The sequence below is a fragment of the Plastoroseomonas arctica genome (assembly GCF_018128965.1).
Lineage (GTDB): Bacteria > Pseudomonadota > Alphaproteobacteria > Acetobacterales > Acetobacteraceae > Plastoroseomonas > Plastoroseomonas arctica.
The window spans coordinates 113,570-171,240 of record NZ_JAAEDH010000004.1 but is presented as its reverse complement, the minus strand read 5'-3'; the positions used below and the strand labels follow the sequence as shown (position 1 = coordinate 171,240).

The window sequence follows — 57,671 nt, the reverse complement described above, 5'->3', positions numbered from 1 at the left end:
GTTGGTCCAGCGATCCAGGGCTACGATGCAAGTACGCAATCTACGGCCAGCTTGGTGCTAGACCGACAACTCCCGACGAGAGAGCCATTTTTTGATCGAACAGTATGGCTGGTCCGATGCGCTGCGGTTGGAATTCGAGCCGCATGCTCTCGCCGGCTACATCCCCGCGCGCATTGTCATGCAGCAACGCGAAGTGAATCTCGTTGCCGCGGATGTTGGCAATCTGAGCGCCAGGCTCTCAGGACGCCTGCGTCATGAGGCTAGAGAGGCTGGTCACCCAGCCGCCGGCGACTGGGTGGCAGTGTCGGCTAACGCCGGCGACGGAAAGGCCACCATCCATGCCGTCCTGCCTCGCCGCACGGCCTTCGTGCGTCGGGCGGCCGACAGCGCGCACACGCTCCAGGTCATCGCTGCCAACATTGACGTCGTTTTCATCGTCACATCGATGAACGCGGACCTTAATCCCCGTCGGCTCGAGCGCTTCCTCGCAGCGGCCTGGCAAAGCGGTGCGCGACCGGTGGTCGTTCTGACCAAGTCCGACCTTTGCGACGAACCCGAGGTCCAAGCCGCGGAGATCGCCACCCTGGCGGCAGGGTGCCCGGTGCTTGTCGTTTCAGTGCGCCAGGATCGTGGGCTGCACGCCCTGATGGATCACATCTCTCCCGGAGAGACCTGTGTGTTGATCGGCTCATCGGGCGTGGGTAAATCCACGCTGGTGAATGCTCTTCTCGGTGAAGAGCAGATGGCGACCCAGGATATCCGCGATGCGGATGCCCGGGGGCGTCACACCACCAGCTTCCGCCAACTCGTCCTGCTGCCTGGCGGAGGGATGATCCTAGACACACCCGGCATCCGCGAAGTGGGCTTGATCGACGCGGATGATGGACTCGGCACGGTCTTCGACGACATCGAGTCCCTGGCCCAGAATTGCCGCTTTCGCGACTGCGTGCACGGCACCGAACCCGGGTGCGCGATCCGTGAAGCACTGGACAGCGGCCTCCTCGATGCCGATCGGTGGGCACATTTCCAGAAACTTAGCCGCGAGCTAACGGCGTCGGGGCTGACGAAGGATCGTGTGGCGCAGGATATCGAACGCCGTCGTCTGGATGCGTCGCAAAGGGCCTATCGGTCGGCGAGGAAAGATCTGCGAGACCCCGGCTCCTGACACAACCGCCGTAACGTTCTCACGCTGCCTTCCCCCGTCAGCATCCAAGGCCGCTGAAGACATCCTGTTTCTCCCACTCCACAGGGAATGGCCCCATCAGCGCTGGCAGCGTCAGGCCCTCAAGCTGCCGGCCATCCAGGATCGCCTCGACGACGGTCAGACGCCGCCCTTCCCTCATCCAGCGCCAGGGCCTATCTGCCGAGCAGCTTCACGGAACAGGCACTCGCTCAGCATCTCGCGATCTGAACCGCGGGTATTTTCCTCCAGTCCCAAAGTGAGTCTCCGCCAGAATGAGCTTAGATTGCCCTCCGCACCCCGTGGCGCCGGAGATCGCCAATACCCCGCCAGCCGACGCTATCCTGTGGGCGCATCGGGCATTCTGCTGCTTGGCAATGCCGCTGCGATCCACGCGGGGGGCGTGGCAACGAGACGCTGATGCTGGGTACATTCGCATAGAGCCAGGCTCGAGCGACGATGCGTTGCCCAGCGGACGCGTCCTTCGCCTGAGCATGATGTACATCTGCGACGCAGCCTTCCGTGCGAACAGCCCGGTCGTGGAGCTCGGTCACGATGGAACGACGCTTGCCGCAGCGTTCGGCATTGATCCTTACACGCGTGATCTGGATGAGCAGTGGCAGCGTCTCCAGGCAGCGCGAATTTTGCTGTCGGAAAGTGGCACAGCGGAGATCAGCGTGTTTGACGCGCGCAGTCGCCGCCGTGCTGGCGATATTTCCTGGCGATCAGGTGTACGGCTTAGTTCGAAGTTCCTCGCTAGTCTTGTTGACCACGCTGTGCCGCTCAATCGGGACGTCGCGCACGAATTGTCAGCCACGCCCACGGCGCTGGACGCATATGCTTGGCTTAGGATGTCGCTCCACTTTGCGGCAGTAGATCAGGTCCTGACGACGCCATGGAACGACCTGATGACACGGTTCGGCACATCCTCGCAGAGTGTTGCCGAGTTCAGATCCTCCTTCGAGATCGCGCTTCAGCGCGTCTTTGAAGTTGAAAGGTCGGTGGACCTCGCCGTCGACGATGCGGGTGTCAGTGTTCGCCGTGCGGAATTGGCAGAGACTGGAATAGCGGCTTCCATCACATCAGCGGCGCAGCAAAGGGCGATTTCACCTGGTGCCGCTGCTGAGGAACGGCCCAAAGAGGTGGTGGCCATAGCTGAAACGACGGAAGTTGCCGCGGCCGCCGAGAGCGCCGCATCTGCAGTGCTTCCTCGGCAGCACGTTCCGTCTCGTTTTGATGCACAGAAAGACTCATCAACCGCAGCCGATTTTGATGGCGCTGCCGCTGCGGCCGCCGATCAGATCACTCAGGACAGCATCAGCTTAGCGAGCCACCTGACCGGCTTGGCGCAGGTGATTTGGCTTCGGCGCGGCCTCGGCGAAGAGAGGGTGTTGGTTGGTGTCACACCCACTCAGCGCTTCGAGGCCGATAGGCTTACGATTTTGGCGGTAGAGCCCATGGTCATCCAGGTGAGTGGTGGCCTGGATGAAAAAGACTTTGAACGTGTCTCGGCCTGGGTGATGTCGAACCGCGATGTCATCGACGACTTCTGGGAGGGCCGTATCGTGTCCTTCAAGGAGGTGAACCGGCGCGTGCGCCGGGGGCCAGCACCAGGTTGGCGATGATCGGCATGGGGTTGTTGGTCCGCTGACGGTCCCATTCGATTGGGAATGGCTCCAAGAGCGCCTGCAGCGTCATCGCCTTCGGCTGCCTGCCGTCCAGGATAGCCTGCACGATGTCCGGCGCCAGCATCGTGAGGCGGAGCAGACGCGAGACATAGGACGAGTTGATGCTCTCGGCAGCGGCCAATTCGTCGATCGTCCCGTATGGCCCCGCCTCTATCATCCGCCGCCACCGGAACGCCCGGGCCAGCGCCTTGACCAGCGTGGTGTCCGCAGCCGCGGAGCGGAGCGCCATGCCGCCCGGCGTCGGGACCAGCTTCCGCCCGTCCCGCTGCTTCCGGACCGCGAGCGGCAAGCCCGCACCTATCGAGGTCCGCATGAACCCCGAGCAGGTTACCAGCCGCTGCAGCATTCGCGACCTCCGCGCCCAAGCGAGCGGCAAGGAAAAGTAGCCCGGCCGCCGTACCCTCACATTGACAGCCGGGACCGCCCGGCCTTGGCTATCATTGGCCCCGCGAGAAGGTGAGGAGGAAAAAGCCATAAAGAAGCGCCAGATCCTGCGCGCCGCAGCCGGCCTTGGACTGCTGGCCGCCCCCGCCGATGCGCAAGCGCCTTTCCCCAGTTCCGGCATCCGCCTGGTGGTGGCGTTCCCGCCAGGTGGAAACACGGACATTTTTGCGCGCCTGTTTGCCGAGCCCTTCGGGCGGGCTCTCGGCCAATCCGTTGTCATCGACAATCGCGGCGGGGCGGGCGGTCTCATCGGCTCAGGCGAGGTGCATCGCGCCCGACCAGACGGGTACACGTTGATCTTTCAAAGCCCGACGGCCGGGATCACTGGCCCACTCACACGTCGCGTGCCGCCCTTCGATCCCGTGACGGGGTTTTCGCACATCTCCATCCTCGGCATCACGCCGCTCGCCCTGGCGGTCAACCCGCGGCTTGGCGTGAAAAGCCTGGCCGAGTTGATTGCTCTAATCCGCGCCCAGCCGGGCCGGATCAGCTATGGCAGCTCGGGCATCGGCGGCGCCCCGCACCTCTCGACGGAGTTGATGCGGATACGGGTAGGCAACCTTGATGTGGTGCACGTGCCCTACCGAGGCTCGGGGCCGCTGACCCAGGATCTTCTCTCCGGTACGATCTCCTTCGCCGTAGACGCGTTCACGACGCTGCTGCCGCAGCACCGCGAGGGGAGGCTCAGGATCATCTCCGTCTTGGACGAGCAGCGCTCAGCGGTCGTGCCCGAGGTGCCGACCGCCCGCGAGAGTGGCTTCGACGTCGTGACCCGCATCGCTAACTACCTGGCCGCCCCCCCCGGCACGCCGCCGGACCGGCTGGAGCGCCTGGCCGCTGCCGCTCGCGCTGCGATGTCCACGCCCGAGATTGCCCGCGCGCTGGAGGCCATCGCCTTTGTGCCCGTGACGGACTCCACGCCCGAACGCGCGACGCGCTTCATCGCTGAGGAAGCGGCGCTTTGGGGCCCTGTCATCCGCGCCGCCAACATTGAGATTGAGTGAGCGCATGTTCAAGCTGACGGACAAGGTGGTCTTCCTGACCGGTTGCGGCTCGGTCGGCCCCGGCTGGGGCAATGGCAAGTCGATCGCGGTGCTCTTTGCGCGCCAAGGGGCGCGCATCTTCGGCGTGGACATCAACGAGGCGGCGGCGCGCGAGACGCAGGCGATCATCCAGGACGAGGCCGGCACCTGCGAGATCGCGACGGGCGACGTGACGGATTCCGCCGAGGTGGCGCGGCTGGTCGAGGCCTGCATGGCGCGCTTCGGCCGCATCGACGTGCTGGTGAACAATGTCGGCAAGTCCGAACCCGCCATCCCCGGTGAGATGGACGAGGCGCTGTGGGACAGCCAGCTCGCCGTCAATCTCAAAAGCGCTTTCCTCTGCTGCCACGCAGTGCTGCCGATCATGCAGAAGCAGGGAAAGGGAGCCGTGGTCAGCATCGCCTCCACGGCGGGCATTCGATACACGGGCAAGCCCCAGGCGGCCTATTCGGCGGCCAAGGCGGGGCTGATCCATTTCAGCAAGACTACCGCCATAACCTATGCTCCGCGCGGCATCCGCATGAACTGCGTGCTGCCAGGGCTCATGTACACGCCGCTGGTGGCCAAGCTCGCCGAGCAATTTGCGGGCGGCGACCTGGAGGGGTTCGTGGCGAAGCGCAACGCCGCCGTTCCCATCGGCCGGATGGGCGAGGGATGGGACGTGGCCCATGCCGCGCTGTTCCTTGCTTCTGACGAAGCGAAATACGTGACCGCAACGGAACTCGTCGTCGATGGTGGCTTGACGGCTTCCACCCGTTGATTGCGGCACGCCCCGATCAAGTCCTTTGCCGAGATCCCGAGCCCTGCCATCCGCACCATCGAACCGACGCACGCGTCGGAACGACGATCCGCGCGAGCACAACCGAGAGGCAAGTGCCTCGCCCGCGAAATGCAGGCGCCGTGGGCGTCATGAATAATCCAGGCTAGACAGTCTCGAGACTGCCCCCCCTCCCCATGGGTGGTTCTCTTTCTGGCAGGCCCTCAGCTAGCAGCCCCGCCGCACTCGCGCCACAAGGTCAGGCCCAACTTTCGGGGCGCTGCTGCTGGCTTATATGAATGCCTCGGGGCGAGCGAATCTGGCTCCGAAAGACCGCTTTGGGCGCGCATGAGATCGCCAGGTTCTGGCCGAAAGGCGACTGGCAGGTTTGGAGCGGGCAGAGGGAGAAGCGGGCATTTGCCGCGCACCTTCATTCCGGCGGCGACCGACCCTGAGCGGACGTCGAACCCGGACGCAGCGTTCCTCGACCTGCGCTTGTGGTTACCTGAAGAACAGGCGACTCTGCTGTCGACGCGAACCACATGGACCACGACCGACCATGGCTGATGAACCGATCAAGGGGCCCGCTTCCTACTTCCCGTCTATCGAGAAGACATATGGAAAAACCATTGCGGCGTGGCAGGAACTGATCCGAAAGCACCTCCCTGCCAAGCACATGGAGTTGGTTGCCATGTTGAAGAAGGACCACGGAATGGGCCACGGCCATGCGCTGAAGCAGTCGCGCGCCCATCGCGCTTGCCTCCGTTCTTGGTGCGCCCTGGGGCATCGTGACTGGCTTTTTTCCGGCGGGAGCGCTCAAGCAGCTGCTTGGCGCCATCCTGCTGGTTCTTCGATCAATTGCGACGAAGGGGCCCGGCAACAGCAGCAACCGCGTGCGAGGCGCAAGGTGAGGTTATCTCCAAGCGAGCATTATCCAATATGCGTGTTCCGCAAGCGAAGAGCGTTGCCAACCACGCTGACTGATGAGAGCGCCATCGCCGCCGCCGCGATGATCGGCGAGAGCAGGATCCCGAATATCGGATACAGCACGCCGGCCGCGATCGGCACGCCGGCAGCGTTATAGGCGAAGGCGAAAAACAGGTTCTGTCGGATATTGCCCATGACCGCCTGAGATAGCCGTCGCGCGCGGACGATCCCCATCAGGTCGCCGCCAAGCAGCGTAATTCCCGCGCTCTCGATCGCCACGGCCGTACCGGTTCCCATGGCGATGCCGACCTCGGCCGCCGCCAGCGCCGGCGCGTCGTTCACGCCATCGCCCGCCATCGCCACACGGCGCCCCTCGGCCTTCAGCTTTTCGATGATGCGCTGCTTGTCCTCCGGCAGGACCTCCGCCTCGACCTCGGTGATGCCGAGGCGGCGCGCCACGGCCTCGGCGGTGGTGCGGTTGTCCCCTGTCAGCATCACCACCCGCACGCCCTCCTTGGCGAGGCCCGCGAGGGCTGCAGCCGTCGTCTCCTTCACGGGGTCAGCCACGGCCACGATGCCGAAGGCGCGGCCATCCACGGCAACGAAGAACACGGTGGCGCCGTCACCGCGCAGACGCTCTGCCTCCGCCGACAGCGTGCCGACATCCACCTTCGCCTCGTCCATGAGCCGGGCGTTGCCGACGGCGACCTGGCCGCCCTCCACCGCACCGGTCACGCCACGCCCGGTCGGCGCATCGAAGCCCTCGACGGTCGGCACGGCGATGCCGCGCTTCTCTGCCGCCCGCACTACCGCTTCGGCGAGGGGATGCTGGCTCGGGCGTTCCAGCCCCGCGGCCAGGCGCAGCACCTCCACCTCGGCGACGCCCGCGGCCGGGATCACCGCGACCACGTCCGGCCGGCCCTGGGTGAGGGTGCCGGTCTTGTCGACGACCAGCGTGTCGATCCGCTCCATGCGCTCGAGCGCTTCGGCGTTCTTGATCAGCACGCCGGCCTGCGCGCCACGGCCCACGCCCACCATGATGGACATCGGCGTGGCGAGGCCCAGCGCGCAGGGGCAGGCGATGATCAGCACCGTCACGGCCGCGACCAGCGAGAAGGCTAGGCGCGGCTGCGGCCCCCAGACCGCCCACACGGCGAAGGCCACCAGGGCGACGGCCACCACCACGGGCACAAACCAGCCGGCGACCTGGTCGGCCAGGCGCTGGATGGGCGCGCGCGATCGCTGGGCGCCCGCCACCATGCGCACGATCTGCGCCAGCACCGTGTCCTGCCCCACGCGATCCGCGCGCATGACGAAGCTGCCCTGACCGTTCAGCGTGCCGCCCACGACCTGGTCGCCCACCGCCTTGGTGACCGGCACCGCCTCGCCCGTCACCAGGCTCTCATCGATGTTGGAAGCGCCCTCCAGCACGGCACCGTCGAGCGGTACCTTGTCGCCGGGACGCACGCGCAGCCGGTCGCCGATCACGATCGCGGCCAGTGCTACCTCCTCGTCCGACCCGTCCTCGCGCAGCCGTCGCGCCTGGGCCGGCGCGAGGTCGAGCAGGGCGCGGATGGCGCCGCCCGTCTGCTCCCGCGCGCGCAGTTCCAGCACTTGGCCGAGCAGCACAAGCACCACGATCACCGCTGCCGCCTCGAAATACACCGCGACCGACCCGTCGGGCGCGCGGAAGGCCGCGGGGAAGATGCCGGGGGCGAGGGTAGAGACCACGCTGAACGCCCACGCGACGCCGGTGCCCAGCGCAATCAGCGTGAACATGTTCAGGCTTCGATTGACCAGACTCTGCCAGCCGCGGACGAAGAACGGCCAGCCGGCCCAGAGCACTACGGGTGTGGCCAGCACCAGCTGGATCCAGTTGCCGACGCGTGGCCCACCGACTAGGTGCATCATGCCGTTCAGGTGTCCGCCCATCTCCAGCACGAAGACGGGCAGCGCCAGGACCAGGCCGATCCAGAAGCGGCGCGTGAAGTCCACCAGCTCGGGATTGAGGCCCGTCTCGGCGGATGGTGTCTCGGGCTCCAGAGCCATGCCGCAAATCGGACAGCTGCCCGGGCCGGGCTGCCGGATCTGGGGATGCATCGGGCAGGTGTAGATGGTGCTTGGCGCCACGGCCTCGGCCCGCAGCGGCGGGCGCGCTTCGATATACTTCGCCGGCTCGGCGATGAACTTGGTGCGGCAGCCGGCCGAGCAGAAATGATAGGCGTGCCCCGCATGCTCGGCGTGGTGCGCGGTTTTCGCCGGATCAACGGTCATGCCGCAGACCGGATCCTTAACGGTTTCGGCGGTATCGGAATGCTGGGCCTGCGCATGGGCTGTCGTCATGACGATGCTCCAAAATCTGTGGTTTGCCTGGCCATACGCTGAGCGGCGAACAGGCGGATCGGCGGCAGCACAAGCCACTGCAGCATGGGGGTGACGCCCGAACCGGTTAGGGGGAGGCGTGGCATGGCCACCGCATAGGTCCAGGCGCCGCGCCATTCCACGTTCAGCCACTCGCTGAAGAGCGTGTAGGCGACGCCGATCGCCGTCGTCGCCAAAAGCACCGCAGGGAAACCGTGCGAAGGCCAGTCCCCTCGGCGCAGCGCCAGGATCGCCAAGCCCAGCGAAGACAGGGCGATCATGGCGTCACCGACTGTGCAGTGAAGAGCTGCGTAGGCCTGATCACCATGAGTTCCTGTTAACCAGACGGTATAGAGCGGCAGCTGTCCGGCTTCCCAGGCGAGGTTTGGCGGAACCAGCAGCGAGAGATAGGCGAGCGAGGTTTTCTTTTGGCCAGAATCCGCATCATCGCAGGTCGGCATGACGATCGAGAAATGATGCCGCCACCTCAACCGCGCCCGCGGTCCCGAGTTCCTCGTGACCTGACTCCGGAGCTTCCCACCGCTCTGTAGGGGCCCGCGCCGCGGCGAACAGTGCAAGACCCATGCTCCGTGGCACCAACGTGTCTCGCCCGCCAGACATGATGAGGATGGGTGCGGTCACCCGCGCGATGTGCCCCAGCGCGTCGAAGCGGTCGCGCAGCAGCAGGCGGGCCGGCAACCAGGGATAGTGAAGCTGTGCCAGTTCGAGCAGGCTTGTGAACGGCAATTCGAGCAGAACCGCCGCGATGGCAGTGGGCTGTTCCGCCGCGATCTCGATCGCGATCGCCGTGCCTAGCGATTCCGCCCACAGCACAATCCGGTTCGGTGCGTGACCCGCGACCTGCAAGGCGACAAGGCCGGCCCGGGCGTCGCGCATGAAGCCCTGCTCACTGGGACGCCCCGTGTTGCCTCCATAGCCACGCCACTCGACCATGAGGACACCCCAGCCGAGTGCCGCGAAGCGCTCCAACCGCCGCGCCCGGTGCATAAGATTACCACCGATGCCGTGGAGATACAGGAAAACGGGGCGCTCGTTGTTGGACGGAGCAATGGACCAGGTCAGCAGATGAACGCCATCCGTGGTGATGACTTCACCTGCGACGATGCCGTGAAGCGCGGCCAGAGAGAGATCAGGTCGAGATCGGTAAGGGGCATAGATCAGCCGGTCCTGCAACACGAGAACCAGAGTCACCAGCGTCCCTGCAATCCCCAGCGGAAGAAGAATGAAAGAGACCCAAAGCAAGCTACGGCGGGTCACTTAAAGCGCTCGGAAGGCTGCAACCCTTCCGGGCCTTGCGGGCTCATGAAGGGGGCACCCGACTTTGCGCGAGGCTCGATGGCCTATCACCTTGCAGGAGATGCATGGCGGAGGAGCCCAGCCTGGTCTCGTCGACCATGTCAGCGCGGCCGTGCGAGGAACGCGCGCAGCGTGGCAATCTCGCTCTCCTGCGCGCTGATTACGGCTTCTGCGAGCCTGCGCATCGCGGGGTCCCGGCCGTGCGCCAGCTGGACCCGCGCCATCGCGATCGCGCCCTCGTGGTGCGGGATCATGGAGGCGGCGAAATCGCGATCGGCGTCGCCTGTGAAGGTGATGGCCATGTCGCGGTGCATCTTCTCGTTCGCGGCCATGAAGGCGATCGTCGAGGGGGACTGCCCGGCGGTTCCCGGGGCCGCGGCGCCGGGGTGATGGGGGTCAGCGGCAGCCGGAGGAGCACTCGCCGCCGGCGCCTGCGCAGCGCCACTCCCCGGCGCCTGTGCGCCAGGCGCCATCCGATGCATGTGCGGCTGCATGCCGGGCATCTGGCCCATCATACCGGGCTGGGTGGGCTGGGGCGGCGGCGCGGTGCCCTGAGCGATCGCGACGCCTGCCGCAGCCAGCGTCGCGAGGCCAGCAGCGAGGCCGAATACGGGCGCAAGGCGGGTCATGGGCTGGCTTCCTTTTCTTCTGGTCCGAAGACACTGGCGCCGCGGCATGTCGCCAGCGTCATGCCGTCATGACAAAGCATGTCCGCAAGCAGTCAGGTGGGAATCCGGTCGGCCTGCCAGCCAGCATAGCGCAGCGCCTGTTCAAGGCGCCCCGGGTCCGCGGCCGACGTCACGCTGGCTTCACGCGCCTCCAGTGCGATATTGACCTCTGCCGTCGGGTCGGCCTGCCGTAGCACCGCCGTGACCCCCTTCGCGCAGCCGCCGCAGTGCATGTTCGCAATCTTGAAGCGATGCATAGCGTCTTCCTCACAGTTGTGGTCCGCCCTGGGGCGTGGTTATCGCCGCCGCGGCAGGATCATTGGCTGCCGATGGCATCCCGTGCCTTCGGCAGCAGGATGCATACGCCCAATCCGCCGGCCGGCATGGTGATCAGGCGCAAGATGCCGCCGTGTTGTTCGACCGCGCGCCGGCAATGGTGAGGCCAAGCCCGCTGCCCCGTGCCGTGATTGCGCGAGGTCTCCAGCCGCCGGAACGGCTCGAACACGAACTGCATCGCGCCCTCCGGGATGCCTGGCCCGTCATCCTCGATCCGGACCAGGATATGCTGCCCTTTGTCTTCGAGAACAACGCGCGCGCCGGCGCCACAATTCACCGCATTATCGATCAGGTTCGCGAAGGCGCGCTTCAGCGTCACCCGGGCTGCACACGAGCCTCGCCTGCGCTGGCCCGGCATAGGTCACCGCCGCGCCCGAATCGGCGGCCGCGTGGCACAGGGTTTCGATCATCGCGACCAGGTCGGCCGGCTTGCACGGCTCCGTCTCGGTCTCGCCAGGCAGATAGGCCAAAGTCGAATCAATCATCGCCTCCATCTCGTCGAGGTCGGTATCGATGTCGCGTGACGCATCGCCATCCTCATGGATAGTCCGCGCCAAAGCGCCGGGATAGGGGATGCCTGCACCGCCACCCACTGACCGCCTACGCCGCCGGCTCCGGCGTCTGCATCATCGCGTCCCAGCGCCGCTGCATCTCAGCCGGGCTCACCACCTCCCGCCGGCTGGCAATGTTCCAGGCGTGTCCGGCGATGTCCGTGATGGTGCCGCTGCGGTCGCCATAAAACTGGTCCTTCACCGGCTGGGTAAGCACCGCACCCATCGCCAGCGCGCGCGTCACGACCGCATCCACATCCTCCACATACAGATGCAACCGCATCGACCGAACGCCATCTGGCGGTGGCGCCACGCCATGTTCCGGGTAGGGGTCGGACAGCATCAGCCGGGTCCCGCCTAAGCTTAGCTGCGCATGGCCCACCTTGCCGGAGGGTTCGACAAGGCGAAAGTCCTCCACCGCGCCGAATGCCGCGACGTAGAAGGCGATCGATGCCTTGGCATCGGGCACTACAATCTCTGTCATCAACGCTGGCCCGTCGCTGGGCACCGTTTCCAATGTCTGCGCCATCCTCGCCTCCTCTGTGATCGCGCCGGAGCGTAGCACGGCGGCGACGTTGACCGGCCACGCTGCGGGGTTTGCGGCGCGGCTTAGCCGGTGATCGATCTGCCGGGATGGGCGGCGGATCACGCCACCTTTGCGGATGCCTATTACCTGCCGAACTGATCGGCAAAGGGTGCGGGTGGGGTAACGAAACGTTAGGCCATCCTAGCCGGGAGTTTGCCCCACGGTGCGGCGAACTGATCGGCAAAGGGGGTAGCGTTTCGCCACTCCGTTGCCCCGCCAAACGCCGCCGATTGCACGCCGTTACACGAAAGTGTGGAAGGGATGAATGTCTAGTCCGGGTTACGCTTAGTCGCCCTCCCACACCACGAGATGAGGCACTACCTCTCCACGCACGTTCGCCCGATCACGCCTCTCGCCGCGGCAGGGCAATTCGCATCTTCGTTTTGGTTTCCTTGCGGGCCGCAAAGCGTCCATCGTACGGCAGCTCGCGGAGTCTCCGGGGTTTATCGCCGGGATGCGCTTGATAAGCGCAATCGCCGTCCGTGCCATAGACTTGGCGATGGCAGACACTGAGCACGGCGGCGTTGAAGGTGCGGACTTTCTCCTCCGTCGCGTCGATGATCCGGGCCGGATGTTCGAACGTGCCGATCCACGCAAGCCCGGATGAGATCGGAAACAGCACTTCGGTAGCCTTCATCCCGTGGCCAGGCGGAAGCAAGCCGCTGCGCATGTTGAGATCAGACCAGAACAGGCACACCGGATGGTCGGACGTGATAAAACCGGGCGAGTCCGGGGGTGCGCGAAGCAGAATCCAATGCCGATCAGCGCAACAGCGAAGCACGGTGTCCAACGCGTTCAGCTCCAGGCCCACCTGATAGCCCGTGTTCATATCGATCGTGTATTCACCGCGTTGCAGGAAGTCCCGCGCCTGTTTACGGGTGACGGCACTTTCCTTCTCGATGAACCCTGCTTCCTTCACCTGCCGCATCTGTGAATTCCAGATCGTGTCGTTTGCGGTCACGACGTCACCGATCATGTCGTAAAGGCGTTCCTGGAAATCCATGAAGCTTCGCCGGTGGCGGGGGTTCTTCACTGCCAGCATGGCAACCAGATTCAGTAGATAGACCCTGTCGTCTTCGCTGCGAATTTCCCTGTCCGCAATGATCCTGCCGAGCGCATCGGCAAGCTGCCCCTCGAATTGCGCCAAAGCTCCCTCAAGCGCATCCGGTGCGTGGCCTTCCAAATCGATGGCATGGAAATCCCTCTCCGCCGCGACGTTGCGCGGATGCGTCTGGAACGCCGTCCGGTTCTGACGATCGACAACGAAGAGCTTGGGCTTGTCGCGGTGCCGGACGAAGCCCTTCAAGTAGCATTGCGGCACGAAGTGGTGGTTGCGGGCGGTCATGGTGCGTTCAACTCTCGCGAGAGTTTAACATCGCCCAATCAAAGCAACGCAACCAGCCGCCGGTCATAGCGCCACGGCGTAAACATAGTGCTCATCTTCGTGGAGCATGGCCCCGCCGGTGGGTAGACGCAATTTCTGCACCCAACGGCAATGCGCCGGGCGTCGAAAGGGGGTGGTGTTTCGCCCCCCCCTTGCAGTGACCCTCCCCACGTCGAAGGGGGGTGGTATTTTGCCACCGCTTGCAGTGACCCGCGCCACGGTCGCGCGGGTCAGCGGATGGGGTCTGCCACCACGGCAAAAACCCTTTCCACCGTGGAGAGGGCCATCAGATGGGAGATACCGCCACCGTTGCGGAAATTCATTTAGGCGGCGGCGATTTGCTTCACGCGCACTTATCAGCAACCCAAATCTCCGTTCGGCCGTTAAATTCATCCCGACCATTGGAACCCCCGCCCATGGACGAGATGCAGAAGCGGTTTCGAGCTGAGGTTGAGCGGCAACTTGATAGCTGCCGGCTCGCCTCCACCCTGGCCGAATGGATGGACGCACATCACAGCGAGGCGGCCGCGCTCCTAGGTCACGCGCGCATGGACTGGGCCAAAGCTGCCGAAGCGCTTGGGGCGCATGGGCTTAAGGACCAGACTGGGCAGCAGCCAACAGCCGAGACGGCGCGCGAGACGTGGCTGTGGGTCGAGGCGCGGCGTCAGGTCGGCACGATGCTGCGCAACGCCCGCGGCGGGGAGCGGTAGAAGTGGCAGCCATCCCACGACTGCCCGATTTCGAATCCCTGTTGTCCCTACAGCGGAGGAACAGCGAGGCGTTGTTGCGGTCCTTGGAGACCCTGGAAAGTGTCAGTCTTCGCACGAGACAACTTCGTGGCTCGGCGGAAGCGCTCGCGGAGGACATGGACCAACGTATCCTAGCGTTTAAGTCCGCGCGGCAGCGGCAGCCTTAACACGATCGGGTGCCCGGCGGGAACGTTTAGGCCCGGCGCGACGGTGGCGCTGTATGCAGGTGGCGGAACCGGGTTCCGCCCGCGCGCCGGCTGCGTCGCCCCGCAGCAGGCCGCCCCGCCGCCGCTCATCGCGCGCCGTCGCTATGCGCCCGAGGGCATCCGCAGTGTGAAGCAGGTCGCCTCGCCTTCGGACGAAACGGTGATCGTCCCGCCATGCGCTTTGGCAATTTCGCAACTGATATAGAGGCCCAGGCCCAGGCCATCGCGGTTGCTGTTTACTAGGCCGCGGAAAAACGGCTGGAAGAGCCGTTGGAGCTTGCTCGGCTCGATCGGGTCACCCGAATTGGTAACGGACATTTCAAACATGCCGACTTCCGCCCGCGCGCGAACCTGAATCGGGGCGGTGCGGTCTCCGTAGACACAGGCATTGCCCAGTAGGTTCGACAGAAGTTGTCCAATGCGCTGGCGATCACAGGTCACCGGCTCGCGCAGGTCGATATCAGCAGCGATAACACAATTCTGGTGAACGCCCCTTAGTTCGTCGATGACCTGGATAAGCACGGGTTCTAGCGGCTGTGCAGCATCGCGTGCGGTCACGAACCCGCCTCCCAAACGGCCACGCGCGAAGTCGAGGATGTTATCAATTAGCCCCGACATGCGCGTTACGCATCGCTGGATATGGTCATCAAATTGCTCCGCATCTTTGGGGTGGCGGAGCGCTAGCCTTGATGCCGCCGCGATCGATGCCAGCGGGTTCCTTAGATCGTGGCCTAACACCGCGATGAACTGGTCCCGCAATTCGGAGTCTTCCTGCTGGCGAGCCAGCTTTTCCTCCTGCGCCCGCTTTCGTTCGGTAATGTCGATCGCGGTGCCGATCATGCGCAAGCAACGGCCAGTCGAGTCGAAAATTCCACGCCCTTTCGCGGCAACCCAGCGTTGGACGCCATCCTCCTTACCGATCGTGCGATACTCAACGTCGTAAAGGTCGCGGCGTGCTGGATCGGCCGCAGCGGCATACACGGCAGAGACGATATCGCGGTCCTCTGGGTGCAGCCCGTTGTAGAAATCGTCCATGGTCACCGGGGCATCCGCGGAAATGCCGAACATAGCTTTGACGCGCGGCGGCCAGGACAGTTGGCCATTGCCGTCCTCGACATCCCACCAGCCGATATCGGCAGCATCGGTTGCCAGCCGAAGGCGTTCTTCGAGCGACATTTCGGCGGCAGGAGGCACGGGATCTGAAATCCTGTGGTGATGGGATTGTTCATGCCCCAACCCTCCTCTCGTAAACGAGAGGCTGCGTTACGAACAAGCGCTTTCTGCCGTTCTGACTGGTCATGAACTCGAAAGCTCGCCGGCACCGCGCCGGTCTCGCCGGCAAACTTGGCCTCTTTAAGGGGACGCGCGCCGAACCACGATCGCAGGCGTAGGGCGTGGGGTGCATCTGGAACGGCGGCCGACAGAAATGATCGCGCCGCCTACGCACCAGCAGCCCCGGCTTATGTTGTGCGCCGATATGAGCTTCGCGTTTGGTAGGCCGCCTGCAATTGATCCGAAGAGGTAGACCCGCGGCCACCAATCCCATTAGTTAGGCGGGCGTAGAATACGCACCTGGGTGCATTTGAGCGGACGCCAGCGGTGATTTGCGGCGCCACAAGGGTTTCCAATGACGCTTATTGCAATGATGCCCTTCGGTTGCAGCGGGACGGCACCTCGGCCCAGCGCGCCGGGACCGTCCAACCGTCCCGCGCCCAGTTCGCGCCGGCATTCCCAAAGTCGTGTGGTTTCGGGGCTGGCACTGCGGTCTGCGTGGCGACACCTGGAGCGGCCCCCAATTTGGCCGGACAGGCCTGACTGTCAGGCGCCGCCGCAATGCGCGCCTGACGCATGAGGTTGGGCTCGCCTGACCCAACGCCTATCCAGCAAAGCGTTGCAAGTCCGCTCGCCCCGCCCGACTGCCTTGCCTAAGGAGCCCGCTCCAGCGCGCCGACAATGTGATCGCCCAGACGCTGCGCAGGGACGGAGGCGGCGGCGGCGCGGAGGAGGGCGATCTCGGTATCCGGTAGCCGCGGGGCGCCGTGGGTGGCGTCGAGCGCGGCAAGGCCGGCGGGGACCATCCCCTTCGGCAGCACGGTGACGCCGAGGCCGGCGCGGACGGCGGCCTGGGCTCCGGCGAGGGAGGTGGAGGTATAGGCGACGCGCCATGGGCGGCCCGCCTCGTCCAAGGCGCGCATGGCGCGGCGACGATAAACGCAGGGGTGGGGGGAGACGACGAGGGGAAGGGCCGGGTTGCCGCTATCGAAGCCACCGGCCTCGAACACTGAAGCGTCACGAGCGGCCCAGACGAGGGGCTCGCGCCAGACGCGGACACCGCCTCCCCCACCCTGCGGCTCGCGCTTGATGAGGACGAGGTCGAACTCGCCGCGGCCAAAGCGGTCGAGAAGGTTGAGGGTGAGGTCGGTGGTTACCTCCAGCGCGACACCGGGATGGGATGCGGCAAACCGGGAGAGGACGTCGGGAAGCTTGGAGGTGGCGAAGTCTTCGGGCGTGCCGAGGCGGACAGTGCCGCGGAGAGCATCGAGGGCGAGGCGCGACAGGGCCTCGTCGGCCAAGGCGAGGATCCTGCGCGCGTAGGAGAGGAGGCTCTCGCCCTCGGCGGTCAGGCGGCCTTCGGCGCGGTGAAGTAGGCGGTGTCCGACGCCCGCCTCCAAGCGCTTCAACTGGAGGGAGACAGTGGGCTGTGCGAGGCGGAGCCGTTCGGCCGCGCGGGTGATGCCACCGGCGTCAGCGACGGCGACGAAACTGCGGAGAAGGTCCAGGTCGAGGCGAGGGTAAGGCATTGCGATTCGCAATGATAAGCAAAGTCGGATCGGGGTTCCATCTATGCGGCCGAATGGGGAAGAAGTGACACGACCACGATGCGAGGTACCGCCTTGACCGACCTCCTCACCAACCTCCTCTCGCCGGCCGTGCTGTGCTTTCTGCTCGGGGCGGCGGCGTATTTCGCGAAGTCGGACCTGCGGCTGCCCGATGCGATCTTCAACGTGGTGTCGGTCTACCTAATGTTGTCCATCGGACTGAAGGGTGGGGCGTCCCTCGCGGCGGCGACGTTTTCGGCCTTCGCGCTGCCAGCGCTTGGGGCTATGGCTCTGGGGTGCCTGATCACCCTCTGGAGCTACGCTTTCCTGCGACGGCTCGGGGGCTTCGGGACGGCGGATGCGGCAGCCGTGGCGGCGCATTACGGGTCGGTCTCCGCCGTGACCTTCGCGGCCGTGGTTGATTGGCTCACGCGCTCAGGCGTAGCCTACGAGGGTTACGTCGCCGCGTTGCTGGCGCTGCTGGAGGCGCCGGCAATCCTCATCGCGCTGTCCCTGGCGGGGGCGGCAAGGGCAACCGCGAGCGATGCGAGCGGCAACGGCCATACGAGGATCGGCGCGGTGGTGGCGGAGGTGGCGAGCGGGAAGAGCATCGTCGTGCTGGTCGGCGGGCTGCTGATCGGCGCGGTAGTGGGCACGGCGACGCTCGCGCCGGTGAAGCCGTTCTTCGTCGACCTGTTCCCGGGCGTTCTGTGCCTTTTCCTGTTGGACCTGGGCCGTGCGGCAGCGGAGCGACTGCGTGACTTCCACAGGGCGGGGCCGGTGCTGGTGGGGTTCGCAATCGGTGCGCCGCTGCTGCACGGGGCGCTGGGCGTTGGAGTGGCGTGGCTGACGGGAATGTCGGTCGGGGGGGCGATTGTGCTGGGGACGCTCGCGGCCTCCGCGTCCTACATCGCGGCGCCTGCGGCGGTGCGGCTGGCGTTGCCTGAGGCCAATCCAGGGCTCTATCTCACCGCCTCGCTCGCGATCACCTTCCCGTTCAACATCGTGCTGGGAATTGGGATCTACGCGGCCATGGCGCGGGCGCTCTATGGGGTGGGATGATTGACTAGGTAAGGGCCCGTTTGGCTGCGTCAGCAGTTCGCCCGTTTCCGGTGTCAGGTGACGTGCTGCACAATTGGCCTAAGCACTCGTGAGCCAGCGGCACCGCGCTATACGAGAGTCTGCCGCGTACCGCATCGTCACCGACCTAGCCCCAATTCAGCGACGCGAGGTGTCGCACCCGGCGAGACGCGTCTCACGACGCCCAGAGAAGGTTGGAATCCGGTTCCCACTGCTGCGGGAGAAGAGATTCAAACGCTGCGCGGCGGAACGTCCGCTCTGGCGAGCGGTTGGGACCTCACTCGACGTCCAGGTTGGGCGCAAAGCTGTCACTGCACCGCCGGCAAGAGAGCCGCGCTAGATTGGCTAATCCGCGGCGCCGGCCCGGCTATACGAGCGAGAAGCTGCTTTCCGGCGAGGCCTTTCCGGTGGCGAGCCCCGATCTGATCGCGCGCGATGGCCCCTTCGCCACGGAGGCAGATCTGCTGCGGGCGCCGCTCATGCATGATGGCAGCACCGAGCCATGGAACCTGTGGCTGGAGCGCTCCGGCATCAGCGGGGCGCTGCTGCTGCGGGGGATGGTCTGCGAGGATGGCCTTCTTACTCGGACGGCGATGCTCGCTGGGATCGGCGTCGCGCTGACACGGCCGATGTTGATCGAGGATGAGCTACGCTCGGGGCGGCTGGTGCAGATCTTCGCGCGCGGGATCGGCGACGGGCAGGACTACTACCTGTGCCTGCGCAACACACAGGATTTGCCGGGCGTCGTGCGCCAGATTGCGGCGTGGCGCCGCACGCCGCATTGACGACAGGCCGGCCTAGGCGGGCCCGGCTGCTGAAGCATTGGCAAGGACCGAGCGCACATGGATTACGATCAGGCCTCGTCATTGAGCGCGCATGCGCCAGGCTCATCGCCCGAAGCCGGAAGGCATGATCAAGGCCGCGCCATGGTTGCCCGCTGATGGCGAAACCCGGCGATGCGGTCGCTGACCTGTCATCGAAGGAGCTGCGCGCGGTGGTCCTCGTCGCGCGCTACTTCAGCTTCATCGGCGCGGCGGCAGAGCTGCGCCTGTCGCAGCCGGGCCTGTCGCGCATCATCCGCAAGGTCGAGCAGCAGATCGGGGTGACGCTGTTCCATCGCACCACGCGGCAGGTGACGCTGACCGCGGCGGGCGCCCAGTTCGTGCCCTTTGCCGAGCGGCTGCTCGATGACTTCGCCAATGGCATCGCCGCAGTGCGCGCGCTGGAGCCTGGCGCACGCGGCCAGGTCGCCGTGGGCTGCCCGATGTCGGTCGCGCAATCGAGCCTGGTCGCCATCATCCTCGAATTCCGCCGGCGGCGCCCCGCGGTCAAGATCTCGGTGCGCGAGGGCTTGCAGAGCATGATCCATGAGGAGGTGCTCAATGGCGTGCTCGATTTCGGCATCGGCTTCATTCGCCTGCCGATCGAGGACATGCTGGTGGAGCCTCTGCATGATGGCAGCTTCCACGTGGCCTTCCATCGCGACCACCGCTTCGCCAGCCGCCGCGTGGTGCCGCTGGACGCGCTGCGCGACGAGGTCTTGGTCTCGATGCCGCCCTCCGCCAACCTGCGCCAGATCTTTGACGGCGCAGCGGCGAGCGCCGGCTTCCGGCTAAACCACGCGATCACCGTGAACACTTATTCCACCGTGTTCGAATTGCTGCGCGCGCGCGCCGGCATCGCGATCCTGCCCGACCCCGGCGTGCCCGACGCGGATGACCCGCTGCTCACCTCGCGCCCGATCGACCCGCCGCGCGTGGAGGCGCGGCTGTCGATCATCCGCCTGAAATCACGCGTCGAATCACCGGCGGCGCGCGCCTTTCGAGAGCTGGTGCTGGCGCATTTCCGCCCGGTCGCGACGCAGGACAAAGCTTAGCGGGGGTCAGTCGAGCTGGATGCCCATCGCGGTCACGATGCGCCGGTATTCCTCCACCTCCTCGCGCATGAAGGCCGCGAATTCCTCGGGCGCGGTCCCCCGCACCTCCAGGCCCAGCGCCAGCAGCCGGTCGCGCGTCTGCGGCGTTGCGATCGCGGCCCGACCGTGGCGCGCCAGGGTTGCGATGGTGGCCAGGTCGGTGCCGGCGCGCGCGACCAGGCCGATCCATCCGCGCGAGCGGTAGCCGGGCAGACCGGCCTCGGCCATCGTCGGCACCTCCGGCAGGCGCGTGGCCCGTTCGTCGATGGTGACCGCCAGGGCGCGGAGCTGCCCCGCCAGGACCGGTTCGATGGCGGTGGGGATGGTTTCGAACATCACCTGGATCTGCCCGGCCATCAGGTCGCTGAGTGCCGGCGCGCCGCCGCGATAGGGTACGTGTACCATCTCGATGCCGTTCATGCGGCGGAACACGTCGGCCGCCATCTGCTGCGAGGAGCCCGAGCCGGCGCTGCCATAGTTCAGCCGCCCCGGATGGGCGCGGGCATAGGCGATCAGCTCGGCGATGCTGCGCACCGGCACCGATGGGTGCACCACCACCACATTGGGTTGCAGCGCCACCAACGTGATGGGCGCGAAGTCGCGCAGCGGGTCGTAGGGCAGGTTGCGGAACAGCGCGGCATTGGCTGCGAGCGAGGAGGCGCTGCCCATGAACAGCGTGTGGCCATCGGCGGCCGCCTTGGCGACGAAATCGGCGCCGAGATTGCCGCTCGCGCCGGGGCGGTTCTCCACCACCACCGGCTGGCCGAGGCTTCGCGTCAGGTCCTGCGCGATGATGCGCGCGACGATGTCGATGCTGCCGCCCGGCGCGAAGGCCACCACCATGCGGACCGGACGCTGCGGATAGGCATCCTGCGCGATGGCCGCGAGCGGCAGCAGGGCGGCAAGCCCGGCGATGATGATGCGGCGCATGGGTCCCTCCTCAGTTCAGGGTGATGTTGGCGGCCGCGACCAGGGCGCGGTTGGCGGCGAGCTCGGCATCGAGGAAGGCGCGGAAGCTCGCGGGCGTGCTGGGCGTGATCTCGAGGCCGAGATCGACCAGCCGCGCGGTGATGGCGGGGCCGGCGACGATGGCACGCACCTCGCGGTCGAGCGTCGCGACGATCGCCGGCGGCAGCGCGGCGGGGCCGAGCAGGCCGAGCCAGGCGCGCGCCTCATACCCCGGCACGCCCGATTCAGCGACCGTCGCCAGCTCCGGCATGGCCGGCGAGCGGTTCAGCGTGGTGACGCCGAGTGCCCGCACTTGCCCGCCGCGCACCGCCTGCAAGGCGGTGGGGATGGTTTCGAACATTGCCTGCACCTGGCCGGCGATCAGGTCGCTCAGCCCCGGCGCGCCGCCGCGATAGGGGATGTGCGTCATGGAGATGCCGGTGCGCAGCGCGAAGCCTTCGGCGGCGAGATGCTGGGAGGAGCCGATGCCGGCGGTGGCGTAATTGATCCGCCCCGGCTGCGCGCGGGCAAGCGCGATGAATTCCGCCACGCTGGTCGCCGGGACGGAGGGGTGGACGATCAGCACGTTCGCCTGCAGCGCGATGAGCGTGACGGGCGCGAGGTCCCGCTGCGGGTTGTAGGGCAGCTCTGGGTTGAGCGCGGGGCTGGTGACGATGGGGCCGGCGCCGGCCATCAGCAGCGTGTAGCCATCGGGCTGCGCCTTGGCGACGAAATCGGTGCCGACATTGCCGCCGGCGCCGGAGCGATTGTCCACCACGAAGGGCTGGCCGAGGCGGCGTGCCAGCTCGGCGCCCACCAGCCGCGCGACGATGTCCACCGACCCGCCGGCCGGGAAGGCGACGACGATGCGCACTGGACGGGCCGGATAGGCCTCCTGCGCCGAGACCGCCGGTGCCACCAACAGGGCCAGTGCCACGCAAATCCGCTTCAGCATCATAAGCACGCTCCTTCGCTACCGGTGCCGCTGGATCGGGGCACGAGGTGGTTCACGCGCGAAGGCGAAGTCTTCCCTGTTCATTCTTTGTGGCCCGCCACGCGTCGGCGGCGGGCGTAGCAATAATCAGGCGAGCAGGATCCGGGCATCGACGATGGTGTAGCCCGAGGCGTCGAGGATGACCGGGTTGAGGTCGATCTCGGTGATCTCCGGATGCGCAGCGGCGAGGCCGGACAGTGTCAGCATCAGCGCGACCAGCGCCTCGCGGTCGATGGCAGGGCCGCCGCGGATGCCGTCGAGCACGGCGCGGCCCTTGATCTCGTCCAGCATCTCCTCCGCATCGCCGCGTGCCAGCGGCAGGGTGCGGAAGACCACGTCGTTCATCACCTCGACGAAGACGCCGCCGAGGCCGAACAACATCGCCTTGCCGTATTGCGGGTCAGAGACGATGCCCAGGATCACCTCCACGCCCTTGCGCGCCATCGGTGTGACCAGCACGCCCGTGAGGATGGCGTCGGGCAGCGCGCGGCCGATGGAGTCAAGCATGGCGGAGGCGGCATCGGCGATGGCGGCCGCGCCCTGGAGACCGAGACGGACACCGCCGGCATCGGATTTGTGCAGGATGTCGGGCGAGATGATTTTGATCGCGACCGGCGCCGCGGCGAGCGCCCCAGGCACCGCCGGTGCGTCGCGGGTCAGGATGGCGAAGGGTGGCACGGCGATGCCGCTCGCGGCCAGCAGGCGCAGGGCCTCGGGCTCCAGCAGCGCGGCGCGGCCCTCGGTGCGGGCGGCGCCGATGATGGCGAGGGCCTCGGGCGCGGGTTCCGGCACGGGTGGCGAGGCGGCAGCGGCCTTGCGCGCCAGGCCGCGGTGATGCGCGTCGAGGCCGGCGAGGCAGGCGGCCGCGACCTCGATCGAGCGCACGACGACGATGCCGCCCTCGCGCATGATGCGCATCGCCTCGGTGTTCCACTCGGCATAGTGATTTTGCACGATGATCGGCTTGCCGAATTCGCGCGAGGCCGCGACCATCTCGCGCGCCGCCTGGTTCTCGCCCTCGCGGATCGCATCGGTGTCGTTGCGGCACTGGTAGCCGCCGGCATAGCCCACCGAGAGCAGCGCATCGATGTTCGGATCGGCCAGGATCGCCCGCGTGCAGGGGGCGAGGTAGCGCGGATGCGGGTCGGTCGCGCCGCCGTAGTCGACAGGGTTGAACAGCTGGCTGGCATTGGGCGAGATGGTCTTCAGCAGCGCCTCGCTGGCCGGCTCCAGCAACGGAATCTGCAGGCCACGCTCGGCCAGCGCATCGGCCGCTTGGGAGATGACGCCGCCGCCTTCGGAGAGGATGCCGATGCGCAGCGCGGCGCGGCCGGCATGGTGGGACAGCGCCTCGGCGACCGAGAACATCTCGTCCGAGCGCTCGACCACCACGATGCCGGCCTGGCGCATCGCCGCGCGCCCCACCGCGTAGTCGCCGGCGAGCGAGCCGGAATGGGAGCGCGCCGCGCCCTCGCCCTGGCGCGTGCGCCCGGCCTTGTACAGCACCACGGGCTTGATCGCGGTTACCGCGCGCGCCGCGGCGACGAAGCCGGCGCCATCTTCGAAGCCTTCTGCATAGACGATGACCGCGCGGGTCTCCTCGTCCTCGCCGAAGTAGCGGACATATTCGTCGAAACGGATGTCGCTCTCATTGCCGACGCCGACGAAGGTGGTGAAGCCGGCCTGGCCGTTGCGGATGCTGCTGGTCATCAGAGACATCGCGACATTGCCCGATTGCGAGAGCACGCCCAGCGCGCCCTTGTAGATGCCCGGCCAGCCGACGAGGTTCATGCCGGTATGGGCATCGAAGATGCCGTTGGTGTTGGGTCCTATCAGCCGCACGCCATGCGCCTGGCCGGCGGCGAGGGTGCGGGCTTCCAGCTCAGCGCCGGCGTCACTTGCCTCGCCGAAGCCACCGGCCAGCAGTACCGCGCCCTTCACCCCCTTGGCACCGCATTCGGCGATGACGCCGGGGGCCGCATGGGCAGGGGTGCAGACCAGCGCGGTGTCGATCGCGTGCGGCACGGCGGCGAGGTTGGGGTAGCAGGGCAGCCCGAGGATCTCTTTTTCTTTCGGGTTGATAGGCGCGATGATTCCCGCAAAACCCTGGCGGAACAGCGCCTCTATCGCGCGGTAGCCACGCTTGGCGGGGTCGCGCGAGGCGCCGATGATGGCGATGGCGCGCGGCTTGAGGATATCGCGGATCGGGCTTGGCATCATGCGCCTCAGGTGCTGCTGGCGGAGAAGCGCACGGTCTGCGCCCGCGCCTTCCAATCGGTGACGACATTGACCAGCGCCGGGCGGCCGGCGGCGACCGCCTCCGCCGCGCGCGCCAGCGCGGGGGCGATGTCCTCGGGCCGCTCGACGAATTCGCCGTGGCAGCCCAGCGCCTCGGCCATCGCATCGAAGCGGGTATAGCCGAGCTCACGGCCGGGCTTACTGCGGTCGGGGTCGGCGGTCCAGCCGCCGTTGAGGCTGATGACCACGATCACCGGCAGGCCGTGGCGAACGGCGGTGTCCAGCTCCATCGCATTGAGGCCGAAGGAGCCGTCGCCATGCAGCACCAGCACCATCTTGTCTGGCTTTGCCGCCTTTGCGCCGAGGCCGAAGGGCAGGCCCACCCCCATAATGCCGAAGGGGCCGGAATTCAGCCGGTGGCCGGCGGTGTGGGTCGGGATGGTCTGGCGACCGTAGTTCAGGATCTCCTGCCCATCGACGCAGAGGATGGCATCGCGCGGCAGGAAGTCGCGGATTTCGCGGCACAGGCGCAGCGGGTGGATCGGGGTCTGGTCGGTGGCCAGCGCCACCTCGCTGGCCGGCGCCTTCGTCGCCTCGATCTCGGCCAGATGCCGGGTCCAGGCCGCGTAGCGCGCCGGCGCGATGCCGGTAGCGGCTGCGCTGAGCTGTTCGAGGGCCACGCGCAGATCGGCGCAGATGCCGAGCGTGACCTGCGGCGTGGCGGCGATCTCGGCGGGGTCGATGTCGATGCGAATGAGCTTCGCATTCTTGGCGAAGCGTGGCGGCTTGCCATGGCCGAAGACGTAGTTGAGGCGGGTGCCGAGCACGAGCACCAGGTCCGCCTCGCGCAGCGCCGCCGAGCGGGCATTGGCGAAGGCCAGCGCGTGGTCTTCCGGTACCACGCCGCGGCCCTGTGGGGTGGTGTAGAAGGGTATGCCGCTCTGCTCGACCCAGGCCTGCATCGTCTCGGCCGCGCCCGACCAGAGCACGCCGCTGCCGGAGATGATGACCGGCCGCTCGGCCTCGGCGAGCATCGCCACGGCCTGCGCGATCTGGGCGGGGTCGGCAGCCGGGCGCGGGCGTGGGCCGGGCTCGGCCGGCCAGACCACATCGGCCTCCTCGATCGCGGCGAACAGCACATCGCCTGGCAGGTCGAGATAGACCGGGCCGGGCTTGCCGCTGGTGGCGATGCGGAAGGCGGTGGCGATCATCTCGGGGATGCGGCGGGTTTCGTAGACGCGCTCGGCCCATTTCGTCAGCGGCTTCATCGCGGCGAGCTGGTCGAATTCCTGGAAGGCGCCGGTGCCGTATTCGCGCACCGGGCTTGACCCGCCGAGGGCCACCACCGGCGCGCAATCGACTAGCGCATTGGCGAGGCCTGTGCCGAGATTGAGCGCGCCGGGGCCGGAGCAGGCCATGCACACGCCGGGGACGTTGCGCAGCCGCGCATAGGCATGGGCCATCATGGCCGCCGCCTGCTCATGCCGAACATCGATGCCGCGGATGCCGAGGTCGATGCATGCCTTTTCCGCTTGGAGCATCGGCGCGCCCATGAGGAAGAAAAAGGTATCGACGCCAAGGCGCTTCAGGGCCTGGCCGACGAGCTGGGAACCGGTGACGGGCATGGGCTGGGGAAGCCTTCATAAGGGTGGCCGCTGGGCGGTCGCGGCCAGATGCACTTTGATAGGCAGAAGGGCCATTCAGAGCAAAAACAATCTGATAAGCGGAATTAATGCAGAATTTGCATGAATTCTCTCGAGCGCTTCCGGCCGTCTCGGCGCCGCGGGCTAGGCCTTGCGGATATTCCAGAACACCGGAAAGCCGCGCAGGATTCCCGAGAGGTTGCGACGGAAGGCAGTGGCGTTGAAGTACTGCCCGATCGGCACGTAGGGGACGGCACGAAGCGCCCGGCGCTGGATGTCCTGTGCGACCTGCATAGGGTCTGGCGCATCCAGCCAGCCCACTCGAAGGGCCTCCAAGGCCGGATCGTCTGGCCATCCGGGGGCCGCCGAAGCGCCCGAGGTCGCGAGCCAGGCATGGGTCGCGGGACTCGCCTGGTCGAGGCCGGAATTGAAGGTGCAGAAGGCATTCCAGCCGCCCGCCTCGGGTGCCTCGCGCTTGGCGCGGCGCTGGACCACGGTTCCCCAATCCATGGCCTGGTAGTCCACATTGAGGCCCACGCGGCGTAGCATGTCGCCCGCGACCTCCGAGGCGGCCTTGAGCGAGGCAATGTCGCTCGCCGCCAGCAGCACCAAGGGCTCGCCACGATAGCCGGCGGCGATGATCTCGCGTCGCGCGCGCTCGATGTCGCGCGGCGCGGCGATCACCTCCATACCCGCATCGCTGGCGGACGGGCTTTCGGGGCAGAACATGCCCACGCCGTCGCGCCACAGCGAGGTGTCGTCGCCGGCGACCGCCCGCATGAAGTCCGACTGGTTCACCGCGTGCAGCAAGGCCTGGCGGATCGCGGGGTTGTTGAAGGGTGGGTGCAACGCATTAAGCCGCATGATGCCGACCGAGCCCAGCGGATCGAGCGTCTCCAGCTGGATCCCCCGATGCCGGCGCAACAGGGGCAGCAGGTCAACCAGCGGCTGCTCGACCCAATCCACCTCGCCGGCCTGGAGTGCCGCGGCGGCGGTGCCGGGATCGGGGTTGGTGAGCCACTCGACGCGGTCAAGATGCACGATCTTCGGACCCGCCATGAAATCCGGCGTGCCGGACTCCTGGGGCCTATAGCCGGCGAAGCGTTCGTATACGACGCGCGCACCGGCGATCTGCTCGGCGGCCAGGAAGCGGAACGGCCCGGATCCGACCATCTCGGTGATCTGCGTGAAGGCGTCGATGCGCGCCAGCCGCTCGGGCATGATCGCGCAGAGATTCGACCCCGCTTTGCCCAGTGCGAGGGGCAATTGCGGGAAGGGCCGCGACAGACGGAAGACGATGCTGCGGTCATCCGGTGCCGAGAGATCCTCGACCCGCGCCATCAGCAGCCGCCCGAGGATGTCGCGCCGGCCCCAGCGGCGGATGGAGGCCACGCAATCCCGCGCCAGGACCGGCTCGCCATCATGAAATCGCAAGCCGTCGCGCAGCGTCAATGTCCAGCGCAGGCCATCGGCCTCGACGACGTGCCCCGCCAGCATCTGGTGCGAGACCTGGACGCGGCTGTCCTGGCCGAAAAGCGTGTCGAAGACGAGGTAGCTGTGGTGGCGCGTGACATGCGCCGCCGTCCAGATCGGATCCAGCACGGTCAGGTCCGCCTGGGGGACGAAGCGGAGGGTGCGCGCCGCCTGGGCGGTGGCGATCCGCGGCGCGGCGAGCAGCCCGGCGCCGATTCCGAAAAGGGTGCGACGGTGCATGGTCAGGCATCCTTTGCTTCAGCGCGGCGCAAGCGCGGTTTCGACAATCCCCATGAATAGCCGCACGCCATGGTCGAGAGCGGCCTCGTCGATGTCGAAATCGATCGCGTGATGGACATTCGCGATGGTACTGCCGATCAGGAAATAGGTGCCTTTGCCGCCCCGTTCCTGAACGCGCCGGATCATGGTTGTGGCGTCGTCGCAGCCATCCATCTTGCGGAAGGGCAGCACTGTCGCGATGCCCTCGGTGCGTCCGGCGACACTGGCGACGATGGACGCCGCCTCGGGGTCGTTCGCGGCGCCGAAATTCTTGCCCATGAGCCGGGTTTCCAGTGTGCAGCCATGCATGGTCGCAGCGCCGTTCAGCACCTCCATCATGCGGCGGTCCATGAAGGCCAGGCTCTCGGGCGTGTCGCCGCGCACTTCGAGTTGCAGGAGGCATTCATCGGCGATGATGTTGCGCCCGCCGCCGGCGACCATCTTGCCGACATTGACATGCGTCACCGCGCCCGCGTGGCGAGAGATGGCGTGCAGGCCGAGTGCGGCGGTAGCACCGGCCAGCAGCGCGTTGCGCCCGGCCTGGGGTGAGGCCGCCGCATGCGCCGCCGCACCCGTGAACACCGCGTCGCTGCGCGTGGCGAACAGGAAGCCGCGCGCTTCGGCGGCAACCGTCCCGGTGGGCAGGTGACACCCGAGATGTCCGGCGAAGAACAGGTCCACATCATCGAGGATGCCGGCTTCCACCATCGGGAAGGCGCCGCGCCCGCCTTCCTCGGCGGGCTGGAAGATGAGGCGCAGGGTCCCGCGCCAGGACGCCGCCGGATTGGCCAGCTGCTCCGCGAGCGCGAGCCCGATCGCGGTGTGGCCATCATGCGCGCAGGCATGCATCAGGCCCTGGCGGGCCGAGCGGAATCCCTCGGCATTGGGGTTGTGGGATGCCGCCTCGGTTTCGCGGACGGGCAGCGCATCCATGTCGAAGCGGAGTGCGAGCACGGGCCCCTCGCCGCGGCGCAATTCGGCGACGATGCCGGTCTGGCCGCCCGGCATGCGGTCGATCCATTCGGCGGGCGCGCCGGCGGCGAGTGCGGCGGCTTTGGCCTCGGCGACGGAAGCGGCGGAGGGTTGGCCTAGCATCGCATCCTCGCGCATGACCTCAGGGCCGACGCGCAGGGTCCAGCCGAGCTTCGCGAGGTGAGCGGCGGTCAGCGCCGCGGTGCGGTATTCCAGAAATCCCAGTTCGGGGAAGGCATGCAGGTCGCGGCGAATGCGCCTGACGCCCCCATCATTGGAACCGGTGGTCCAGGCGGCCATGAACGCGATCTCCGCTGCGATGCAACACGCTCCGCCGGGCCGGTGTTTTTGTCCAGCCACGGTGCGGCGGACGGGCACTATCATCGCCATGGAAGGGGCCGTGGTGCTGGATCACTTCCGTGATTATTTGCCTCGCAGATCACGGCCATCCAGGCATGCCCGAATTTTCATCGTCCATGTTTCTGAAATGCCCAGCACCGCACCAGCTTCGTCTGGCCGCGGCGATCCGCAGATAATTCCGGCTTCCGTGGACCGCTGCCGAGGGATTGACTGCGTTGCACCATGTCCAGAACCCTCGCCCGCCACGTCTGCGACGGCCTCCTGATCGAGGCACGCGATGCGCTGCTCACGGTCTCCTTCAATCGTCCGGAAAAGCGCAACGCCGTCACGCTGGCGATGTACCGAGCCCTTGGCGCAGTGTTCACCGAGGCCGCTGAGACAAACGGTATTCGGGCCATCCTCCTCCGCGGCACGCCGAGCTGTTTCTCCTCGGGCGCGGACATCTCCGACTTTCCCCAAGGTGAGGGCAGGGACGCGGTGATCGCCGCGCACCGCGAAATCAGTGACGCTGCTGTTCAGGCGCTGGCCGATTGCCCGCAACCCACCATCGCCTTTATCGATGGGCTTTGCTACGGCGGCGGCCTTAGCTTCGCGATGGCCTGCGACTTTCGCCTCGCCACGACGCCATCGACCTTCGCCATCCCCGCCGCCCGGCTGGGCGTCGTCTATGGCCAACCGGACACGCTCCGCCTCCACGCCCTGGTCGGCCTAGCGCCAGCAAAGCGCATGCTGTTCATCGGCGATCGCATCGATGCCCCCCAGGCCCTCGCCGCCGGCCTAATCGACGAGATCGCCGAGGCGCCTGACGCCCTCATCGCATCCCTTCTCGCCCGCGCCCCGCTCTCGATCGCCGGCGCCAAGACCACGCTCAACGCCATCGCAGACCAGGCGCTCGTTGCCCGTGCTCCCCTGATCGCGGAGACGGTCACCCGCGCCATGCGCAGTCGCGACCTGAAGGAAGCCACCGCCGCCTTTCTCGCCAAGCGTCCCCCCACCTTCACCGGCGAATAGCCGCCGCGGAGCCGCCGCATGACCTTCACGCGACGAAGCCTTGCCGGTCTTCTCCTTGCCCCTGCCGTCGCGTCAAGGAGGGCGCGCGCGCAACCCGCTCGAGCACTCCGCATCGTCGTGCCCTTCGCTCCTGGCGGCAGCCTCGACATTCTCGGCCGCCTTTACGCCCGCCACCTCGGCGAGCGTCTCGGCTGGAATGTCGTCGTGGAGAACCGCTCCGGCGCCGGCGGTAATCTCGGTGCCGACCTTGTCGCAAAGGCCCGCCCCGACGGCACCACCGTGCTGCTGACCAGCGAGCCGCTCGCCGTTGCCCCAGCCTTGTTCCCCACCCTTCCCTACGATCCGCTGCGGGACCTCCAGCCGATGGCGCTGGTCGCGCGCATCTCCCAGGTCCTGGTGACCCACCCGGGCTACCCGCCGACCAATTTCGCCGCGATGGTCACCGCAGCGCGCGCCGCGCCCGAAACCGTTCTGCTCGGCCATACCGGCCCGGGTTCCCCCGGCAGCCTGATCGCCGCGCTGCTCATGCTCGAGGGTATCCGCTTCGCGCTCGTCCCCTATCGCGGCGGAGGCCCACTGGTGCAGGACATTGTCGCTGGCAACATCCCCGCCGGGATCATGACGCTGCCCGCAGCGCTCCCGTTCGTCCGCGAGGGCACCGTGAAGGCCTACGCCGTCTCTTCCACGCACCGGTCGCTCTTCGCGCCCGAAACGCCCACAACCGGCGAGGTGGTCCCTGGCGTCACACTCGATTCCTGGCAGGGCTTCTTCCTGCCCGCCAACACACCCGCTGAAATTGCCGCCCGTCTAAACGCTGCATTCACCGCCACCACCCAGCTTCCCGCCGTGCGCGATTGGCTGCTCGGCCAAGCGTTCGAGCCGGATTTTGGCGGCCCTGCCGAACTTGGCACTCTCATGGCGACCGAAATTCCTCGCTGGCGTCGTATTGTTCAGGCCGCCGGCCTCCAGACCAATTAGAGGAACCCACCCCCATGCCCGGCGCCCTCGACGGCCTCATCGTCCTCGACCTCACCAGCCATCTCTCCGGCCCCTACTGCACCATGCTGCTTGCAGACATGGGCGCTGATGTCATCAAGGTCGAACGACCCGGCAAGGGAGACGACAGCCGCAGCATGCCCCCCTTCGTGGACGGCATCGGCGCGCCCTATGCGCTGTGGAACCGCAACAAGCGCTCGATCGCGCTTGACCCCAAAAACCCCGAGGACCGCGCCGCCCTGCACGCCCTGGCGCAGCGCGCGGACATCCTAGTGGAGAACATGCGCCCCGGCGCACTCGCCCGCATGGGCCTCGATTATGCCACATTGTCGAAGACCAACCCCCGCCTCATCGTCTGCTCCATATCCGGCTTCGGGCAGACCGGCCCCTGGTCCGAGCATGGCGGCTTCGACCTCATGACCCAGGCGATGTCCGGGCTGATGGCCGGCAACGGGCCGATCGACGGCGAACCCACCCGCCTGCCCATTGCCATCTCCGACGTCTCGGGCGGCATGTTCGCCGCCATCGGGATCCTCGGCGCGCTCAACGCGCGGGCGAAGACCGGACGCGGCCAAAAAGTCGAAGCCTCGCTCTTCGAGAGCGCCCTTGCCTTCGGCGTCTATGAAGCTGCCCTGGTACTCGGCACCGGCCAACGCCCCCAGCGCATGGGCCAGGCGCATCGCGGCAGCGCCCCCTACCAGGCATTCGAGAGCAGCGATGGATGGCTCACCATCGGTGCCGGGCAGGACCATTTCTTCAAGCCCTTCTGCAGGCTGCTCGGCCTCGAATCCCTCGCGGAGGATGCCCGCTTCGCCACCAATGCGCTCCGCGTCGCCAACAACATCGCTTTGATGCAGATCCTCGCGGAGCAGGTTCGCCAGCAGCCCACCGCCCATTGGCTGGAAGCACTGGAGGAGATCGGCATCCCCGCCGAGCCGGTGCTCAATTATGACGAAGCCCTGGCGCACCCCCAGGCTCGATCCCTCGGCGTCGTGGCTGACATCCCTGGCGCCACGCGCGGCCTGAAGCAGACACTCGCCCCGGCGGTCCACCTGTCCGAGACGCGCTCCTTAGTTCGCCGCCCCGCCCCGGGCCTGGACGAACACGGTGCCGAAATCCGTGCCTGGCTCAGTGCTACCGCCTGAGCGCGATCTCTGCGCCCCCCGGGGAGGTGCTTGGACGAGGTGTTAGCTGGCTCGCTGTTCGCTCCACGATAGAGGGCCCCGTGCAGGTATCTTGCGCCGACCAGCTTTGACTGTGCCCCTCCGAAATTGCCAAGGAGCGGTCCAATCATCGCGAGCGATTTCAGGCCGATCGGCACGGATATTGCTGACCTTGCTTACTGCGGCGCAGTTCAGTGGGCGCGACCTCAGCCCTAACAGTTTCGGCGCTATCTAGCATGGAGGCCGACATGATTAGCCTGTTCGCAATTCCCAATATGGTCGGCGCGCATCTCGGCGCCTGGCGACACCCGGAGGCGTTCGATCGTCCGGTAATGAACCTTGATTATAACATCGAGACGGCGCGCCTGGCCGAGCGGGGCAAATTTGACGGCCTGTTCCTTGCCGACGGCAATGCGGTGCGCGACATGGACCGCCCGGCGCTGTTCGCGGCCAACTCGCCTGTGGCGCGGCCAGGCGTGTTCGACCCCGTCATCTTGTTGACCATGCTGGCGGCCGCGACCAGCCGCATCGGCGTGGTCTCAACAGCCACGACCAGCTTCGACCAGCCCTATTTCATTGCCCGCCGCTTTGCCTCGCTCGACCACGCCAGCAAGGGGCGGGCGGGGTGGAACATGGTCACCAACTCCTACGCCGGCGACGCGCTGAACTTCAACCATTCCGACCCGCTCAGCCGCGAGGAGCGCTATGACCGCGCGCAGGAATTCGTTGAGGTCGTGAAAGCACTCTGGGACAGCTGGGCGGAGGATGCCTTCATCCAAGACAAGGCGAGCGGCCAGTTCTTGGACCCCACCCGTGTGCGCGAGATCAACCACGCTGGGCGGCACTTCCAGGTGAAAGGCCCGCTCAACGTGCCGCCGACGCCGCAGGGGCATCCCGTGGTGTTCATGGCCGGGCAGTCGGAGCGCGGCAAGGAGCTCGCCGCTTTGCATGCGGACGCGATGTTCGGTGCGGGGGATTCGCGCGAGTCGATGCAGGCCGACTACGCGGACATCAAGGCGCGCATGGCGAAGTACGGCCGCCACCCGGATGAGCTGAAATTCATCCCAGGCGTGAGCATCTTCGTCGGGCGGAGTTCGGCCGAGGCGGATGATTTGTATGACGAGCTGAACGCGCTGATCTCGCCCGATCTCGGCGTGCATTATCTGTCGAAGATTTTGCACTACGATCTTTCGGGCCATCCGCTCGACGGACCGCTACCGGCGGATATTCCGGAGACGGTGGTCGGCGGCAGCAGCACGCGCACCTTCACCATCCAGATGGCGCGGCGCAAGGCGCTGACCATCCGCCAGACCTATGAGCAGGTGGTGCCCGCCTTCGGCAGCCCGGTCATCAAGGGCAACCCCGTCGAGGTCGCCGACCAGATGGAGGATTGGTACCGCAGCAAGGTGTGCGACGGGTTCATGGTGTCGATCCCGCTGATGCCGCGAGGCCTGCACGACTTTGTCGATCTGGTGGTGCCGGAGCTGCAGCGGCGCGGGGTGTTCCGGAAGGAATATGAGGGGACGACGCTGCGCGAGCATATGGGGCTGGCGCGGCCGCGCAGCCGGCATTTTGATAAACGGGATATGGCGGCGGAGTAAGCAAGCTTGGGGAAAAGAATTTCCCCAAACCCCATTCTTTTATTTTTGTTTTTGGGTGCGAGTGGGCGAGTCATGCTTAGTCGGCAGACGGCCGCTGGATGCGCAATCAGCGCCAAGGAATCATTCTTATGCCGCGCGCTGAAAAGTCGCACTTCGCCTGCCATGCGGCGCTGGCCTGCGAGCGAACACCAAAAACTCAAAAATAAAAGAATGGGGGCAAACGTATACGTTTGCGGGGGAAATTCATTTCCCCCAGTCTTCAAGCCGCCTGTCCCAACGCCGGTGGCAACGCTGCCAGCGTCTCCATCGTATGGTGGCACATGATCTGGTGTCCCCCCGGCCCCATCCGCAGCGGCGGCGCCACCGTGTCGCACACCGCCCCGATCCGCCGCGGGCAGCGCGGCGCGAAGCGACACCCCCCCGCCGGCGGCACGGACGAGGCATCACCCGCCAGCCGCGTGCGTTGCGCGCTGCGCCCCTTCAGCCCGACCAGCGGCACCGCGGAGAGCAGCGCCTCGGTATAGGGGTGGTAGGGCGGCGCCAGCATCTGCGCCGCCGCACCCTGTTCGACGATGGTGCCGCGATACATCACCGCGATGCGGTCCGCGATATGCGCGATCACGCCGATGTCGTGACTGATGAACAGGTAGGCGATGCCAAGGCGATCGCGCAGATCGGCCAGCAGGTTCAGCACCGCCGCCTGCACGGAGACATCGAGCGCGGAGACGGCTTCGTCGCAGACCAGGAAATCTGGCCGGCTGGCCAGCGCGCGGGCAATGCCGATGCGCTGCTTCTCGCCGCCCGACATCTGGTGCGGGTAGCGCGAGCGGTAGGAGGATGGCAGGCGCACCAGCTCCAGCAGCCGGTCCACCTCGCGGTCGGCCTCGGCGCCGCGGGCGATGCCGAAGCGCACCAGCGGCCAGCGCAGCGCCTGGTGCACGGTCTGGCGCGGGTTGAGCGAGCTGTCCGGGTTCTGGAACACGATCTGCGCGCGGCGGCGGAAAGCGGTGTCGGGCTGGGCGGGCACGATCTCGCCATCGAGGCTGATGCGCCCGGCATCGGCGGCGAGCAGGCGCAGCATCAGGCGCCCGAGCGTGGATTTCCCGCAGCCGGATTCGCCGACGAGGCCGAGGACCTCGCCGCGCGCGACATGCAGGGCGACGTCATCCACCGCGAGCACGCCGGCGTTGCGCGTGAGCCGCGGCAGACCGCCGCGAAAGCCGAGGGAGAGCGCGGCGCCGAGGCGGAAGCTTTTCGTCAGCTCCATCGCCTGGATCAGCGGCCTGGTGCCGGCGGGGAGGATGCGTGCCTGCGCCGGCGCGGCATCCTCAAGCGGCGGCGCTGCGGCGACGACATCCGCAAGATGGCAGCGTACGCGATGCGCGGCCGGTCCGTCGAGCAGCTGAGCTTCGGCGCAGGCGGGCAGGGCGAAGTCGCAGCGTGCGCGGAAATTGCAGCCTGGCTCCGGCCGGGTGAGGTCCGGCAGGCCGCCGGGGATCGGGGTTAGGCGCGCGATGCGGCCGTGATCGGCGCGCGGCAGGGCGGCGAGCAGGCCGCGCGTATAGGGGTGCTGCGGCCTTGCGAGGATCGCCGCTGTCTCGCCCTGTTCCACGACGCGCCCGGCATAGAGCACGGTCAGCCCGTCGCACAGCCGATCGACAATGCCGAGATTATGGCTGACCAGCAGCATCGCGACATTGCGGTGCCGCCGCAGATCATCGAGCAGATCGAGAATCTGCGCTTCCACCGTGACGTCGAGCGCGGTGGTGGGCTCATCCAGCAGCAGCAGCTCCGGCTCGCAGGCGAGCGCGGTGGCGATGACCGCACGCTGCTTCATGCCCCCCGAAAGCTGGTGCGGGTAGGAGCGCGCGACGGACTCCGCGCGCGCCACGCCAACTTCGTTCAGCAGCGACACGGCGCGGGCCATCGCGTCGCGCTCGGAGCTGCCGCGATGGTGGATCAGCGGCTCGGCAATCTGGTAGCCGATGGTCAGGCCAGGATTCAGCGCGGCGGAGGGGTCCTGGAACACCATCCCGATGCGCCGCCCGCGCAGGGCAGCGGCCGTCTTGTGCAGATCCTCGCCGTCGAAGGCTGCGCGCGACGTGCTCACCGTCGCGCCCTTGCCGAGCAGCCCGAGGATGGCGAGCACCAGCGAAGATTTGCCCGACCCGCTCTCGCCCACCAGCCCCATCGCCTGGCCGCGATGCAGCTCCAGCGACACGCCATCCAGCGCCTGCACCATGCCGCGCGCCGTGGCGTAGCGCAGCGACAAATCGCGCAATTCGAGCAGCGGCGCCTCAGCCATGCCCACGCCCCTGCATGCGCGGGTCCAGCAGATCGCGCAGCCCCTCGCCCACCACGTTGATCAGCACCAGCAGCAGGCACAGGCAGATGCCGGGCGCGAGCGCGATCCACGGCGCCTGCTCGATGAAGGGCCGGCTTTCCGCGATCATCAGCCCCCATTCGCTCGCCGGCGGCTGCGGTCCCAGGCCGAGGAAGGACAGCGCCGATCCGAGCAGAATGGCGAAGGTGATGCGCAGCGACGTCTCGACGATGATCGGCGGCCAGGCATTTGGCAGGATCTCGCGCCACAGGATGCGCACCGCACCATCGCCGCGCGCCCGCGCGGCATCGACGAAATCCTCGGCGAGCAGACCGAGGGCCACGGCGCGCGACAGCCGCGTCATGATCGGCACGTACACGATGCCCACCGAGATCACGGTCTTGGCCACGCTCGGCTGCGTCGTCGCCAGGATCAACAGCCCGAGCAGCACCGGCGGGATGGAGATCATCAGGTCCACGCCGCGCATCACGGCCTCATCCACCCAACCCCGATGGAAGGCGGCGAGCATCCCGAGCGGCACCCCGATCGCGAGGCTGATCGCGGTGGCACCAAACCCCATCAGCAGCGAGTAATGCGCGCCGGCCAGCACGCGCGAGAAGACGTCGCGGCCGAAATCATCCGTGCCGAACCAATGCGCGAGCGAGGGCGCCTGCAACCGCTCGCGGATCGCGAAGGCATCCGGGTCATAGGGCGTGATCCACGGCCCCGCGACGGCGAGGACCACGATCACGGCGATCGCGAATCCGCCGAGGATCAAGCCCCGCGGCAGGCGCCGGCCTCGGGGCAAAGCAAGTGCGGCACTCATGCCGCCGAACCCCCATACCGGATGCGCGGGTTCAGCGTGGCGTACAAGATATCGGCGGCGAGGTTGGCCAGCGCATAGACGCTGGTCACCACGATCATGCCGCCCATCATCAGCGGAAGATCCTGGTTGTCGATCGCATAGATCAGCATCCGGCCGAGGCCCGGAAAAGCGAAGACCGTCTCCACCACGACGATGCCGCCGATCAGCAGCCCCATATCGATCGCAAGCACGGTGATGGTCGGCAGCAGCGCATTGGGCAGAGCGTGGCGATACAGCACGAAGCGCTCGGCCAGCCCCTTGGCGCGCGCGGCCAGCACATACTGGCTATCCAACGCCTCGAGCATGGAGGAGCGCGTCATGCGCGAGACATGCGCGATGAGGCCCAGCGTCAGCGTCACCACCGGCAGCACCAGGTGCCGCGCCCAGCCGAGCACGCCGGCCTCGGCGAGCGGCGTGTATCCGGTCGCCGGCAGCCAGCCGAGCCAGGCGGCAAACACCAGGATGACGACGATGCACCAGAAGAATTCGGGAATGGAAATGAAGGCATATTGCGCAAGCGTCAGCGCCCTATCGCTGCTCGATCCGCGGTTCACCGCCGAATGCACGCCGAGCGCGATGCCGATGATGGCGACCAGCACCAGGCTGATGCCGGCGAGGATGGCCGAACGCCCCAGCGCCTCGATCAGGATCGGCCCCGCCGGTCGCTCCATGGTCAGCGAATTGCCGAAATCGCCGCGCAGCAGCCCGGAGAACCAGCGCCAATACTGCATGGGCAGCGGATCATTCAGTCCCAGCCGCTGCTCCAGCAACGCGATCGAATCCGCCGTGGCGAATTCCCCCAGGATCATGTGCGCGACGCTGCCGGGCAGCAGATGCACGATGCCGAACACCATCACCGTCATCAGCCACACGACGCCGATGACCGAAGCGATGCGGCGAATGATGTAGCGCGTCACACCCCCGCGACCACCGTCTCGCGCAGGTCGAACCAGCGCATCGGGTGCGTGGCCACGCCCTGCACGCGGCCGCGATAGGCGCAGGCGAAATTGGCGGTGTAGGCGAAGTAGCTGGCCGGATCCTCGGCGAGAAATTTCTGCACGTCCTGGTAGTGCCTCTTCTGCACGTTGGTATCGCCGGTCAAGCGCGCGGCTTCCAGCGCGGCATCCACGCGCGGATTGGAATAATTCCAAAGCCGCGGATTCCAGCTGCCCTGCGAATGCAGGAAGGGGAACATCGCGCTATCCACCGTGGGCCGCGCGAAGAAGCCGTTGATCGAGATCGGCGCCTTGCCCGACACCTCCGCCGAGAAGCGCGAGAAGGGCACGCGCTGGATCTCGAACTCGAACCCCGCCGGCCGCCCGAGCTGCTGCATCGCCACACCCAGGCGCTCGCGCACAGGCCGTCCGACCGGGACGACGAGCGGCACGCGCAGCCCGCGCGCGTGTCCGGCCTGCGCCATCAGCCGGCGCGCCTGCGCGACATCGGCGCGCGCGGGGATCGGGATCTCGCTCGCGAAGAACGGGTGCGTCGGTGGGATCGGGCTGTGCGTCGGCACGCCTTCGCCGAACAGCGCGATCTCCACGATATCCGCCTTGGGGATTGCGAGGTGCAGGGCCAGGCGCACACGCTGGTCGTTGAACGGCGCCGTCGCGCAGTTGACCACGCCCGCGTCCCAGGTGGGCGTGGGGATGCTCTCGATGCGAAGCGCGCGGTTCTCGCGCAGCGTGCGCACCGCCTCGGGGGCGAGGTCCCAGACGATGTCGACATCGCCGGCCTGGAGTGCGGCGATGCGCACCGCCATTTCCGGGATGATGCGGATCTCGACGCCGTCGAGCTTCGGCTTGCCTTCCTCGAAATAGGTCGGGTTGCGCGACAGCACCAGGCGATCACCGGGCGTGTAGCGGCGGAACACGAAGGGCCCGGTGCCGATCGGCGCGGTCGAGATCGTGTCATAGCTCTCGGGCGGGATGATCTTCGCCTGGCGATCGGCGAGGATGTCGGCAAAGCCGCCATAGGCATAGGAGAGCTTGAACGCCACCGTGTGGCTGTCCACTGCCTCCATGTCGTCGATCATGTCGTAGCCGCTGCGCGCGGCGGAGCCGGTGGCGGGGTCGAGGATGCGGCGGAAGGTCGCGACCACATCGGCGGCCACCATCTCGCGGCCATTGTGGAACCGCACCCCGCGCTTGAGCTTGAAGGTCCACAGCTTGAGGTCTTCGGAGAAGGTCCAGGATTCCGCGAGCTCGGGTTCGAGGGTGAGGTCCTCGCGCAGGCGGGTCAGGCCGTTGAAGACGAGCAGGTCGTAGATGTACTCCTCGCCGAGCGTGGTCTTGGCGACGTCGAGCGTGGAGAGGTTGGTGCCCACGACGATGCGCAGCGTGCCGCCGCCGCCGGCCTGGGCCTGCGCGCGGCGCGAAAGGCTGCTCGCGGCGATGACGGCCGGCATGGCGAGGAGATTGCGGCGCAGGAGAGACATGCGAAGGCTCCGCGAAGGATGGCGTCGCGCCAAGCCTCGCCCGGATGCGCGGCGGCGGGCGAGGGCGATTCCGGCGCGCGCCGCGACATTCCGGGCCGCGCACGCGCGATCTGCCCAGGGGGGAAGCACTGCGGGCGGGAATTGCGCGTCGCGGCGTCGTTTCGCGCCGCGCGCCCGGCATGATGCTTGCAGGACCCGCGCGGGAAAACCGCGCCACCGCGCGGCAAGGAGAGCGCATGACGCGGCCGCGCAAGATGCACCTCGTCGCCTATCTGAAAACCTCGCCGACGGCGAGCTACGCGCCGGGCTGGCGCTATCCCGGCGCGCCGCTCGATGATCTGTGGACGCCGCAGCGCTACGAACACATCGCGCGTGTGCTGGAGCAGGCGCGCTTCGATGCCGCCTTCTTCGCCGATGAGTTCGGCGTGCCCGATGTCTATAAGGGCAGCTATGCCGATTATCTCGGCCGCGGCGGGCAGCTGAGCCTTCTCGACCCGATGCTGCTGCTGCCGCTGATGGCGCGGGTGACCACGCATATCGGCCTCGGCTCCACGCTGTCGACCACCTTCTACGGGCCGTACCAGCTGGCGCGCAGCATCGGCACGCTCGACCTGTTGAGCGGCGGGCGCGCGGCGTGGAATGTCGTCACCTCGGCGTCGGATTACGAGGCGCGGAATGCGGGCATGGAGGGGCTGCCGCCGAAGGAGCTGCGCTACGACCGCGCCGATGAGGTGCTCGAGGCGTGCTGCGCGCTGTGGGATGGGTGGGATGCGGATGCGCTGGTGCTGGATCGCGAGGGCGGCGTCTTCGCGGATGCGTCGAAGGTGCGCTACGCGGATTACGTGGGCAAGCATGTCAGCGTGCGCGGGCCGCTGTCCATTCCGCGCACCCCGCAGGGGCGGCCGGTGATCCTGCAGGCGGGTTCGTCACCGCGCGGGCGCGAGTTTGCCGCGCGCTGGGCGGAGATGATCTTCTGCTCGCATGCCACGAAGGAGGATGCGCTGGCCTATGTCACGGACATGCGCGCGCGCATCGCGGCGGGCGGGCGCGTGGCCGAGGATGTGCGCATCCTGCCCTCGCTGTTGGTGGTGGTGGGCGAGACGGATTCGATCGCGCGCGAGAAGGCCGCGTTCCTCGATGCGCGGACCGATCCGGAGCTGGTGCTGGCGTCCAGTTCCTCTCTGCTTGGCGTGGATCTCAGCATGATCGAGACGGCGGAGGGCGCGGAGCGCGCGGCGGGGAACCACGGCATCGCGGGATCGCGCGACCGGATGGCGCAGCTGGCCCGCGCGCAGGGGATCAGCTTTGCGGCCGCCGTGCGCAAGCCCCGCGGGTTGCTGGCCGGTTCGCCCACGACCATCGCGGACCACATGGAGGATTGGTTCACCTCCGGCGCCTGCGATGGGTTCGTGCTGCCGCCGACGGTGTTCCCAGCCACCTATGAGGAGTTCGGGCGGATGGTGGTGCCGGAACTGCAGCGGCGGGGGCTGTTCCGGCGGGAATATGCGGGCAGCACGCTGCGCGAGAATGTGGTGAATCCCGGATAGAGCGACGCGCCTACTCCGCCGCCGCGGCCAGGCGTGGATTGCCGGGGGTTGGCAGGCCCATCCGCTCGCGCGTGGTCGCACCCTCATACGCCTTGCGGAACAGGCCGCGCTTCTGCAACTCGGGCACCACCATCTCGACGAAATTCTTCAGTGAACGCGGCATCACAGGATTCGAGATCATGAAGCCGTCGCAAGCCTGGCCGCGGAACCACAGCTCCAGCGTGTCGGCGATCTGCGCGGGCGTGCCCTTCACCACCGGCGCGCCCATCGAGGAGAGCGCGCGCTGGTAGCATTGGCGGATGGTGAGATTGTCGCGCCGCGCGCCCTCGATCAGGTAGGTGCGCAGGCTGGTGCCGCTGGCGACTTTTTCCGGCAGATCCGGCAGCGGCGCGTCGAGGTCGTGGCCGCTCAGATCCTTGTCCACCAGTTTCGAGAGGTAGTGAACGCCGAGGCTCGGCGAGATCAGCGCCTGCAATTCCTCGAACAGGCGCTCCGCCTCGGCCTCCGTCTCCCCGCAATAGGTGACGATGCTGGGGAGGAAGCGCAGCGTCTCCGGCGCGCGTCCATACTTTGCCATGCGGGACTTGATGTCGGCATAGGCCTTCTGGCAGCTCTGCATCGAATCGCCGGCGGCGAACATCGCATCGGCGTGCTTCGCGGCGAGTTCGCGGCCGCGGTCGGATTGGCCGGCCATGAACACCATCGGGTGCCCCTGCGGCGGGCGGGCGATGTTGAGCGGCCCCTTCACCGAGAAATGCTTCCCCACATGGTTCAGCCTATGCACCTTGGCTGGGTCGAGGTAGCGCCCCGTCGCCTTGTCCTGCGGGAAGGCGTCCTCGTCCCAGCTGTCCCACAGGCCCTTCACGACCTCGACGAATTCCTCAGCGCGCTCATAGCGTTCGTCACGCGCGTAGTTCTCGTCGCGGCCGAAATTCTGCGCATCGCCGGCGTATTGCGAGGTGACCACGTTCCACCCCGCGCGGCCCGCGCTGATATGGTCCAGCGAGGCGAAGCGCCGCGCAACGGCATAGGGCTCGTCATAGCTGGTGGTGCTGGTTGCGACGAGGCCGATGTGGCGCGTCGCCATCGCGACCGCGGAGAGCACCGTCACGGGCTCAAACCCCGCCGGCCTCGCGGAGGGGAAGTTCGCGGCGAAAAGCGCGGGCTTGTCCATCTCGCGCACGGCGTTGCCATCGGCGAGGAAGACGGCGTCGAACAGGCCGCGCTCGGCGATCTGCGTGGCCTCGACGATGTGGCCGAGATTCATCACCGTGTCGGACCAGGCGTCGGGGTGGCGCCAGCCGCCGAGATGCGCGCCGGTCGCATTTGGCATCATGATGAGGTTCATCATGTCGCAGTCGCCGAGAACGCCGAACCTAATGAGCCGTCAGGGATCGAGATGCCTACCATGCCAAGATACTCCGCCGCCGCCATATGGGCCGGTGACCGTAGCAATCCTCCCTGTCTTCCAATCTACAGAGCAAAGCGGCAGGCAGCAAAAACAATCTTGCGTCGTGAGATCCGTCACAAAGTGACGCCAGGATCGGGGCGCGCGTCAGCCGCATTTTATAGTGATCTTCAACAATCCGGCCGTCTGCGCCGCTGCCATGCCAATAGTGGCGCCGCGACTGCATGACCGCGCTCCGCATCGCCAACAATGTCGCTCTGATGCAGATCCTCGCGGAGCAGCTCCGTCAGCAGCCCACCGCCCATTGGCTGAAAGCACTGGAGGAGATCGGCATCCCCGCCGAGCCCGTGCTCCACTACGATTAAGCGCTGGTGCACCCCCAGGCTCGATCCCTCGGCGTCGTGACTGACATCCCTGGCGCCACGCGCGGCCTGAAGCAGACACTCGCCCCGGCGGTGCACCTGTCCGAGACGCCCTCCTCCATTCGCCGCCCCGCCCCGGGCCTGGACGAACGCGGTGCCGAAATCCGGGCCTGGCTCAGTGCTGCCAGCTGAAGCGCGATGCCGCGAGAATCTCTGGTTCCGTGAGCGCTGTCACATCGGTCCGGCAATGCAGACTTCGGCGATGGCAACGCTTTGCGCGCGTCGACTTTCCAGCCCGCGCGGCACCGCAGCGATCAGCGTGCGGGTATAGGGGTGGCGTGGCGCGAACAAAACCTCGGCCGGCGGCCCTTCCTCGACGATGCGCCCTGCGCTCATCACCCCGATGCGGTGGCAGATGCGGGAGACAACGGCCAGGTCGTGGCTGATGAGGATGATGGTGAGGCCGAGCTCGCGATTCAGGTCGCGCAGCAGGTTCACGATCTGACCTTGCAGCGACACGTCGAGCGAGGAGACCGGCTCATCGGCCACCAGCACATCCGGGCCGATTGCGAGCGCGCGGGCAATGCCGACGCGCTGGCGCTGGCCGCCGGAAAGTTCGTGCGGCAGGCGCTGGAGCAGAACGGTGTCGAGCCCGACCTGGGCGAGCAACGGGGGAAGGGCATCCGCCGCCTCGGCGCGGGTGAGGCCGCGGGCGACCAGCGCCTCCATCAGCGTGCGCCGGATGCGCTTGCGCGGGTTGAGCGAGGAATGCGTGTCCTGGAATACCATCTGCACGCCGCGGCGATAGATCCGGCGGTGCACGCCGGTGAGCATGGCGATGTCCTGGCCGCGATAGCGCACCATGCCGTCGCTGGGGGCGAGCAGCCCGACCATGATCTGCGCCAACGTCGACTTGCCGCACCCGCTTTCGCCCACCAGGCCGAAGATCTCCCCCGGCGGGATGGCAAGCGAGACGCCGTCCACCGCTGCCACGTCGGCCACCTTGCGCGTGAAGCGCTCGATCAGACCGCGCCGCAGCGCGTACGTCTTTTGGATGTCGCAGAGTTCCAGCAGCGGCTGCGTCATCGCAGCGCCTCCCAGCAGACGGCCATGTGCGGGCCCTCACGCCAGATGCCGGGTGTCTCCGCCGTGCAACGGTCGAAGGCCGCGTCGCAGCGCGGGGCGAAGGGACAGCCGGGGGGCACCGCGCCCAGGCGCGGCGGCAGGCCGGGGATGGTGGGCATGGGCCCGGTTTCGCCATCCAGGCGCGGGGTGCAGCGCAGCAGTTGGCGCGTGTAGGGATGGCGCGGACGGCCGAACAGCGTCTCGACCGCCGCCTCCTCCACCACGCGCCCGGCATACATGACCGAGACGCGGTCGCAGACCTCGGCCACCAGTTCGAGGTTGTGGCTGATGAACAGGATGGCGATGCCGAGTTCGCGCCGGACACGGTCCAGCATCGCCATCACCTGCGCCTGCACGGTGACGTCTAGCGCGGTGGTGGGCTCGTCCGCGATCAGCAACTCGGGATCGTTGGCCACCGCGAGCGCGGTCATCACGCGCTGGCGCATGCCGCCCGAGAGTTCATGCGCATAGGCGCGCAGCCTTTCGCGCGGCCGCGCGATGCCGACCAGGTCGAACAGCGCCTCCGCCCGGTCGCGCGCGTCGGCCGCGCCCAGCCGCTGATGGGTGCGCAGGCTGTCGGTGATCTGCCGCCCGACGGGGATGGCGGGGTTGAGCGCACTCAGCGGGTCCTGAAAGATCATCCCGATCCGCGCACCGCGCAGCCGCTCGACCTTGCCTGGCGCGGTCAGGTCAATGCCGTCGAACACCACCCGCCCGCTGCTGACCTTCGCACCGCGCGGCAGCAGCCCCATGACGGCCAGCGCGGTGAGGGATTTGCCGGACCCGCTTTCGCCGACCAGGCCCACCACCTCCCCACGATGGATGCGCAGGTCCACGCCGCGCACCGCATCATGCCAGCGGGACCGCTCGCCGAACGCCACATGCAATCCATCGATGCGCAGCAGGGGATCGTCGGTCATGCCGTGACCGCGGTGATGTTGTGCCGCGGGTCCAGCCGGTCGCGCAGCCCGTCGCCCAGCAGGTTGAAGCCGATCACGGTCAGCGAGATGGCAGCACCCGGAAACACCGACAGCCACCATTCGCCCGAGAGCAGGAAGTTGCGCGCATCGGCGAGCATGTTGCCCCAGCTTGCAGTGGGCGGCTGCACGCCCAGGCCCACGAAGCTCACCGAGGCCTCAATGATGATGCCCAGCGCCAGCATCAGCGTCGCTTGCACGATCACCGGCGACAGACAATTGGGCAGCACGTCAGACAGCATGATGCGCACGCTGCCTACCCCCTGCAGCCGCCGTGCGGCCACGTAGTTCGCCTGCGATTCCGACAGCGCCGTGGTGTAGGTCACCCGCGCCAGCGTCGGCACGTAGAGCAGGCCGAGAAGCAGCATCAGCTTCACCTCATTGCCGATCATGAAGGGGCCGATCCGCGCCTCCCGAATGCCGAAGATGCCGACCAGCGCGATCGCCCAAATCAGCACGGGAATGGCGGCCACAGCATCGAGCAGCCGCATCGTCGCCTGTTCGAACCAGGTGCCGCGATGAAACCCCGCCGCGAGCCCCAGCGACACACCAAGGCACAGCCCGATCATCACCGCGAACCCCGCGACGCTGAGCGACGACCGGCTGGCCCAGATGACGCGGCTGAGCACATCCCGCCCGGACTGGTCAGTGCCGAAGAGGAAACGCGCATCGGGTTCGAGAAGCTGGTCGGGAATGGATACGCGCAGCGGATCGAAGGGCGCGATCCAGGGCGCGAGGACGGCCATGATTAGTAGGGAGAGGATGATGAGGGCGCCGAGGAAACCGGCGATGCCGCCGCAGGCGCGGATCATGACAGCATGGGGGAAATGAATTTCCCCCAAACCCCCTTTCTTTTATCTTTTTCTAATGGCGCTGGTTGGGCGGTCAGTGCGGCATCGGGCCTGTTGATGGCACCTGCCAGCGGGAACCAATAAATCAAAAAAGAAAGAATGGGGGTTTGGGGGAAATTCATTGCCCCCAAGTTTGCTTTCCTCATGACGTCGCTAGCTTCGGATTCAACCAGGCGTTGACCAGATCCGCGACGAGGTTCGCCACCACGAAGATGATCGTGAATACCATCACCACCGCCTGCACCAGCGCGTAGTCGCGCTGCTGGATCGCGGTGAGCAGTGCGCGCGACATGCCGCCGATGTTGAAGACGCGCTCGATGATCAGCGCCAGCCCAAACATGTGCCCGAAGGACACGCCGGCGATGGTGACGACCGGCACCAGCGCGTTGCGCAGCGCGTAGCGCAGCACCCGCAGGCGGGACAGGCCGGATGCGCGCGCGGTGCGCATGTAGTCCTGCCCCAGCACGTCGAGCAGCGCGGAGCGTGTCATGCGCGTGAGCACCGCCATGTAGAAGACGGAGAGGCAGAAGACCGGCAGCGCGATGGACATGAGGTGCGCTTCCAGCCCCTCGCTGAGCGGGACGAAGCCGCCCGGCGGAAACCAGTCGCGCTCGACCGCGAAGGCGAGAACCAACACGAGCGCCAGCCAGAAACCGGGGATGGACACGCCGAGCACCGCGAGCAGCCGCGCCGCATAGTCGATGGGCCCGTCGCGGAACACGGCGGAGAGCGTCCCCAGCGTGAGCGAGACGAGGAAGGCGACGATGAAGGCGATGGTGACAAGTTCCAGCGTCACCGGCAGCGTTGCCGCCACCTCCACATTCATGTGCAGCCGCGTGGTGAAGGATTGCCCGAGATCGCCATGCAGGGCCAGGCGTTCGAGCCAGGCGAGGTATTGCACGATAATCGGCCGGTCCAACCCGTATTGCGCGTCGAAGGCGGCGATCTGCGCATCGGTCACATCATCGCCCAGCACGATGCGCGCCGGGCTTTCGGGGATGGAGCGCGTGAGCACGAACAGGATCAGGCTCACTACGAGCAGGGAGAAGAGCGAGAACCCGGCGCGGCGCACCATAAGGCTCAGCATCAGCCGAGGCTCACGTCGCGCACCGTCACGGTCTGGCCCTGGCTCACCTTGAAGTTGCGCACGCGGTCGCGCCAAAGATTCGCGGCGGAGAAAAAGCCCAGCCAAAGGAAGGGCGATTCATCAGCGAGGAGCATCTGCATCTCCGCCAGGATGGGCTTCATTTTCTCGTCCTCATTCTCCGCGAAGGCGGCGCGCATCAGCGCCTCCAGCCGCGGATTGGCATAGTTGGAGGAGCGCGACATGAACTGGCCTGCGGTGAGGTAGACCATGATCATGTAGGTCGCCTCGCCCGGCGACATGAAGTTGCCGATCAGCGCATCTAGCTCGCCGCGGCTAAGTGCCGGCGAGAGCACAGATTGCTCGGCCATCCGCAGCTTCACCTCGATGTTGAGCTTGGCCAGTTCGGATTGCAGGAAGATGGCAGCGTCGCGGCTGTCGAGCAGATAGGGCACCGACGCGCAGGCGAGTTCGAAGCTGGCACCGTTGGGATATTTCGACCGCGCCAGATAGTCGCGCGCCTTGTCGAGATTGTAGTCGAGCTTCGCGTTGGCCTCGGGGTTGAACCACCAGGATGAGGCCGGTGCGGGCACCGCAGCGGTTTCCACCATGCCGTGATAGATGCGTTCGTTGATGGTGCGCCGGTCGATGGCGTGCGCCATGGCGAGGCGGAAATTCAGGTCGTCGAAGGGTGGCCGCGCATTGTTCATCGCGATGAAGCTCCACCCGCCCAGCGTGGGCCGCGACCCGCCCTGAATGCCGCGCCGGGTGCGCAGCCGGGGGAAATCGCGTGGCGGCGGGACGGAGATGATGTCCGCCTGGCCGCTAAGCAGATAGGCGACGCGCGCAGCATCCTCGGGCACCTGGCGCACCACCAAGCGGTCCCAGGCGGGCTTGCCCGGCGTCCAGTAGTTCGGGTTCTTGCGGAAGCTGATGAAGTCGTTCGGGCGCCATTCCTCGAAGAGGCCGGGGCCGGTGCCGACGCCGGTCGGGCGCCGGCGGAAATGATCCTCGCCGAGCTCTTCGCGCGAGCCCTTGGGCCAGATGCCCATGAACTTCGTAAGAAAGGTCATCCAGGGCGAGAAGGGCTCCTTTAGGATGACCCGCAGCCGCGTGGGGCTGTCCACCTCGACATGCGACAGGCGAGAGAAGGTCGGCCCGCGCGCCGCGCGATTGGCCGGATTGAGCATGTACTCAAAACTGTATTTCACATCCTCCGAATCGAGGATCTTGCCGTTGTGGAAGCGCACGCCTTCGCGCAGCTCGAAGGCGTAGGTGAGCTTGTCGGCGGAGATGGTCGGCAACGCCTTAGCGAGTTGCGGGCGCAGCACCCCGTCAATGTCGTATTCGACCAGATTCTCGAACACCATCTGGCAGGCGATCATCCAGTCATGATCGGGCGGGTTGATCGGGTCGCAGGAGGTGGGCGTGGTCGGCAGCGCGACGGTCAGCGTGGTGCCGGCCTGTGCCCCGGCCTCACGCGCCCAGGCGCCGGAGAAAGCGCCGAGACCAGCGCCCAGCGCGGTGCGTCGGGAAAGCTCCATGGCCCGCGCCCCTATTCGGCGGCCATCCTTGCGGTTTCGGGCGCCGCCTGGACGCCGCGCACGAGGCGCCCCGGCAGCGTGCCGGTGGCCTTGCCGCTCTCGGTGACGACCACGCCGGAGAGGATGGTGGCCAAATAGCCCTTGACATGCTGGATCAACCGCTTGCCGCCGGCCGGCAGGTCATAGGCGACCTCCAGCGGGCCGATGGCCAGGCCGGCATAGTCGATGATGTTCACATCCGCCTTATAGCCCGGCGCGATGACGCCGCGATCGGCCAGGCCGATGGCGTTCGCCGCGTCTGATGTCAGCCTCCGCACCATCCATTCCAGCGGCACCTTGGCGCCGCGGGTGCGGTCGCGCGTCCAATGCATCAGCGAATGGGTGACGGTGGAGCTGTCGCAGATGAAGGAGTAATGCGCCCCGCCATCGCCCAGCCCCATCACCGTGTTGGGGTGCTGCATCATCTCCAGACACACATCGAGGTTGCCCTCGACGTAGTTCGTGACAGGGCGATAGAGCGTGGTCTTGCCGCCCTTCTGCAGCAGCAGGTCGTAGACGAAGGACTCGACCGGAATACCGGCCGCATCGGCGCGCGCCTGGATGGAATCCTCAGGCGTCGGTTCATAATCCGCCGGGTCACCGAGTTCGAACATCTTGGTGTAGGTGTTCAGTCGGCGCTTGAGCATCGGGTCTTCGGTGGTCTCGGCCAGCAGCTTCTCGCGCATCTCCGGCGTGGCGAGGATCGCGAGGCGCTCGGCGAAGGGCAGATGCGCGATCGCCTTGTAGGACGGGCGTTCGCAGAACGGGTTGATGGACAGCTCATAGCCGAGGTTGATGGCGATCGGGCGGCCCATCACCTGGGCGAGCATCTTCACGCCATCCTTGTTCGCCTCGTCGAGCAGTTCCAGCAGGCGCTTGTAGCGCTTGGGGTCGTTCTCGCGCTGCGCGAAGGTCATGGAGATCGCGCGGCCCTTGCTGCGCTCGGCCACACGGCGGAGCAGGGCGAATTCCTCCTCCGGCTCGTCGAAGTCGGAGATGACCTGCAGCCAGCCCTTGCCGTAGTCGCCGACTGCCTCGGCGATCACGGCCAGCTCTTCCTCGGCCGAGCCCAGCGTCGGCGTGGGTTCACCAGCCAGCGTCTTGTGGGCGATGGCGCGCGAGGTGGAGAAGCCGACCGCACCGGCCTTCATGCCCTCCACCGTGAGGCGCGCCATCTCCGCGCGCTCGGCGGGCGTGGAGGGTTCGCGCTGGAAGCCGCGCTCGCCCATCACATAGACGCGGATGGCGGCGTGCGGCACCTGGGCCACGAGGTCGAGGTCGAATTGCCGCGCATCGAGGCGGTCGAGGAAATCGGGAAAGGTCTCCCAGTTCCAGTCGAGACCTTCGGTCATCACCACTTCGGGGATGTCCTCCACGCCTTCCATCAGCGCCACCAGCATCTCCCGGTCGGCCGGCTTGCACGGCGCGAAGCCCACGCCGCAATTGCCGATCATCGCCGTAGTCACGCCATTCCAGGAGGAGGGGTCGAGCCGGTTCGACCACATGGCCTGCGCATCGTAATGCGTGTGGATATCGACAAAGCCGGGTGTGATGAGCAGCCCCGTAGCGTCGATCTCGCGATCTCCCTTGATCGTGACCGTGCCGACCTCGACGATGCGATCGCCGATGATGGCCACGTCGCCACGGTAAGGCTGCCCGCCGGTGCCATCCACGATGGTGCCGTTGCGAATCACAATGCTTGTTGCGTCAGCCATGGGATGCTCCTGCGAAGGATCATTGGCCGGCGATTTCAGCGTTCCCAGAAGTCAGATTAGGCATTGTCGGCGCTCGGCGCATAGGGGCTTCCGTGGCAAATCCGCAGACAAGCTCGAAGCTGTGCACTACCAATGGGAGTTAGCGGCACAGCGCCAGATGAGTGGCCGCCGCGTGGTGCATCGGGGGAGGTCCAGCTTTGCAACCGCTGAAACGGTCGTCTGGATTTTTCCCAATCCTGGTACTGATTCTCGTCCTGCACCCTCCGGCGAATGCGCAGCCCATCAGATCCCCCCAGCCAACACCGCCGGCCAGCGCCCTGGTTCTGCCGGCAGCGCAGGCGCGGCTTTCCGTGGCGCAGATCCCGGCCGCGGACACAGCTGACGCCCTACTGCACGTCGAGCGGCCTGGGCGCTTTTCGATCCGCGCCGAAAGTGCGGCCGGCACCGCTCTACAGCTTGTAGACATGGCAAGCGGCCCGGGCGAATGGGCGGGCGTGCCCGGTGTCGAGAACGGCCGGCTCGACGTGCTGCTCGATACTGGAACCTACAAGCTGCGCACAGCCGGCGCCCCCAACGCCACTGGCATCGCGCGGCTCAGCGTCGAGCCATTCCAGGAGGCCGCCGCGCCAGCACCCATCGGGCCAGCGCAGCCGCTTAACGCCGAGCTGCGCGACCTCCAGCAGCGCAGCCTCTGGTTCACCCTCGGCACCCGGCGCTCGATCCGCCTGGAGGCGGCGGGCCGCGGGCTGGGCGATCTGCGGATCTGGACGGAGCATGGCGACCTCGTCGCGGTCGACGCGACCGCAAGCCTGCTGGAACCGCGCGCCGGTCGCCCGCTGCGCAGCATCCTGCTGGCCCCGCTGCTCGAGCCCGGCACCTACCGGGTCACAGCCTATGGCGGCGAATCGCTGCCTTGGGCCTATGGCGATGCCGCGCAACCCTTCTCGCTGCGGATGGGCTGGTCGGGCGCGTTAGATGAGGGCGCGGTCGCCGGCCAGATCGGCCTGTTCGGCAGCGAGGTCTTCGAAGTGACCTCCCAGGCCGGGCTGTATCGCCTGACGGTCCCGGCGGGCGAGGCAGCGACACTGCGGGTGCGCACCGGCGACGCGATCGCTACCGCGTCCATCGCCGCGGAAAGCCGCAATCCCTCCACGGTGCTGCGCCCCGGCCCACGGCAGAACCAGCCACGTTTCGTCGAAATCCATGGTCGCGAAGGCCAAGCCTACAGCCTCCGAGCGCTTGGCGGCGTGATCCTGACTGAACGACTCCCCGACGCGAGAACGCCGCCCCCCGGCACGCCCCGGCCCACCCCGGATTGGCGGCTGGCCGAGGCCGCCGGTTTCGGTGGGGACGAGGTCCCGCCAACGCTGATCCTCGCCCTCCAACCCGCCAATGGTCCGGCCGCCATCCTCGCGTCGCACGGACCACGCATCGGACCGGCCGCCGCCTGGCGCGCGAGCTTCAACCTGCGCGGGCCCAGCAGCCTCTATGTCGAAGTCACCGCCCCAGGTCCCATCCTGCTGCGGACCAGCGGCGTCGCCCTGGGCGCCACGTTCCAGCCGGTGCTCGCACCGGCCGCGCAGGCCGCCCCGTCCTATGCGCGGGCCGATGGCGAGGCTGCGACCACCTGGGACGTGGCGGCAGGGTGGTATCTGCTGCGGCTTGCGCCCGTGCGCGGTGCCCAGGGGGTGCTCGATCTCACCATCGGCCCGCCGGCGCTGCAGCCGGCATCGCCGGCGCCACCGCTGCCGGCTGATCCGGTGCTTGACCTCGGGCGGCATGGCGTGCCCGAGGGGTCCACCCTGCGCCTGGCCGGCGGCAGCGTGCCGGGTGGCAGCATGGCGCTCATCACGCGAAGCTTGCCGCTCGACCTCGACGCGGGCGCTGTCACCGTCACGCAGCTTCCCGGCGTCGCGTTGCAACGCGCCTTGGTCGCGGTGCCGGTGGATGAGGTGGTGGTGACGGAAATCGGCGGGGCGCGCCTGCTCGCCGGCACCGGGCCGGACGCCATCTCGCTTCGGGTCCCGGCCCGTCCCGCCGCGCAGGACCTGCTGCTGCAGGTGCCGGCCCGCGCCGTGGCGCGCAACCTCATGATTGCGCGGCGCCTGCCGGTGCCGCAGGCCGTTCTGCCTATACCGAGGCCGCTGCCCGCGCTGGCGACGCTCGCCGTCGATCGCCCGTTCTACTTCGACCTCGCGCGCGGCGGCGTGCGCAGCTTTGCCGTCACGCTGCCGGAGGGCGGGCTTTATCGCGTCGAGACGCTGGGCCGGTTGCGCACCGCCGGCAGCATTGGCACCGCCTTCATCGCGCCACTGGACCAGGCGGTGGGCAATGGCGTTGGCGAGAACATGCTGATCCAGCGCCACCTTGGCGCCGGCGCGTATCGACTGAGCGTGACGGCGGAGGAGTCGAGTGGCCGCGTGGGCGTGGTGGTCCGCCCATTGCCGATGCAGCAGGCCGCGATCCTTCTACCGGGAGCCACCAGCCGCGCGAGCCTGCCCGCAGGGGCGGGGCTGACCATCCCGATCGACATCACCGAGGCGGCCACCTACCGGCTCGACCTGCTGTCGCTCGGCCGCGCCGTGACCGCGCGGCTGGAGGATGCGGATGGTTGGCCGCTGCTGCCGGCGGGCGCGCTCGACGGGACGGAGCAGGACCTCGCGCCGGGTCGCTACCGACTCGTGGTGCTGCCGGCCGATGTGCCGAGCCGGGTCGTTGCCCGCCTTGCGCCTCTGGGGGATCCACCGCCGACCGCAGGGCATGGGCCGCACGCGCTGGGTTTCGCCAACGCGGCAGTACATGAATGGCGCGAACCGGCGGCGCCGGACGCCCCGCGCACGCCCGACCTGTGGGACTTTGCGCTCTTCGGACCGTCTCCGATCACGCTTGCCATCACCGAGGGGATGGGCGCCGAACTGCATCGCCTGGATGCGCCGCAACGGATCGGCGCCCTGGCGGATGGCAGCAATTTCGCGGGCGTGCTCCCCGCGGGGCGCTACCGCGTCAGCGCCCGCGCCTTGGCTCGCAACGACCGGCTGCCCTACCGGCTCATCCTCTCCAGTACCGATCTGCAACCCGATGCACCCCGCGAGGTGAACCCGTCCGGCAGCATCGGCTTCGCCATCGAGTCCGAGCGGGTGGTGAACATCACCAGCTTCGGCCCGACGGATATCCGCGCGACGCTGCGCGACGCCGAGGGGCGCGTCGTGCTTCGAGAGGATGACCGGGCGGATGACTGGAACATCGCCCTCTCCCGCAGGCTGCCCGCGGGGCGCTACGTGCTGGGCCTGTCGCCGGCGGTTCCGGCGCCCGGACTGCGGCGCGCCGCCGAGGCGGAGGATGGCGACGAGGAGAGCGACGAGCCGCGCCCGTCCCCGCGCTACGATGAGCCCGGTGAGCCTGAAGAGGGGCCGGAGCCAGCCCGCAGCATCCTACGGCTGACGCTGCCGGAATCACTGCCTGCGCAGCATGCCTCCGCCGAGGGCGCGACGGTGCTGCAGGCCACCGGGGTGCACAGCCTGACCCTGCCGGTGCCCCCACCCGGCAGCCTCGTCCTCGCCGCCGCTGAGTCGGTCGAGGAGGTGGTGCTGAGCCTGGAACGCCAGGGCAGTGACGGCACTTGGCAGATGCTCACCAGCCAGCGCGGCAAGTCCGCCGTGGTAGCGGTGCCGGCCGAGGCGGGCATGGTGCTGCGCGCGGTGGTCTGGCGGGTCGATGGCGGCGATGCGTCCATCCGCTTCGCGGCGCGCTTCCCCGCGCCGCCTGCCCAGGCGCTGGGCCAGGTGGTGCCGGTGCCCGCCGAGCTCGGCAACGGGCTGCATGTGGCGCTGGTGGCGGTGCCCGGATCGGCGCTGGTCTCCCTCGACAGCGAGGGCTTGCGACAGGCGAGCGCGGCAACCGGTCTGGCTCCGGTGGTCGGCGGTATCGTCGCGCCGCAATCCGAGAGGCTGTGGCTGTTGGCGCCGGCTGCCGCGCCGTTGCAAGCCACGGCCGCAATCGTCGGCGCGCGGCCGCTGATCCTGACCCTGGAAGCAGGCCAGACCGCCACCCTACCGGCCGGCGACGGCCCGGGCCGGCTCTGGCTGGCCGAGAGCGGCGTGGATGTCGCGGCGTTGGATGCCGGCCGCGGCATGGGCGTCGCTCCCGGATCGAGCCTGGCGCTTGCCGAAGGACCCTGGCTGCGGCTGCGCAATGCCGCAGGGCCGGGGCCGATCCGCGCCTCGCTGCGGGCGATCAACCCCGCGCTGGCGCCGCCGCTCGACATCGGCGATGGCTTCCGCGCGGCGCTCGCGGGCAACGCCGCCCAACCGCTGCTGCTGCCGCCGGGGCCCAAGCGGCTGCGGCTCGATCTGCCCGCCGGTGGTGCCGCTGTGCTTGGATGGCGCGGTGCTGAGGCCGTCACGGTCTGGGCCGGGGACGCACCGCTCAGCCGGACGCTCGATGGCGACTGGACCGAGCTGCTGCTGGTCAATACCGCGGCGCAGGCGGCGCCTGCGATGGTGCAGGCGGCCGCGCTCGGTCGCGCGGTCGAAGGGCTGCGGGCGGGCCAGCCGCTGCGCCGCTTCTTCGGTGCCGCGGGTTCCGTCGCACTGCCGGTGGAGGCATCGCCCGGGACTCGGCTGCGCGTCGTTGGTGCGGGGCGGGTGCAGCTGGTCGGTGCCGATGGCGCGGTGCGGAGCGGCGCCGACCTGCGTGCGTCCGGCCCGGGCCTGCTGGTGCTGGACCATGCGCCGGGGCCGATCCTCGCCTGGCTGGGCGAGGGGGATCCCTTCCCCGAGGCAGCCCCGCAGGACGCCCCGCTGGTGGGCCACCTTCCGCTCGCCGGGGCGGCCATGGCGTTGCGGCTGGCACCCGCCGCGCCGGTGCTGTTCCAGGCGCGCAGCACCGGCCCCGTGATCCTCGCGCTCGGCGGCGCACCGCCAGAGGTCTTTCCGGCCGGCGCCGAGTTCCAGCGCTACCTGCCGGCCGGCCCCACCACCCTGCGGCTGATGGCGCCGCAGGACGGCGCGCTGAGCGGCACGCTGGAGCTCAGCGCCGCACCGGTACTGACCTTGGCCGAGGGCATCGGCGAGCCGGTCCTGGTGGCACCCGGCGGCACCGCGCTATTTGGCTTCGACCTTGCCCGCGCCGCGATGGTTGGCCTGGGCGTGCGAGCGGCGCCGGACCGGGTCGCGGTGCGCATCCTCGCCGCCGACGGCACGCCGGCAGGCGAAGGCGTGGCCCAGCTGCGCCGCCTCCCGGCCGGGCGCTACATCATCGAAGCGCGGGTGCCGCCGGATGCCGCGACCACCGAGATCCGCCCCGCGATCGTGGGCCTGGTCCCACGCCCGAGCGGCCCGCCGGCCGAGATCGCCCGCCAGTACCAGACCCTGACCGGCGTGTTGCCGGCAGCCACGCGTTGAGGATCCAGCACCGATGATCCGACTGATCCTCTGCCTGGCGCTGCTGGCGGTCGCGCCGGCCCACGCCCAACCACTCGACCGCCTGGCCCGAGCCGATGGCGCGACCGTCGTGCCCGACCGGTTCCTGCGACGGTGGGACGCGGTGACCGTGCTGTTCGACACCGACCAGGGCCCGGCCCAGGGCGGGGCGGAGGATGTGCCCGAGCGCCTGGTCACCATGGCGCCCGCCATCCCCGGCGCCTGGCAGTGGCTGGGCCCGCGCGCCCTTCAGTTCCGCCCGACGGAGCCCTGGCAGCCCCTCCAGCGCATCGCCATCACCGCGGCCGGGCGCACCACGCGGCTGGTCCCGCTGCTCTCCGCACCGATGCGCACCAGCCCCGACGCGGCCAGCCTCGGTACGCCCAACCTCGATACCATCGCGCTCACCTTCGCCGATCCGGTCGATCCTGCGGCCCTCGCCCGGCTGCTTAGCATCGAGCTGCGCGACGTCAGGGGCGCGGTGGTTCAGACGCTCACGGCGCAGGATTTCGCCATCCGCCCGATCGAGCGCCAGACGCGCGCCGCGCCCGCCAGCTACCTTGTCGTGCTGCACCGGCCGGTCGCCGATGGCCAGGTCGTGCGACTGAGGCTGCGGCTTTCGGATGAGCCCGGGTTGGACGATCCCGCCTTCGAACTGCGGCTGCGCGGCGTCGCGCCCTTCACCCTGGCCAGCACCACCTGCGGCCGCGGTTATTCCGGCGAGACCCAGGATGGGCTGCTGCGATGCACGCCGACCGGCGCGTCCCGCCGCGGGCTGACCTTGCGCTTTTCGGAGGAACCGGCGGCGGTGGATGCCATGCAGCTGCGCCAGGCCGTGCGCATCACGCCGCCGGTCGACGACCTGGCGGTGGTGGCCGCCAATGGCCCGGTCTGGGTGCTGGGCGGCCGGTTCCGGGCCGACACGATCTACGAGGTGCGGATCGAGGCCGGCAGCCTGCGCGACAACCGCGGCCGGGCGCTCGCGACCGCCGCGGCCGGCACCCGCTTCAGCTTCGAAGCCGAGCGCCCGAGCCTCGCCTGGGATGCCGGCCAGGGGTTGGTCGAACGGCTCGGCCCGCAGATGTTGCCGCTGCGTGGCCAGGGCCATGCGCGGGCCGATCTGCGCATCCACGCCATCCCGCCGCTGGGCCGCGACTTCTGGCCGTTTCCGGCCAATGGCCTGGAGACGGACGATGGCGCGGCGCCGCCGCTGTCCGGCAACGAGCCCACACCCTGGGCCGGTACGGCGGCGTTGGGCCGAACCGCGTTGGCCGCGCGCATCCGCGCCCTGGGCTCGCCCGGCGTGTCGGAGATGGTGAACCTGCCAATCCAGCGCGGCGGAACCACGGCGCGGTTCGGGATCGATGCTGCGCCCATGTTCGCCCGGATCGCCGGGGCCCAGCAGCCCGGCGCCTACCTCGTGGGCGTTCGCCCGGTGGATGGCGGGGTGCGACGGTGGATGCGCGTGCAGGTGACGGACCTGGTGCTCACCACGGTCGAGGAGGTGGATCGGGTGCGCTTCCACGTCACCTCGCTCAGCACCGCGCGGCCCGTGGAAGGGGCCGAGATCCTGCTCGATGGCCAGCGCGGCGAGGCCTATGTGACGCTGGCGCGCGGCGTGACCGGCGCGGATGGCAGCTTCGTCTGGGCCGCGCCCGCCGCCGGCAGCAGGCCGGACACGCTGCGCCGCGAACTGCGCCGCATCGTCATCCTCAAGGGCAACGACACGCTGGTGCTCGACCCGGGTCGTCCGCCGCCGCAATACGCGCAGGGGAACTGGGCGGCCGGCGGCGGGCGCTGGCTCGGCTGGACGCAGGAGGATGTGTCGGAGCGGCGCCCGGCGCCGCAGCTGCTGTGCCACGTCTTCACCGAACGGCCGATCTACCGGCCAGAGGATCCCGTCCATATCCAGGCCTTCGTGCGTCGCTACAGCGGCGGCGCGCTGGAGTTCTGGCGCGCGCCCGGCACGCTGGTGATCTCCGGCCCGGCGGACCAGGAATGGCGGATCCCCGTCACCCCCACCGATGCCGGCGGCGTCCATCACCTATTCGCGGAGCAGACGGACGCGACCGGCGACTACACCGTGCGGTTCGAGAATGCGGAGGGTGCGACCTGCGGCGAGACCACCTTCAAGAAGGAGGCCTATCGCCTGCCGAGCTTCGAGGCGCTGCTGACCGCGCCCACGCCGGTGCCGCTGGACGCGCCCTTTTCGGTCGAGCTGCTGGCGCGCTATTTCGCCGGCGGCCTGGCCGCGGACCGGCCGGTGAGCTGGCGCGTGACGCAAT

47 protein-coding genes and 1 pseudogene (1 of these 48 cut by a window edge) are annotated in these 57,671 nt (G+C 67.8%); 19 read left to right on the top strand and 29 right to left on the bottom strand.

What is annotated here, in order from left to right:
* The first annotated feature begins 91 nt into the window (after positions 1-91).
* Complete coding sequence (rsgA, locus tag GXW79_RS05875; protein WP_211873415.1) at positions 92-1,165, top strand: ribosome small subunit-dependent GTPase A; 1,074 nt, start codon at positions 92-94, stop codon at positions 1,163-1,165.
* Positions 1,166-1,674: 509 nt separating this feature from the next.
* On the top strand, positions 1,675-2,805 hold the full coding sequence (locus GXW79_RS05870; protein ID WP_211873414.1) for a replication protein RepA: 1,131 nt from the start codon (positions 1,675-1,677) through the stop codon (positions 2,803-2,805).
* Here GXW79_RS05870 and GXW79_RS05865 read toward each other — a convergent pair.
* A complete protein-coding gene (locus tag GXW79_RS05865) occupies positions 2,753-3,214 on the bottom strand; it encodes a hypothetical protein (RefSeq protein WP_246503752.1) in 462 nt (153 codons plus the stop codon). The genes GXW79_RS05870 and GXW79_RS05865 overlap by 53 nt on opposite strands.
* A 94-nt stretch (positions 3,215-3,308) precedes the next feature.
* Here GXW79_RS05865 and GXW79_RS05860 point away from each other — a divergent pair, with 94 nt between their 5' ends.
* The 4 genes and pseudogenes from GXW79_RS05860 to GXW79_RS21380 all read left to right on the top strand — a co-directional run.
* Complete coding sequence (locus GXW79_RS05860; protein ID WP_211873413.1) at positions 3,309-4,316, top strand: Bug family tripartite tricarboxylate transporter substrate binding protein; 1,008 nt, start codon at positions 3,309-3,311, stop codon at positions 4,314-4,316.
* A gap of 4 nt (positions 4,317-4,320) precedes the next feature.
* On the top strand, positions 4,321-5,115 hold the full coding sequence (locus tag GXW79_RS05855) for an SDR family NAD(P)-dependent oxidoreductase (RefSeq protein WP_211873412.1): 795 nt from the start codon (positions 4,321-4,323) through the stop codon (positions 5,113-5,115).
* Between the two features lie 414 nt (positions 5,116-5,529).
* On the top strand, positions 5,530-5,679 hold the full coding sequence (locus tag GXW79_RS05850) for a hypothetical protein (protein ID WP_211873411.1): 150 nt from the start codon (positions 5,530-5,532) through the stop codon (positions 5,677-5,679).
* A pseudogene (locus GXW79_RS21380) lies at positions 5,672-5,830 on the top strand (DUF4287 domain-containing protein); the annotation flags it as partial. The gene GXW79_RS05850 and the pseudogene GXW79_RS21380, both read left to right, overlap by 8 nt.
* A gap of 212 nt (positions 5,831-6,042) precedes the next feature.
* Here the strand turns inward: GXW79_RS21380 and GXW79_RS05840 are convergent.
* The 9 genes from GXW79_RS05840 to GXW79_RS05800 form a co-directional block, all read right to left on the bottom strand.
* Positions 6,043-8,382 carry a heavy metal translocating P-type ATPase gene (locus GXW79_RS05840; RefSeq protein WP_211873410.1) on the bottom strand — a complete coding sequence of 780 codons (2,340 nt, stop codon included), beginning with the start codon at positions 8,380-8,382 and terminating at the stop codon, positions 6,043-6,045.
* Positions 8,379-8,861 carry a hypothetical protein gene (locus GXW79_RS05835; RefSeq protein ID WP_211873409.1) on the bottom strand — a complete coding sequence of 161 codons (483 nt, stop codon included), beginning with the start codon at positions 8,859-8,861 and terminating at the stop codon, positions 8,379-8,381. Before GXW79_RS05835 ends, GXW79_RS05840 begins: the two co-directional genes overlap by 4 nt.
* Positions 8,845-9,678 carry an alpha/beta hydrolase gene (locus GXW79_RS05830; protein ID WP_211873408.1) on the bottom strand — a complete coding sequence of 278 codons (834 nt, stop codon included), beginning with the start codon at positions 9,676-9,678 and terminating at the stop codon, positions 8,845-8,847. Before GXW79_RS05830 ends, GXW79_RS05835 begins: the two co-directional genes overlap by 17 nt.
* 140 nt (positions 9,679-9,818) lie before the next feature.
* Complete coding sequence (gene copM / locus GXW79_RS05825) at positions 9,819-10,346, bottom strand: CopM family metallochaperone (protein WP_246503751.1); 528 nt, start codon at positions 10,344-10,346, stop codon at positions 9,819-9,821.
* A 92-nt stretch (positions 10,347-10,438) separates the two neighbouring features.
* A complete protein-coding gene (locus GXW79_RS05820) occupies positions 10,439-10,642 on the bottom strand; it encodes a heavy-metal-associated domain-containing protein (protein WP_211873407.1) in 204 nt (67 codons plus the stop codon).
* Positions 10,643-10,701: 59 nt separating this feature from the next.
* Positions 10,702-11,040: a sensor histidine kinase gene (locus GXW79_RS05815; protein WP_211873406.1), complete on the bottom strand. Its 339-nt coding sequence runs from the start codon at positions 11,038-11,040 to the stop codon at positions 10,702-10,704.
* On the bottom strand, positions 11,003-11,314 hold the full coding sequence (locus tag GXW79_RS05810; RefSeq protein WP_211873405.1) for a hypothetical protein: 312 nt from the start codon (positions 11,312-11,314) through the stop codon (positions 11,003-11,005). The genes GXW79_RS05815 and GXW79_RS05810 overlap by 38 nt, the downstream gene beginning before the upstream one ends.
* Positions 11,315-11,321: 7 nt before the next feature.
* The gene (locus GXW79_RS05805; RefSeq protein WP_211873404.1) at positions 11,322-11,756 is read right to left on the bottom strand and encodes a VOC family protein; all 435 of its coding nucleotides are present in this window, start codon (positions 11,754-11,756) and stop codon (positions 11,322-11,324) included.
* A 445-nt stretch (positions 11,757-12,201) separates the two neighbouring features.
* Complete coding sequence (locus GXW79_RS05800; RefSeq protein ID WP_211873403.1) at positions 12,202-13,203, bottom strand: DUF4238 domain-containing protein; 1,002 nt, start codon at positions 13,201-13,203, stop codon at positions 12,202-12,204.
* Positions 13,204-13,658: 455 nt separating this feature from the next.
* Between GXW79_RS05800 and GXW79_RS05795 the strand changes: the two genes are divergently transcribed.
* Positions 13,659-13,952 carry a hypothetical protein gene (locus GXW79_RS05795; protein ID WP_211873402.1) on the top strand — a complete coding sequence of 98 codons (294 nt, stop codon included), beginning with the start codon at positions 13,659-13,661 and terminating at the stop codon, positions 13,950-13,952.
* Between the two features lie 347 nt (positions 13,953-14,299).
* Here the strand turns inward: GXW79_RS05795 and GXW79_RS05790 are convergent, their stop codons facing one another.
* Positions 14,300-15,391 (bottom strand): sensor histidine kinase, encoded by a 1,092-nt coding sequence (locus GXW79_RS05790; RefSeq protein WP_211873401.1) that lies wholly within the window; start codon positions 15,389-15,391, stop codon positions 14,300-14,302.
* 731 nt (positions 15,392-16,122) lie between these two features.
* Positions 16,123-16,998, bottom strand: a complete 876-nt coding sequence (locus GXW79_RS05785) for a LysR substrate-binding domain-containing protein (protein WP_211873400.1) — start codon at positions 16,996-16,998, stop codon at positions 16,123-16,125.
* A gap of 93 nt (positions 16,999-17,091) precedes the next feature.
* Between GXW79_RS05785 and GXW79_RS05780 the strand changes: the two genes are divergently transcribed.
* The 3 genes from GXW79_RS05780 (at position 17,092) to GXW79_RS05770 (ending at position 19,972) form a co-directional block, all read left to right on the top strand.
* Positions 17,092-18,078, top strand: coding sequence for a sodium-dependent bicarbonate transport family permease (locus GXW79_RS05780; protein ID WP_246503750.1), 987 nt, complete (start codon positions 17,092-17,094; stop codon positions 18,076-18,078).
* 359 nt (positions 18,079-18,437) lie between these two features.
* The gene (locus GXW79_RS05775; RefSeq protein ID WP_211873398.1) at positions 18,438-18,881 is read left to right on the top strand and encodes a LysR substrate-binding domain-containing protein; all 444 of its coding nucleotides are present in this window, start codon (positions 18,438-18,440) and stop codon (positions 18,879-18,881) included.
* 155 nt (positions 18,882-19,036) lie between these two features.
* The gene (locus GXW79_RS05770) at positions 19,037-19,972 is read left to right on the top strand and encodes a LysR family transcriptional regulator (RefSeq protein ID WP_211873397.1); all 936 of its coding nucleotides are present in this window, start codon (positions 19,037-19,039) and stop codon (positions 19,970-19,972) included.
* A gap of 6 nt (positions 19,973-19,978) precedes the next feature.
* Here GXW79_RS05770 and GXW79_RS05765 read toward each other — a convergent pair whose 3' ends face one another.
* The 6 genes from GXW79_RS05765 to GXW79_RS05740 all read right to left on the bottom strand — a co-directional run bounded on the left by GXW79_RS05765 (position 19,979) and on the right by GXW79_RS05740 (position 28,858).
* Complete coding sequence (locus GXW79_RS05765; RefSeq protein WP_211873396.1) at positions 19,979-20,941, bottom strand: Bug family tripartite tricarboxylate transporter substrate binding protein; 963 nt, start codon at positions 20,939-20,941, stop codon at positions 19,979-19,981.
* Between the two features lie 10 nt (positions 20,942-20,951).
* Positions 20,952-21,914 (bottom strand): Bug family tripartite tricarboxylate transporter substrate binding protein, encoded by a 963-nt coding sequence (locus GXW79_RS05760; protein ID WP_211873395.1) that lies wholly within the window; start codon positions 21,912-21,914, stop codon positions 20,952-20,954.
* Positions 21,915-22,040: 126 nt separating this feature from the next.
* Complete coding sequence (locus GXW79_RS05755) at positions 22,041-24,173, bottom strand: acetate--CoA ligase family protein (RefSeq protein WP_211873394.1); 2,133 nt, start codon at positions 24,171-24,173, stop codon at positions 22,041-22,043.
* Positions 24,174-24,178: 5 nt separating this feature from the next.
* Positions 24,179-25,816: a thiamine pyrophosphate-binding protein gene (locus tag GXW79_RS05750; RefSeq protein ID WP_211873393.1), complete on the bottom strand. Its 1,638-nt coding sequence runs from the start codon at positions 25,814-25,816 to the stop codon at positions 24,179-24,181.
* Between the two features lie 162 nt (positions 25,817-25,978).
* Positions 25,979-27,547, bottom strand: a complete 1,569-nt coding sequence (locus tag GXW79_RS05745; RefSeq protein WP_211873392.1) for an ABC transporter substrate-binding protein — start codon at positions 27,545-27,547, stop codon at positions 25,979-25,981.
* An 18-nt stretch (positions 27,548-27,565) separates the two neighbouring features.
* Positions 27,566-28,858 (bottom strand): amidohydrolase, encoded by a 1,293-nt coding sequence (locus GXW79_RS05740; protein ID WP_211873391.1) that lies wholly within the window; start codon positions 28,856-28,858, stop codon positions 27,566-27,568.
* A gap of 282 nt (positions 28,859-29,140) precedes the next feature.
* Between GXW79_RS05740 and GXW79_RS05735 the strand changes: the two genes are divergently transcribed.
* The 4 genes from GXW79_RS05735 to GXW79_RS05720 all read left to right on the top strand — a co-directional run bounded on the left by GXW79_RS05735 (position 29,141) and on the right by GXW79_RS05720 (position 33,689).
* Entirely contained in the window at positions 29,141-29,929 is a 789-nt protein-coding gene (locus GXW79_RS05735) for an enoyl-CoA hydratase/isomerase family protein (RefSeq protein ID WP_211873390.1), read from the top strand.
* A gap of 18 nt (positions 29,930-29,947) precedes the next feature.
* Complete coding sequence (locus GXW79_RS05730; protein ID WP_211873389.1) at positions 29,948-30,907, top strand: Bug family tripartite tricarboxylate transporter substrate binding protein; 960 nt, start codon at positions 29,948-29,950, stop codon at positions 30,905-30,907.
* Between the two features lie 14 nt (positions 30,908-30,921).
* Positions 30,922-32,070, top strand: coding sequence for a CaiB/BaiF CoA transferase family protein (locus tag GXW79_RS05725; protein WP_211873388.1), 1,149 nt, complete (start codon positions 30,922-30,924; stop codon positions 32,068-32,070).
* 266 nt (positions 32,071-32,336) lie between these two features.
* Positions 32,337-33,689, top strand: a complete 1,353-nt coding sequence (locus GXW79_RS05720; protein ID WP_211873387.1) for an LLM class flavin-dependent oxidoreductase — start codon at positions 32,337-32,339, stop codon at positions 33,687-33,689.
* Positions 33,690-33,948: 259 nt separating this feature from the next.
* Here the strand turns inward: GXW79_RS05720 and GXW79_RS05715 are convergent, their stop codons facing one another.
* Genes GXW79_RS05715 through GXW79_RS05700 form a run of 4 tightly spaced genes read right to left on the bottom strand, consistent with a single transcriptional unit; the run spans position 33,949 to position 39,314 of the window.
* Positions 33,949-35,994, bottom strand: a complete 2,046-nt coding sequence (locus GXW79_RS05715; protein ID WP_211873386.1) for a dipeptide ABC transporter ATP-binding protein — start codon at positions 35,992-35,994, stop codon at positions 33,949-33,951.
* Positions 35,987-36,838, bottom strand: coding sequence for an ABC transporter permease (locus tag GXW79_RS05710; RefSeq protein WP_211873385.1), 852 nt, complete (start codon positions 36,836-36,838; stop codon positions 35,987-35,989). The genes GXW79_RS05715 and GXW79_RS05710 overlap by 8 nt, the downstream gene beginning before the upstream one ends.
* On the bottom strand, positions 36,835-37,794 hold the full coding sequence (locus GXW79_RS05705; RefSeq protein ID WP_211873384.1) for an ABC transporter permease: 960 nt from the start codon (positions 37,792-37,794) through the stop codon (positions 36,835-36,837). The genes GXW79_RS05710 and GXW79_RS05705 overlap by 4 nt, the downstream gene beginning before the upstream one ends.
* Positions 37,791-39,314 (bottom strand): ABC transporter substrate-binding protein, encoded by a 1,524-nt coding sequence (locus tag GXW79_RS05700; protein WP_211873383.1) that lies wholly within the window; start codon positions 39,312-39,314, stop codon positions 37,791-37,793. Before GXW79_RS05700 ends, GXW79_RS05705 begins: the two co-directional genes overlap by 4 nt.
* A 236-nt stretch (positions 39,315-39,550) precedes the next feature.
* On the opposite strand from GXW79_RS05700, the gene GXW79_RS05695 reads away from it, so the two are divergent.
* The gene (locus GXW79_RS05695) at positions 39,551-40,861 is read left to right on the top strand and encodes an NtaA/DmoA family FMN-dependent monooxygenase (RefSeq protein WP_211873382.1); all 1,311 of its coding nucleotides are present in this window, start codon (positions 39,551-39,553) and stop codon (positions 40,859-40,861) included.
* 10 nt (positions 40,862-40,871) lie between these two features.
* Here the strand turns inward: GXW79_RS05695 and GXW79_RS05690 are convergent, their stop codons facing one another.
* A complete protein-coding gene (locus GXW79_RS05690) occupies positions 40,872-42,212 on the bottom strand; it encodes an LLM class flavin-dependent oxidoreductase (protein ID WP_211873381.1) in 1,341 nt (446 codons plus the stop codon).
* Positions 42,213-42,493: 281 nt separating this feature from the next.
* Between GXW79_RS05690 and GXW79_RS05685 the strand changes: the two genes are divergently transcribed.
* Together GXW79_RS05685 and GXW79_RS05680 are read left to right on the top strand one after the other, a co-directional pair.
* A complete protein-coding gene (locus tag GXW79_RS05685; RefSeq protein ID WP_211873380.1) occupies positions 42,494-42,634 on the top strand; it encodes a hypothetical protein in 141 nt (46 codons plus the stop codon).
* A gap of 36 nt (positions 42,635-42,670) precedes the next feature.
* A complete protein-coding gene (locus GXW79_RS05680) occupies positions 42,671-42,823 on the top strand; it encodes a hypothetical protein (RefSeq protein ID WP_211873379.1) in 153 nt (50 codons plus the stop codon).
* A 39-nt stretch (positions 42,824-42,862) separates the two neighbouring features.
* Here GXW79_RS05680 and GXW79_RS05675 read toward each other — a convergent pair whose 3' ends face one another.
* From GXW79_RS05675 to GXW79_RS05650, 6 genes are all read right to left on the bottom strand, one after another.
* The gene (locus GXW79_RS05675; RefSeq protein WP_211873378.1) at positions 42,863-43,717 is read right to left on the bottom strand and encodes an ATP-binding cassette domain-containing protein; all 855 of its coding nucleotides are present in this window, start codon (positions 43,715-43,717) and stop codon (positions 42,863-42,865) included.
* Positions 43,714-44,676 (bottom strand): ABC transporter ATP-binding protein, encoded by a 963-nt coding sequence (locus tag GXW79_RS05670; protein ID WP_211873377.1) that lies wholly within the window; start codon positions 44,674-44,676, stop codon positions 43,714-43,716. Before GXW79_RS05670 ends, GXW79_RS05675 begins: the two co-directional genes overlap by 4 nt.
* Entirely contained in the window at positions 44,673-45,545 is an 873-nt protein-coding gene (locus tag GXW79_RS05665) for an ABC transporter permease (RefSeq protein WP_211873376.1), read from the bottom strand. The genes GXW79_RS05670 and GXW79_RS05665 overlap by 4 nt, the downstream gene beginning before the upstream one ends.
* Positions 45,546-45,726: 181 nt before the next feature.
* On the bottom strand, positions 45,727-46,671 hold the full coding sequence (locus tag GXW79_RS05660; RefSeq protein ID WP_211873375.1) for an ABC transporter permease: 945 nt from the start codon (positions 46,669-46,671) through the stop codon (positions 45,727-45,729).
* Positions 46,671-48,212: an ABC transporter substrate-binding protein gene (locus tag GXW79_RS05655; protein ID WP_211873374.1), complete on the bottom strand. Its 1,542-nt coding sequence runs from the start codon at positions 48,210-48,212 to the stop codon at positions 46,671-46,673. Before GXW79_RS05655 ends, GXW79_RS05660 begins: the two co-directional genes overlap by 1 nt.
* A gap of 11 nt (positions 48,213-48,223) precedes the next feature.
* Positions 48,224-49,966: an N-acyl-D-amino-acid deacylase family protein gene (locus GXW79_RS05650; RefSeq protein ID WP_211873373.1), complete on the bottom strand. Its 1,743-nt coding sequence runs from the start codon at positions 49,964-49,966 to the stop codon at positions 48,224-48,226.
* 464 nt (positions 49,967-50,430) lie between these two features.
* Between GXW79_RS05650 and GXW79_RS05645 the strand changes: the two genes are divergently transcribed.
* Positions 50,431-55,368, top strand: coding sequence for a hypothetical protein (locus GXW79_RS05645; RefSeq protein WP_211873372.1), 4,938 nt, complete (start codon positions 50,431-50,433; stop codon positions 55,366-55,368).
* Positions 55,369-55,381: 13 nt separating this feature from the next.
* Positions 55,382-57,671: the 5' portion of an alpha-2-macroglobulin gene (locus tag GXW79_RS05640; RefSeq protein WP_211873371.1), read on the top strand. 3,392 nt of this gene lie beyond the right edge of the window; the window shows 2,290 of its 5,682 coding nt (coding positions 1-2,290); the start codon lies at positions 55,382-55,384; its stop codon lies beyond the right edge, outside the window.

Bases quoted from the DNA above. Each gene is read 5' to 3' on its own strand.
- GXW79_RS05870 (WP_211873414.1), top strand. From the start codon at position 1,675: ATGATGTACATCTGCGACGCAGCCTTCCGTGCGAACAGCCCGGTCGTG.
- GXW79_RS05865 (WP_246503752.1), bottom strand. From the start codon at position 3,214: ATGCTGCAGCGGCTGGTAACCTGCTCGGGGTTCATGCGGACCTCGATA.
- GXW79_RS05855 (WP_211873412.1), top strand. From the start codon at position 4,321: ATGTTCAAGCTGACGGACAAGGTGGTCTTCCTGACCGGTTGCGGCTCG.
- GXW79_RS05840 (WP_211873410.1), bottom strand. From the start codon at position 8,382: ATGACGACAGCCCATGCGCAGGCCCAGCATTCCGATACCGCCGAAACC.
- GXW79_RS05835 (WP_211873409.1), bottom strand. From the start codon at position 8,861: ATGCCGACCTGCGATGATGCGGATTCTGGCCAAAAGAAAACCTCGCTC.
- copM (WP_246503751.1), bottom strand. From the start codon at position 10,346: ATGACCCGCCTTGCGCCCGTATTCGGCCTCGCTGCTGGCCTCGCGACG.
- GXW79_RS05820 (WP_211873407.1), bottom strand. From the start codon at position 10,642: ATGCATCGCTTCAAGATTGCGAACATGCACTGCGGCGGCTGCGCGAAG.
- GXW79_RS05805 (WP_211873404.1), bottom strand. From the start codon at position 11,756: ATGACAGAGATTGTAGTGCCCGATGCCAAGGCATCGATCGCCTTCTAC.
- GXW79_RS05800 (WP_211873403.1), bottom strand. From the start codon at position 13,203: ATGACCGCCCGCAACCACCACTTCGTGCCGCAATGCTACTTGAAGGGC.
- GXW79_RS05795 (WP_211873402.1), top strand. From the start codon at position 13,659: ATGGACGAGATGCAGAAGCGGTTTCGAGCTGAGGTTGAGCGGCAACTT.
- GXW79_RS05785 (WP_211873400.1), bottom strand. From the start codon at position 16,998: ATGCCTTACCCTCGCCTCGACCTGGACCTTCTCCGCAGTTTCGTCGCC.
- GXW79_RS05770 (WP_211873397.1), top strand. From the start codon at position 19,037: ATGGCGAAACCCGGCGATGCGGTCGCTGACCTGTCATCGAAGGAGCTG.
- GXW79_RS05765 (WP_211873396.1), bottom strand. From the start codon at position 20,941: ATGCGCCGCATCATCATCGCCGGGCTTGCCGCCCTGCTGCCGCTCGCG.
- GXW79_RS05760 (WP_211873395.1), bottom strand. From the start codon at position 21,914: ATGCTGAAGCGGATTTGCGTGGCACTGGCCCTGTTGGTGGCACCGGCG.
- GXW79_RS05755 (WP_211873394.1), bottom strand. From the start codon at position 24,173: ATGATGCCAAGCCCGATCCGCGATATCCTCAAGCCGCGCGCCATCGCC.
- GXW79_RS05750 (WP_211873393.1), bottom strand. From the start codon at position 25,816: ATGCCCGTCACCGGTTCCCAGCTCGTCGGCCAGGCCCTGAAGCGCCTT.
- GXW79_RS05745 (WP_211873392.1), bottom strand. From the start codon at position 27,547: ATGCACCGTCGCACCCTTTTCGGAATCGGCGCCGGGCTGCTCGCCGCG.
- GXW79_RS05740 (WP_211873391.1), bottom strand. From the start codon at position 28,858: ATGGCCGCCTGGACCACCGGTTCCAATGATGGGGGCGTCAGGCGCATT.
- GXW79_RS05735 (WP_211873390.1), top strand. From the start codon at position 29,141: ATGTCCAGAACCCTCGCCCGCCACGTCTGCGACGGCCTCCTGATCGAG.
- GXW79_RS05730 (WP_211873389.1), top strand. From the start codon at position 29,948: ATGACCTTCACGCGACGAAGCCTTGCCGGTCTTCTCCTTGCCCCTGCC.
- GXW79_RS05725 (WP_211873388.1), top strand. From the start codon at position 30,922: ATGCCCGGCGCCCTCGACGGCCTCATCGTCCTCGACCTCACCAGCCAT.
- GXW79_RS05720 (WP_211873387.1), top strand. From the start codon at position 32,337: ATGATTAGCCTGTTCGCAATTCCCAATATGGTCGGCGCGCATCTCGGC.
- GXW79_RS05715 (WP_211873386.1), bottom strand. From the start codon at position 35,994: ATGGCTGAGGCGCCGCTGCTCGAATTGCGCGATTTGTCGCTGCGCTAC.
- GXW79_RS05710 (WP_211873385.1), bottom strand. From the start codon at position 36,838: ATGAGTGCCGCACTTGCTTTGCCCCGAGGCCGGCGCCTGCCGCGGGGC.
- GXW79_RS05700 (WP_211873383.1), bottom strand. From the start codon at position 39,314: ATGTCTCTCCTGCGCCGCAATCTCCTCGCCATGCCGGCCGTCATCGCC.
- GXW79_RS05695 (WP_211873382.1), top strand. From the start codon at position 39,551: ATGACGCGGCCGCGCAAGATGCACCTCGTCGCCTATCTGAAAACCTCG.
- GXW79_RS05690 (WP_211873381.1), bottom strand. From the start codon at position 42,212: ATGATGAACCTCATCATGATGCCAAATGCGACCGGCGCGCATCTCGGC.
- GXW79_RS05685 (WP_211873380.1), top strand. From the start codon at position 42,494: ATGACCGCGCTCCGCATCGCCAACAATGTCGCTCTGATGCAGATCCTC.
- GXW79_RS05675 (WP_211873378.1), bottom strand. From the start codon at position 43,717: ATGACGCAGCCGCTGCTGGAACTCTGCGACATCCAAAAGACGTACGCG.
- GXW79_RS05670 (WP_211873377.1), bottom strand. From the start codon at position 44,676: ATGACCGACGATCCCCTGCTGCGCATCGATGGATTGCATGTGGCGTTC.
- GXW79_RS05665 (WP_211873376.1), bottom strand. From the start codon at position 45,545: ATGATCCGCGCCTGCGGCGGCATCGCCGGTTTCCTCGGCGCCCTCATC.
- GXW79_RS05660 (WP_211873375.1), bottom strand. From the start codon at position 46,671: ATGCTGAGCCTTATGGTGCGCCGCGCCGGGTTCTCGCTCTTCTCCCTG.
- GXW79_RS05655 (WP_211873374.1), bottom strand. From the start codon at position 48,212: ATGGAGCTTTCCCGACGCACCGCGCTGGGCGCTGGTCTCGGCGCTTTC.
- GXW79_RS05650 (WP_211873373.1), bottom strand. From the start codon at position 49,966: ATGGCTGACGCAACAAGCATTGTGATTCGCAACGGCACCATCGTGGAT.
- GXW79_RS05645 (WP_211873372.1), top strand. From the start codon at position 50,431: ATGGCAAGCGGCCCGGGCGAATGGGCGGGCGTGCCCGGTGTCGAGAAC.